This is a genomic window from Porphyrobacter sp. MBR-155 (assembly GCF_040547625.1).
Lineage (GTDB): Bacteria > Pseudomonadota > Alphaproteobacteria > Sphingomonadales > Sphingomonadaceae > Erythrobacter.
In genome coordinates this window covers 1-55,697 of record NZ_JBEPQB010000004.1, presented here as the reverse complement: position 1 = coordinate 55,697, position 55,697 = coordinate 1, and the positions used below count along the sequence as shown (strand labels likewise).

At 61.9% G+C, this 55,697-nt stretch carries 54 protein-coding genes, 2 tRNA genes and 1 other RNA gene (1 of these 57 running past the window's edge); 19 read left to right on the top strand and 38 right to left on the bottom strand.

Going from position 1 to position 55,697, the window contains the following annotated elements; all coding sequences use genetic code 11:
- The 3 genes in view from mobF to ABIE62_RS05295 are tightly spaced (at most 37 nt apart) and all read right to left on the bottom strand, a layout consistent with a single transcriptional unit that may run on beyond the window.
- On the bottom strand, window positions 1-186 hold the beginning of the coding sequence (mobF, locus tag ABIE62_RS05305) for a MobF family relaxase (RefSeq protein ID WP_354324197.1). Its footprint begins 2,739 nt before the window's first position; only the first 186 of its 2,925 coding nucleotides appear in the window; the start codon lies at window positions 184-186; its stop codon lies off the left edge, out of view.
- A gap of 37 nt (window positions 187-223) precedes the next feature.
- On the bottom strand, window positions 224-2,695 hold the full coding sequence (locus ABIE62_RS05300) for a type IV secretion system DNA-binding domain-containing protein (protein ID WP_354324195.1): 2,472 nt from the start codon (window positions 2,693-2,695) through the stop codon (window positions 224-226).
- The gene (locus ABIE62_RS05295) at window positions 2,685-3,017 is read right to left on the bottom strand and encodes a hypothetical protein (RefSeq protein WP_354324193.1); all 333 of its coding nucleotides are present in this window, start codon (window positions 3,015-3,017) and stop codon (window positions 2,685-2,687) included. The genes ABIE62_RS05300 and ABIE62_RS05295 overlap by 11 nt, the downstream gene beginning before the upstream one ends.
- A 440-nt stretch (window positions 3,018-3,457) precedes the next feature.
- On the opposite strand from ABIE62_RS05295, the gene ABIE62_RS05290 reads away from it, so the two are divergent.
- Window positions 3,458-3,652, top strand: a complete 195-nt coding sequence (locus ABIE62_RS05290; RefSeq protein ID WP_354324192.1) for a hypothetical protein — start codon at window positions 3,458-3,460, stop codon at window positions 3,650-3,652.
- Between the two features lie 99 nt (window positions 3,653-3,751).
- Here the strand turns inward: ABIE62_RS05290 and ABIE62_RS05285 are convergent, their stop codons facing one another.
- Window positions 3,752-3,988: a hypothetical protein gene (locus ABIE62_RS05285; RefSeq protein ID WP_354324191.1), complete on the bottom strand. Its 237-nt coding sequence runs from the start codon at window positions 3,986-3,988 to the stop codon at window positions 3,752-3,754.
- 321 nt (window positions 3,989-4,309) lie between these two features.
- Here ABIE62_RS05285 and ABIE62_RS05280 point away from each other — a divergent pair, with 321 nt between their 5' ends.
- The gene (locus ABIE62_RS05280) at window positions 4,310-4,540 is read left to right on the top strand and encodes a DUF6437 family protein (protein WP_354324189.1); all 231 of its coding nucleotides are present in this window, start codon (window positions 4,310-4,312) and stop codon (window positions 4,538-4,540) included.
- Between the two features lie 120 nt (window positions 4,541-4,660).
- Here ABIE62_RS05280 and ABIE62_RS05275 read toward each other — a convergent pair whose 3' ends face one another.
- The 10 genes from ABIE62_RS05275 to ABIE62_RS05230 all read right to left on the bottom strand — a co-directional run bounded on the left by ABIE62_RS05275 (window position 4,661) and on the right by ABIE62_RS05230 (window position 15,310).
- Window positions 4,661-5,050, bottom strand: coding sequence for a single-stranded DNA-binding protein (locus ABIE62_RS05275; RefSeq protein WP_354324187.1), 390 nt, complete (start codon window positions 5,048-5,050; stop codon window positions 4,661-4,663).
- Window positions 5,051-5,630: 580 nt separating this feature from the next.
- Complete coding sequence (locus ABIE62_RS05270; RefSeq protein WP_354324185.1) at window positions 5,631-5,789, bottom strand: hypothetical protein; 159 nt, start codon at window positions 5,787-5,789, stop codon at window positions 5,631-5,633.
- Between the two features lie 230 nt (window positions 5,790-6,019).
- Window positions 6,020-6,964 (bottom strand): DUF2493 domain-containing protein, encoded by a 945-nt coding sequence (locus ABIE62_RS05265; protein ID WP_354324183.1) that lies wholly within the window; start codon window positions 6,962-6,964, stop codon window positions 6,020-6,022.
- A 302-nt stretch (window positions 6,965-7,266) separates the two neighbouring features.
- On the bottom strand, window positions 7,267-7,689 hold the full coding sequence (locus tag ABIE62_RS05260; protein WP_354324181.1) for a hypothetical protein: 423 nt from the start codon (window positions 7,687-7,689) through the stop codon (window positions 7,267-7,269).
- Between the two features lie 11 nt (window positions 7,690-7,700).
- Entirely contained in the window at window positions 7,701-8,642 is a 942-nt protein-coding gene (locus ABIE62_RS05255; protein WP_354324179.1) for an ArdC family protein, read from the bottom strand.
- A gap of 166 nt (window positions 8,643-8,808) precedes the next feature.
- On the bottom strand, window positions 8,809-10,797 hold the full coding sequence (locus ABIE62_RS05250) for a ParB/RepB/Spo0J family partition protein (protein ID WP_354324177.1): 1,989 nt from the start codon (window positions 10,795-10,797) through the stop codon (window positions 8,809-8,811).
- A gap of 185 nt (window positions 10,798-10,982) precedes the next feature.
- On the bottom strand, window positions 10,983-12,821 hold the full coding sequence (locus ABIE62_RS05245; protein ID WP_354324175.1) for a ThiF family adenylyltransferase: 1,839 nt from the start codon (window positions 12,819-12,821) through the stop codon (window positions 10,983-10,985).
- Window positions 12,814-13,860, bottom strand: coding sequence for a cyclic GMP-AMP synthase DncV-like nucleotidyltransferase (locus tag ABIE62_RS05240; protein ID WP_354324173.1), 1,047 nt, complete (start codon window positions 13,858-13,860; stop codon window positions 12,814-12,816). The genes ABIE62_RS05245 and ABIE62_RS05240 overlap by 8 nt, the downstream gene beginning before the upstream one ends.
- A 12-nt stretch (window positions 13,861-13,872) precedes the next feature.
- Entirely contained in the window at window positions 13,873-15,012 is a 1,140-nt protein-coding gene (locus ABIE62_RS05235; RefSeq protein WP_354324171.1) for a patatin-like phospholipase family protein, read from the bottom strand.
- Between the two features lie 76 nt (window positions 15,013-15,088).
- Complete coding sequence (locus ABIE62_RS05230; RefSeq protein WP_286866191.1) at window positions 15,089-15,310, bottom strand: DUF2188 domain-containing protein; 222 nt, start codon at window positions 15,308-15,310, stop codon at window positions 15,089-15,091.
- Window positions 15,311-15,466: 156 nt separating this feature from the next.
- Here ABIE62_RS05230 and ABIE62_RS05225 point away from each other — a divergent pair, with 156 nt between their 5' ends.
- The 3 genes from ABIE62_RS05225 to ABIE62_RS05215 are packed head-to-tail and all read left to right on the top strand — an operon-like array spanning window position 15,467 to window position 17,751.
- Complete coding sequence (locus ABIE62_RS05225; RefSeq protein WP_354324170.1) at window positions 15,467-15,814, top strand: helix-turn-helix transcriptional regulator; 348 nt, start codon at window positions 15,467-15,469, stop codon at window positions 15,812-15,814.
- A gap of 2 nt (window positions 15,815-15,816) precedes the next feature.
- Window positions 15,817-16,338, top strand: coding sequence for an ImmA/IrrE family metallo-endopeptidase (locus ABIE62_RS05220; RefSeq protein ID WP_354324168.1), 522 nt, complete (start codon window positions 15,817-15,819; stop codon window positions 16,336-16,338).
- Between the two features lie 6 nt (window positions 16,339-16,344).
- Window positions 16,345-17,751 carry an exonuclease domain-containing protein gene (locus ABIE62_RS05215; protein ID WP_354324167.1) on the top strand — a complete coding sequence of 469 codons (1,407 nt, stop codon included), beginning with the start codon at window positions 16,345-16,347 and terminating at the stop codon, window positions 17,749-17,751.
- A 233-nt stretch (window positions 17,752-17,984) separates the two neighbouring features.
- Here ABIE62_RS05215 and ABIE62_RS05210 read toward each other — a convergent pair whose 3' ends face one another.
- From ABIE62_RS05210 to ABIE62_RS05195, 4 genes are read right to left on the bottom strand one after another with little or no spacing between them, the layout of a single operon-like run.
- Window positions 17,985-18,716: an RES family NAD+ phosphorylase gene (locus ABIE62_RS05210; protein ID WP_354324165.1), complete on the bottom strand. Its 732-nt coding sequence runs from the start codon at window positions 18,714-18,716 to the stop codon at window positions 17,985-17,987.
- Window positions 18,713-19,126, bottom strand: a complete 414-nt coding sequence (locus ABIE62_RS05205) for an MbcA/ParS/Xre antitoxin family protein (RefSeq protein WP_354324164.1) — start codon at window positions 19,124-19,126, stop codon at window positions 18,713-18,715. The genes ABIE62_RS05210 and ABIE62_RS05205 overlap by 4 nt, the downstream gene beginning before the upstream one ends.
- Before the next feature lie 53 nt (window positions 19,127-19,179).
- A complete protein-coding gene (locus tag ABIE62_RS05200; protein ID WP_354324162.1) occupies window positions 19,180-23,421 on the bottom strand; it encodes a strawberry notch-like NTP hydrolase domain-containing protein in 4,242 nt (1,413 codons plus the stop codon).
- Window positions 23,422-23,461: 40 nt separating this feature from the next.
- A complete protein-coding gene (locus tag ABIE62_RS05195; protein ID WP_354324160.1) occupies window positions 23,462-24,391 on the bottom strand; it encodes a DUF7146 domain-containing protein in 930 nt (309 codons plus the stop codon).
- 124 nt (window positions 24,392-24,515) lie between these two features.
- On the opposite strand from ABIE62_RS05195, the gene ABIE62_RS05190 reads away from it, so the two are divergent.
- Window positions 24,516-25,172 carry a lytic transglycosylase domain-containing protein gene (locus ABIE62_RS05190; RefSeq protein WP_354324158.1) on the top strand — a complete coding sequence of 219 codons (657 nt, stop codon included), beginning with the start codon at window positions 24,516-24,518 and terminating at the stop codon, window positions 25,170-25,172.
- Window positions 25,173-25,411: 239 nt separating this feature from the next.
- Here the strand turns inward: ABIE62_RS05190 and ABIE62_RS05185 are convergent, their stop codons facing one another.
- The gene (locus ABIE62_RS05185; protein ID WP_354324156.1) at window positions 25,412-26,623 is read right to left on the bottom strand and encodes a tyrosine-type recombinase/integrase; all 1,212 of its coding nucleotides are present in this window, start codon (window positions 26,621-26,623) and stop codon (window positions 25,412-25,414) included.
- A 198-nt stretch (window positions 26,624-26,821) separates the two neighbouring features.
- Window positions 26,822-26,907 (bottom strand) — tRNA-Tyr (locus tag ABIE62_RS05180).
- Between the two features lie 168 nt (window positions 26,908-27,075).
- Between ABIE62_RS05180 and rlmB the strand changes: the two genes are divergently transcribed.
- Both rlmB and ABIE62_RS05170 read left to right on the top strand, forming a co-directional pair.
- On the top strand, window positions 27,076-27,867 hold the full coding sequence (gene rlmB / locus ABIE62_RS05175) for a 23S rRNA (guanosine(2251)-2'-O)-methyltransferase RlmB (protein ID WP_354324155.1): 792 nt from the start codon (window positions 27,076-27,078) through the stop codon (window positions 27,865-27,867).
- Window positions 27,868-27,916: 49 nt separating this feature from the next.
- A complete protein-coding gene (locus ABIE62_RS05170) occupies window positions 27,917-28,819 on the top strand; it encodes a hypothetical protein (protein ID WP_354324153.1) in 903 nt (300 codons plus the stop codon).
- 94 nt (window positions 28,820-28,913) lie between these two features.
- On the opposite strand, the gene ABIE62_RS05165 is transcribed toward ABIE62_RS05170, so the two are convergent.
- From ABIE62_RS05165 to ABIE62_RS05130, 8 genes are all read right to left on the bottom strand, one after another.
- Window positions 28,914-29,186 (bottom strand): HU family DNA-binding protein, encoded by a 273-nt coding sequence (locus tag ABIE62_RS05165; RefSeq protein WP_354324152.1) that lies wholly within the window; start codon window positions 29,184-29,186, stop codon window positions 28,914-28,916.
- Between the two features lie 139 nt (window positions 29,187-29,325).
- A complete protein-coding gene (gene lon, locus ABIE62_RS05160) occupies window positions 29,326-31,734 on the bottom strand; it encodes an endopeptidase La (protein WP_354324150.1) in 2,409 nt (802 codons plus the stop codon).
- 208 nt (window positions 31,735-31,942) lie between these two features.
- Complete coding sequence (locus tag ABIE62_RS05155; RefSeq protein WP_354324149.1) at window positions 31,943-32,284, bottom strand: YbaB/EbfC family nucleoid-associated protein; 342 nt, start codon at window positions 32,282-32,284, stop codon at window positions 31,943-31,945.
- A gap of 13 nt (window positions 32,285-32,297) precedes the next feature.
- Window positions 32,298-34,073, bottom strand: coding sequence for a DNA polymerase III subunit gamma/tau (locus ABIE62_RS05150; protein WP_354324148.1), 1,776 nt, complete (start codon window positions 34,071-34,073; stop codon window positions 32,298-32,300).
- Window positions 34,074-34,132: 59 nt separating this feature from the next.
- An RNA gene (gene ffs / locus ABIE62_RS05145) (signal recognition particle sRNA small type) lies at window positions 34,133-34,227 on the bottom strand.
- Between the two features lie 35 nt (window positions 34,228-34,262).
- Window positions 34,263-34,541: an ETC complex I subunit gene (locus tag ABIE62_RS05140; protein ID WP_354324147.1), complete on the bottom strand. Its 279-nt coding sequence runs from the start codon at window positions 34,539-34,541 to the stop codon at window positions 34,263-34,265.
- Entirely contained in the window at window positions 34,538-36,991 is a 2,454-nt protein-coding gene (gene hrpB / locus ABIE62_RS05135) for an ATP-dependent helicase HrpB (protein WP_354324146.1), read from the bottom strand. The genes ABIE62_RS05140 and hrpB overlap by 4 nt, the downstream gene beginning before the upstream one ends.
- 21 nt (window positions 36,992-37,012) lie before the next feature.
- Window positions 37,013-38,023 carry a polyprenyl synthetase family protein gene (locus ABIE62_RS05130; RefSeq protein ID WP_354324144.1) on the bottom strand — a complete coding sequence of 337 codons (1,011 nt, stop codon included), beginning with the start codon at window positions 38,021-38,023 and terminating at the stop codon, window positions 37,013-37,015.
- A gap of 68 nt (window positions 38,024-38,091) precedes the next feature.
- Here ABIE62_RS05130 and ABIE62_RS05125 point away from each other — a divergent pair, with 68 nt between their 5' ends.
- A complete protein-coding gene (locus tag ABIE62_RS05125; RefSeq protein ID WP_354324142.1) occupies window positions 38,092-38,421 on the top strand; it encodes a chorismate mutase in 330 nt (109 codons plus the stop codon).
- Window positions 38,422-38,443: 22 nt separating this feature from the next.
- Here the strand turns inward: ABIE62_RS05125 and ABIE62_RS05120 are convergent, their stop codons facing one another.
- From ABIE62_RS05120 to ABIE62_RS05095, 6 genes are all read right to left on the bottom strand, one after another.
- Complete coding sequence (locus ABIE62_RS05120) at window positions 38,444-39,337, bottom strand: hypothetical protein (protein ID WP_354324141.1); 894 nt, start codon at window positions 39,335-39,337, stop codon at window positions 38,444-38,446.
- Entirely contained in the window at window positions 39,334-39,957 is a 624-nt protein-coding gene (locus tag ABIE62_RS05115) for a sigma-70 family RNA polymerase sigma factor (RefSeq protein ID WP_354324139.1), read from the bottom strand. The genes ABIE62_RS05120 and ABIE62_RS05115 overlap by 4 nt, the downstream gene beginning before the upstream one ends.
- A 90-nt stretch (window positions 39,958-40,047) precedes the next feature.
- Window positions 40,048-41,559 (bottom strand): sensor histidine kinase, encoded by a 1,512-nt coding sequence (locus tag ABIE62_RS05110; RefSeq protein ID WP_454184795.1) that lies wholly within the window; start codon window positions 41,557-41,559, stop codon window positions 40,048-40,050.
- On the bottom strand, window positions 41,510-42,187 hold the full coding sequence (locus ABIE62_RS05105; protein WP_354324137.1) for a response regulator transcription factor: 678 nt from the start codon (window positions 42,185-42,187) through the stop codon (window positions 41,510-41,512). The genes ABIE62_RS05110 and ABIE62_RS05105 overlap by 50 nt, the downstream gene beginning before the upstream one ends.
- Window positions 42,188-42,310: 123 nt before the next feature.
- A complete protein-coding gene (locus tag ABIE62_RS05100; protein WP_354324136.1) occupies window positions 42,311-42,625 on the bottom strand; it encodes a PepSY domain-containing protein in 315 nt (104 codons plus the stop codon).
- Between the two features lie 47 nt (window positions 42,626-42,672).
- A complete protein-coding gene (locus ABIE62_RS05095; protein ID WP_354324135.1) occupies window positions 42,673-43,422 on the bottom strand; it encodes an SIMPL domain-containing protein in 750 nt (249 codons plus the stop codon).
- Between the two features lie 114 nt (window positions 43,423-43,536).
- Here ABIE62_RS05095 and ABIE62_RS05090 point away from each other — a divergent pair, with 114 nt between their 5' ends.
- Window positions 43,537-45,381, top strand: a complete 1,845-nt coding sequence (locus tag ABIE62_RS05090) for an ABC-F family ATP-binding cassette domain-containing protein (protein WP_354324133.1) — start codon at window positions 43,537-43,539, stop codon at window positions 45,379-45,381.
- Between the two features lie 12 nt (window positions 45,382-45,393).
- On the opposite strand, the gene ABIE62_RS05085 is transcribed toward ABIE62_RS05090, so the two are convergent.
- Window positions 45,394-45,873 (bottom strand): DUF6456 domain-containing protein, encoded by a 480-nt coding sequence (locus tag ABIE62_RS05085; protein ID WP_354324132.1) that lies wholly within the window; start codon window positions 45,871-45,873, stop codon window positions 45,394-45,396.
- A gap of 95 nt (window positions 45,874-45,968) precedes the next feature.
- Between ABIE62_RS05085 and ABIE62_RS05080 the strand changes: the two genes are divergently transcribed.
- Both ABIE62_RS05080 and ABIE62_RS05075 read left to right on the top strand, forming a co-directional pair.
- Complete coding sequence (locus tag ABIE62_RS05080) at window positions 45,969-46,562, top strand: helix-turn-helix domain-containing protein (RefSeq protein WP_354324131.1); 594 nt, start codon at window positions 45,969-45,971, stop codon at window positions 46,560-46,562.
- Between the two features lie 25 nt (window positions 46,563-46,587).
- Window positions 46,588-47,772, top strand: coding sequence for a glycosyltransferase (locus ABIE62_RS05075; RefSeq protein ID WP_354324129.1), 1,185 nt, complete (start codon window positions 46,588-46,590; stop codon window positions 47,770-47,772).
- A 12-nt stretch (window positions 47,773-47,784) separates the two neighbouring features.
- On the opposite strand, the gene secF is transcribed toward ABIE62_RS05075, so the two are convergent.
- Genes secF through yajC form a run of 3 tightly spaced genes read right to left on the bottom strand, consistent with a single transcriptional unit; the run spans window position 47,785 to window position 50,752 of the window.
- On the bottom strand, window positions 47,785-48,762 hold the full coding sequence (secF, locus tag ABIE62_RS05070; RefSeq protein WP_354324127.1) for a protein translocase subunit SecF: 978 nt from the start codon (window positions 48,760-48,762) through the stop codon (window positions 47,785-47,787).
- A gap of 14 nt (window positions 48,763-48,776) precedes the next feature.
- Window positions 48,777-50,375: a protein translocase subunit SecD gene (gene secD, locus ABIE62_RS05065; RefSeq protein WP_354324125.1), complete on the bottom strand. Its 1,599-nt coding sequence runs from the start codon at window positions 50,373-50,375 to the stop codon at window positions 48,777-48,779.
- A 47-nt stretch (window positions 50,376-50,422) separates the two neighbouring features.
- On the bottom strand, window positions 50,423-50,752 hold the full coding sequence (yajC, locus tag ABIE62_RS05060; RefSeq protein WP_354324123.1) for a preprotein translocase subunit YajC: 330 nt from the start codon (window positions 50,750-50,752) through the stop codon (window positions 50,423-50,425).
- Window positions 50,753-50,984: 232 nt separating this feature from the next.
- On the opposite strand from yajC, the gene ABIE62_RS05055 reads away from it, so the two are divergent.
- From ABIE62_RS05055 to ABIE62_RS05025, 7 genes are all read left to right on the top strand, one after another.
- Window positions 50,985-51,061: transfer RNA gene (locus tag ABIE62_RS05055), tRNA-Pro, on the top strand.
- 216 nt (window positions 51,062-51,277) lie between these two features.
- The gene (locus tag ABIE62_RS05050) at window positions 51,278-52,183 is read left to right on the top strand and encodes an HpcH/HpaI aldolase/citrate lyase family protein (protein ID WP_354324121.1); all 906 of its coding nucleotides are present in this window, start codon (window positions 51,278-51,280) and stop codon (window positions 52,181-52,183) included.
- 71 nt (window positions 52,184-52,254) lie between these two features.
- Window positions 52,255-52,668 carry a holin family protein gene (locus tag ABIE62_RS05045; protein WP_354324119.1) on the top strand — a complete coding sequence of 138 codons (414 nt, stop codon included), beginning with the start codon at window positions 52,255-52,257 and terminating at the stop codon, window positions 52,666-52,668.
- A gap of 43 nt (window positions 52,669-52,711) precedes the next feature.
- Window positions 52,712-53,152, top strand: coding sequence for a type II 3-dehydroquinate dehydratase (locus ABIE62_RS05040; protein ID WP_354324117.1), 441 nt, complete (start codon window positions 52,712-52,714; stop codon window positions 53,150-53,152).
- A gap of 105 nt (window positions 53,153-53,257) precedes the next feature.
- Window positions 53,258-53,755: an acetyl-CoA carboxylase biotin carboxyl carrier protein gene (accB, locus tag ABIE62_RS05035; RefSeq protein WP_354324115.1), complete on the top strand. Its 498-nt coding sequence runs from the start codon at window positions 53,258-53,260 to the stop codon at window positions 53,753-53,755.
- Between the two features lie 4 nt (window positions 53,756-53,759).
- Window positions 53,760-55,109, top strand: a complete 1,350-nt coding sequence (accC, locus tag ABIE62_RS05030; protein WP_354324113.1) for an acetyl-CoA carboxylase biotin carboxylase subunit — start codon at window positions 53,760-53,762, stop codon at window positions 55,107-55,109.
- Between the two features lie 116 nt (window positions 55,110-55,225).
- Window positions 55,226-55,615: a hypothetical protein gene (locus ABIE62_RS05025; protein WP_354324111.1), complete on the top strand. Its 390-nt coding sequence runs from the start codon at window positions 55,226-55,228 to the stop codon at window positions 55,613-55,615.
- The last annotated feature ends 82 nt before the right edge of the window (window positions 55,616-55,697 follow it).

Genomic DNA, 55,697 nt, shown 5'->3' with positions numbered 1-55,697 from the left:
AGGCAGAAATCCCTTGAGGACTGCTTCGAAGGTCTTGGCATCGACAGCGCCCGATAGTCCGAGCTCTTCGGCGCCCTTGCCGAACCACGCCCCGGACCGATCAGCATCGGCCCGGGTGTAGTAGTTGTCAGCGGCAAAATAGTTGGCTGCGCCGCCGGCCGTGCGGACGTTGGCTACGGAAAGCACGGGGCTACCTCTAGCTGAGCGGCACAGGGCAACAACGTTACAGCTCCAGATCGCCGAGATCGGGACCGTCCCTTGGAGGCTCGCTGCGCTCGGGCAGCCCGTCTTCGATCATCAGCTTGCGAGCGTCCGAGGCCCTTTGCCGGTTTGCCTGTGCGTTACCCTTGTGGGTGTTCGTATCGTTGGGCTTGGGATCGTCAGACTTCGCCTTGATCTCACCATTCTTGTTGGCGCCAGGCTCCGACTGTTGCCCTCGTAGCGACAGCTTTTGCGCGATCGCATCGTCGCTCGTCTTCCGCCCAGATTGGGGCGAGGGATTGGAAGCGCCTTGGGGCGTACCTTTGCCCTTCGATGCTGCAGCAGCACGGCTTTCCTCGCTTTTCCCTGCCGGTATTTTGCTGTCCTTACCGAGGCCAGAACGACCGTTTTGGGAGCGGGTTGGAGCAGTCTTTCCTGCTTTATTAGCGCCGAGGCGAAGCCCCTGTTCCGGGTCTACCCGGCGATCTGCCTGCTGACCACCACGCTGGCCGCGATCGAACGCCAATTCTCCCTGTTTCCCTGCAGCAGATTTGCGGGCGGTAGATTTCCCAGCCCCATCATCGTTCGACGAGGGATGGTCTGATCCCGCATGCGCCGGAGGGCATCCCGGTTGCGGTCGCGGCGGCTTGGGAGCTCCACTTTCGGTGGTCGGAGGCGGGCGGTTCGCTCCGCGCCCGATAAAGGCGTCGGCGACCTTGGACCGATTGACTGGGCGCAGCTTGATAAAGGCTGCAGGAAAGCCTTCCGGGAACTTGATGTAGCCATGGAGGCTCTTCAGGTTCATCAGCTGGTCGGGCATCCGCAGTGGCTTGATCGTCGTGCGCCGGCTGAGACTGACAGCGTCGCGGGCATTGTTGTACCCGAAGGTGTAACCCTCATCGATATCGACCACTTCCTCGTGGCCGATAAAGTCGCTGCACCAGATTGCGGTATCCCGCTCGGCGACCGAAAGGATCAGTTTGGTCCGCGCCAGCGATGCCAGGGTCGCCGCCATGTTCTCGCCGTAGACTTCCTTGAGTTTGGCATAGGCATGGATGCCAAGCACAATCGCACCGCCGAAATTGCGCGCCGTCTGCAGCCCTTTTTCAAGGGCCGGAAGGCGGTGCAATGCACCAAGCTCGTCAACGAAGAACCAGCATTTGAGATCACGGGTCCGCTCAGTGGTCATGAGCGTGTTCATGGCTGTGTCGAGCCAAAGCGTCAGCATCTGCGAAGCGACGCTCATGTCGACGTAGCGGGAGGAAATGAATAGGATCGAGCCCCTCCCTGCCGGACTTTCGGCAGCCTCTTCGATCCATTCACGCACCGAGAACCGCCGACCTTCGGTTGGCAACATCTCCAGCGCCTTGGCGTTCACATTGAACACGGCCCGGATTGATTCTGCCATGCGCGCAGCTTCGGGCGCTGTGAGCGGATCAGCGATCGTCCCGCGCATCATTTCGTGGACCTCGGAGAGGTCGGCGGTCATCAGTTCATGGGCGAGCGCCGCATTTGAACCCCTGCCTTCGGCCACAAGCTTGACGCAAAACTTCACAAACAGCGCGCGGGCGCCAAGCACCCAGAACTGCGCTTCGCCGCCGCCATCATGCGGCACAAGAGCATCGGCTGCGGTCCAGAAATCGGCTTCGGTGCGGCATTCATCGAACAGGTTCCATTGGGGGCAGCGCGCATCGAGCGGGTTCAAAATGATGTCGCGCCGCGCGTCGTAGAACTGCTCGATGAAGGCGCCGGTTAGATCGAAGACCACGCAGTTTTGACCTTTGGCGCGGGCCTCTGCGATCATGTCCGAGATGGCTACCGTCTTGCCAGTACCGGTCGTGCCGATGAGCATGGCGTGGCTCTGTTCAAGCCGCCAGGGATAGACAACCCCGGCAAGATGGGCCGGGCGATAGGGAAAGACCCGCGCCAGCTCCCAGGGCATGCAAAGCCGCCACTTCCACCCCATGACTGCGTTGCGTTCACGATTGCGCTGCTCCCGGTTATGCTCACGCAGAAGCCCGACCAGTTCCGCCAATTCGACAAGCTGCGCGCCGCGCTCGTGCTTGCGTTCCTTGGCCTTGCCGCCGAAGCGTGCGGCGAACCAGTAGAACAGGACAAAGGCGGGCACGAGAAACAGTGCTGAACGCCACGCGGCGCTGACCAGCAGCTCGGTCATATGATCCCATGCACGGACCACGGGAGGAAATGTGCCAAGAAGGCTGATCGGGATCTCTATCTTGCCGCCAAAGACCGTTTCGAGGGCAACGCGCTTGTCGGGATCGAACTCCATGAAGCCGTAGATCGCAGCATAGACGCGCATCCAGATGAGGTAGATCTCATAGTCGGTGAGAGCCGACGACAGGGTCCACCAGGACGTCGCGGAGATCACCACGGCAGCAATGATTAGCGGGCCCTTTAGGCCAGCTGCGAACATGAAGCCGAAGTGCCCGAGGAGCTGGCTACCGCGCGTGAAGTTGGCGAGGTTACGCTTCATCTGAGCCTCCCTCGTTGGCATTTTGGGAAAGGCCGAGTTCCTTGCATTTGCGGGCGTAGGCTTGGTGCGCACGTTCACGCAGATCATGATCGGCATGGCCGGCAAGAAGCGCATCGACGCCAACCATCGTGAAGACAGACTGGCGGTTCAGCCGGTTCATCCAGCCGCTGAGGCCGGCCTTGAGATCATCCTCGTCGCAGGCTTGCTGCAACAGGGATCTGATCCATTCGCTTACGCTGATATCGCGGCGCTCAGCCGCACTACGAACCCGATCGGCGAGTTCGATCGAGACATGGACTTGGAGGGATTTTGGCCGTGTCATGCACGGACTCCTTGTGATGAGGAGCCCGGAACGCACTGCGAAAGGCATGTGCCATCTACATCAGAATTGAGAACATGTCAAGAACATCGAGATTGGCAGAATTCTGCTATTTGTGATGCGGCTCAATCAAAAATGATTGGCGAATTCCGGCCTATCCAAATCTGATTGAGAAGCTGCCATATCGGAAGATTCTGACTACCCGATTGTTATTTGGTGATTATATTCCGCATAGATGCTGCGACCTGTCGCGTACGGTGTGCCCTTACTTGTTCCCTACTGCGAGGTCGAAACCCGTGATCTGACCTGTATCGGATGGAGAGATTTGCCACGTCATTTTCGGCGGGATCGCGACGCGCAGCGGCTGGCAAAAGCCGCATGGTCATCGGTCGCTTCGGAGCCTATGATCGGCGATGACGGCAACGGAAGACGGGAGCCAGGACATGGTCGATGTCACATTGAGCGCAACACCCAAAGGCAATGGCTATCAAGGGACGATCACCTATTCTTACGGTGTCTCGATAAGCTCTGCCGAGACCTTTTCGACGATTGCGGAAGCCATTGCGGCAGCGGCGATTAAGGTGCTTGAAATGCCAGAACGCCTCGATGAACTCGACCGATCCGAGCTCGACGCCTGAAACATTGCAAGCGGCACCGCGCTGCCAAATGATTGAGCCTGGGCGTACGAGCAAAAGAATAGGAGGAAGCCCTGATGGACTTCCTCCTCGCGTCGGCCGTCAGAATTCATCGCTCAGCCTGCTTGGCACGGTGTCGATGACCCGGTCCTGCAGTGCCCTGGGCAAGGCTCCATAATCACCTTCATCAACGGCGATGTACCCTGCCTCATTATCGGTCAGAATATATTGCGTGAAGTAGCTATGATAGGACCGGGCATGAGCCTGATCGAGGGCGGCAACAAAGGCCTCCTGATCGGATTTGAACCCCTGAGCGGCAAAGCTGAGTGAAGTGCACATGATCTTTCCTCCTGATGTTCGATGCGTCGCATCAGGGATCGGCAGGATGTGGGTGACGGGCCGGGTCAGGGACCGCGCAAGCGGCCGCGCAGCGGCGATGGGGGAAACGATTTTTACAGGGCGAGCCCTATAAAAATGGTGGGGCCCCGTCGTCCTTGACGCGGCCCCAAAGCCCGCATCACACTTCAAAAGTCTGCGAGAGAGACCCCCAACGTCAGCCGAAGAAGAACGCGCTTCGCGGCAAAAACCACTTTCCTACACGGCCTTGAATTGGGATTATCCTACACGGAGGGGACCAACGGCCTACAGAAGGAATGTCATATGGCCAGGTCCAAATCGAGCGCTCTTGGCGCGCTTAAGAAGCTGCGCGAACAGCGTGATGAACTCGACGCCCAGGAGACCAAGCTGCGCGCTGATGCAGCAGCAGAGCTAGGCAATGTCTTGCTCGAATGCGGCGGTGAGGTGATCGAACCTGCACAGCTGAGACTGCTGATCCGCGCTGCGCTGGCGACAGGGATTGAGCAATCCCTCAAGCGCCTCTCCCCCGGCTGATCGATGTTACAGCGGCGGGGTGTGGGCTCAATGCCCCTCCCCGCCGCACCACGCCGGTAAGCACAACAAAAGGCCCCGATGGCGCGTGCCGCCGGGGCCTCGTCGTAACCGAGATGACGTTCAGTCCTCGTCGATGTCAGGGGCGTCTTCGTTGTTCGAGCTGCGGCCCTTGGTGAGAAAGTCCACCTTGTCGGCGATGATCTCGCAGCCGTAGCGCTTGGTGCCGCTTTCGTCTTCCCACTGGGTATAGTGGATGCGGCCTTCGACCGAGACCAGCTGGCCCTTGGTGCAGTACTTGGCGACATTTTCGCCGAGGCCGTTGAAGCAGGTCACGCGGTGGAATTCGCTGTCCTTGGCGGTGTAGCCGTTTTCGTCCTTGTAGGTCTTGCCGTCCTTGCGGGCGGGACGGTCTGTCACAACCGAGATCGAAGTGATGCTGGTTCCACCTTGGGTGGTGCGGGTTTCGGGGTCGCGAGCGATGCGGCCAACGAGGATAACAAGATTGGTCATGGGCTTTCTCCTGATCGAGCATTCCGGGTCCATCCCGGCTGCAAACCCGACTAGGAAGCGCCCATGGCGAAGCGCACCGAAGGGAAACCTCGATCTGGTTCGGGTGGAGCGGGCAGCCGGGCACGCAGCATGACGTGACCGGCAACTCGGCCGGACCTGATCGGGGTTGCGCGTCTCGACAGGGGTGCTTCAGGGAAGGTTTGTATCGAAGCCGGGTGGAGCCGGATGCCTTGAACAGGTTTGCCCTGCCCATGCCGCCGACGACCTTGGCCTGATTGATTTTGCACCCGAGCCCAACGAGTGGTCTCTATCTTTGATGGTGGTAATGACTTTTTCCGCACGGAAACGGGTGCACTTACTGACGCAATTGCCACGTCAGGAGCGGCATTCTCATCGTGCCAGCGGAGCGCCTTCCCGACGATGCCAAAGCTGAATGAGGGCCTGCGTTCAGGCCATGTTTGCCGTCGTCCACCCTTCCAAAGGGAAGAACGAATGCGGCCTGATGCAAGCGCATTGGAAGACCATTGACGATAGGCGGGATCCCACCATCGCAAGCATCAGCGATTCGTAGAACTGACTACTAAGGCCGGTCGGCCTTGTTGTTCGAACGGGCCTTATCGTCATCGCCCAGAGCCGGTTTTTCTGTCGCTGCGTCCTCGCGACTGCGTGAGGCATGGCCTCCGTGGACAGGAGCAACCGGAATAATAATCGGCGGAATTCCGTCATCCTTCTTGGCCATGGAGCCCTCCATCTTACTTCATTGCGAAACTCACGCGATGAAGCGCTCACGGACCGTCGGCGTCAAGCGGTTACGGCGTGATCTGGCGGAGTGATGTCCCTTTGCGCTGTAACTTCTAGTCAGATCAATGATCAGGATGTCATAGCATGTAAGGGGGTATTCGAGGTCCATTCGAGGTCCCAGTCGCACAGTATCGAAACGAAATATCCGTTTGCTACATGCTTGACCGCTCACCCGGGCGGCGCTTTTGGAGACGTGCCCAGCGGGCCACGGCGATCAACAACAGTGATCCGCCGAGCCTTGGCTTCGATGACCAGACGTTCGAGCACTCCATTGCCGGGAAAGGCGACGACATAGCGGGGATCGAGCGAGAGCATCCGCTCGTTGCGCTTGAACCCGGCACGGGCACCGAGCCGCATGTCGAGCGAGAACGTGACCTGCGGGATGCCGCGGCGTTCCGCCCAGCTCGATGCCAAGCGGTCGACGCCCTTGGTGTCGCCGCCATGGATAAGGACCATGTCGGGAACACGGTCGCGGACCTTGTCGAGCGTCGCCCAGACATTGTTGCCGAAGGTCAGTGCATCGACTTCGGTGGCATGCCGGGTGCGCCCGCCCGCGAACACGACGGGCGTTCCTTCGGGCACGGCTGCACGGCGTTTGGCCTCGGCACGGGCACGCAGGAAATCGCGACCTTCGACGAGCGCAGAAGTCATCATGGCGCTGTGATTGAAGCGCGAACTGGAGACCGGCTTCCATGAGGAACCGAACTCGTTGAGATACAGGGTGGCTGCAACTTCGCGCATCTCTTCGAGCGCCAGCATCGCGCTTTCGGCGCATTGCGCCCGCTCGACCTGGGTCTCGAGGTCGTGGGTGTGGACCTCGGATCCATCGGCGGTGGCGATTAGCGCGCGGACCTCGTCGGTCGCCCGGTCGAGGGCAGTCGATTTGCGGGTCGCAGAGCGGTGAAAGATGTTCACGAAGGCCCAGCCAAGGTCCTCGGCATCGGCTTCGAGCGCGGTGCCGGAGACCATGGCGAAGAGATCGGACCACACCGCTTCGAGGGTTTGGACCACCGCGTCGCGGACTGGGAAATCGCTTGTCGATACGGGAGCCGGTCCAATCGAGAAGCCGGCAAGGTCGAGCCCGGCGAGTTGATCGGCAAATGACGTGTGCATGGGATTGTCCTCCTGACTGGCGTAAGGCCGACGCACCCGTTCATGGCTGCGCCAGCGAGAGCCCGTCAGGGCCAGCTTCAGGCAGGGTTGCGCACCCGTCAGGGGGAACCCGGCTTGGCGGGCTGGCGCGGGCAGGCCTTGAGCTCGAAGGGCCAAGGCCAACACGGGCCCGCTTAGCCCGGGTTGCGCAAGGCTGGCGGCTGGCCCAGGGCCTCTCTCGCATGGCGACAGACCATGAGCGGCCGGCAAAGCTTAGTCAGGGATGGCAACCCAAAGCTCTGGGCGTGACCAACTCGCGGAGCTCAAGCTGCGCGCTTGGTGTAGACTCCCTCGCCGTTCGACATGTGCCCGAGGCAGTCATAGTCGCCAAACATGGCATCGAAGCGGGATGCGATCTGGGACAGCCAGCGCTGTGCCCGCGGCGACCGCGCCGTGCGCCAATCGGCGTCCCAATAGGCCCCGTCATCGCGCTCCACGATCCAGACGGCCACCAGCCCGCCGTAGACCGATACGCCGAAATCCGCATAGGCATTGCGCAGCAGGATCCGGTTTTCCTGGCCACGCCATCCGTCATGCGGGATCAGTGAAGGGAAGGCTTTGGCGGCCCGCTCGCGCAAGTCCTCGCGCAGCCATTCGTACTCGAATTCCCAATCGTCTTCGGCTTGGACCTCGAGCACCGTGAAGGCGACGATAGCGCCGCTGGGATAGCCGACCGATCTGCCCATGACACCCTCCCTCAGGCCGCAAGCGCAGCATCGTCTGACGCGTCGTCAGACTGTTCAGGCTTGACCCTTCCGCCGAGCTTCAGCAGCAGGCTCGAGGCTTCTTCGGCCTTGGCGGCAGCTGTCAGGATAGCGCGGTCGTCGTCCTTCAGCAGCTTGAGCCAGTGCCCGATGTAGCTCGCGTGGTTGTCGAGATGGGTCACCGGCAGTCCCAACTCAGCGCCAAGCATGGCGCTGGAGAGCTCGGCGACGAGTTCCTCAGCAGCGTAGGCCGCTGTGCCGAAGCGGTTCTTGAGATCGCGTCCCAAGCGGCTGGCATGGCCCGTCCAGTGCGACAGCTCGTGGGCGAGCGTGGCGTAGTAGTGATCGAAGCCTTCGAACAGGCTCGTCGGCGGCATCGTGACCCGATCAGCGGTAGGTTCGTAGTAAGCCTCGCAACCCTGATGACGCAGATTGACGGGAATGCCGGCGAAGAAGGCGTCGAGTTCGGCCTCGCGCCCTTCGGGCTCGACCAGTTCCAGCGTTGCAGCCGGATGGAAGCGCTCGGGCAGACCGTCGACCTGATCGGCATTGAAGACTGGATAGGCCTTGAGCACCCGTCGCGCTTCATCAGTCTTTTCGCCGGTATCGGGGGCTTCCACCTCCTTGGTGTAGCTCTTGTAGAAGATTGCGATGGTCGACTTTTCGCCCTTGCGGACCTGGGCGCCGAGCGACTTGGCTTGGTTGTAGGTCATCCAGAATGGCGAGCCGTAGCCACACATGTCGGCGACCATCCAGAGCCAAAAGACATTTATGCCGCGGTACGGGATTCCGCAGGCCCGCAAGGGCCGGGAGACCGGGACACCGCGCCATGGCTTGATCCACGGCTTAGTGCCTGCTTCCAGACGGGCGATGATTTCCTGGGTGATACGGGTGGTGGGCGACTGGCCGCTGCCCTGCCCCTTGCGATAGGCCATGATGGTTCTCCTGATTGAGGCATTTGACAGTAGGCGACGGGCTCGCCGGTCAGTGCCACAGGTTCCCGAGCCCCCTCTGCTCTCATTCCAAAAGAGAAGCGGCCCTCCGGCATAAGCCGAAGGACCGCTTCGCCAGGTGCGAGTGGCGGTGCCTGTCAGGAGGAGGTCAGGCGGCCAGCTCGCGGGGAGACTGATGTTCGTCGTCACCGCCCTGCTCCGCTCCAGCGGAGTCGATCTCAGCTTCGTCTGAATCCGGCGCAGGGCAAGCGAAGCGCATGACATCAGGCACCCACGCCAAGGCCTTCTCGCGAACCTCGACCTCGGTGATGTAGGTGCCCGCAAAGACGCGCTCGGCGCTCATCGCGAGGTCACCCTTCTTGACCGAGGCGAAGCGCGAGGAGAGCTCGAGGCCGCCGATATCGGTCAGCGCGTCGAGGATCACCTGCTTGGGCACCCGGTCAAAGTAGTTGGCTGCGGTCGGGCGCCACCACTGCGCCATTTCGATACCGATCAGGCTGCCGAGATGATCCTGGAACGGCAGCTGGCGCTCACCGGTCATGTTGAGGCTCGCCTCGAGCGACCGGGCAACGACATATCCAAGCCAGGCCACGCGGCTTTCATCGGGCAGCGCCCGAAACAGGTCGAAGCGGGACATTGCATCCGCACCGGCGCGCCAGCTTTCGTCGAGACCGGACCTGAGCTCGGCAAGCGCGCTGCTTGCAGGTGCATCCTTGGCCTCGAAGCCGATGATCGGGCCTGCCGGAACAGGCGCGCGCAGCGTGGTCGAAGGGCGCGCCCGCCAGTCGTGAGTATCGGCATCGGCGAGCGTGAAGACCATGATGTCGAGCGCGAGCCCGGGGTCGGATGCAACGTGCAACGCCAGAACATCGCGGCGCTGCATGGCGAGCTCGTCGACCAGGCGCTTGGACAAGGTGGTCCGGCGCTTCTCTGAACCTTCCTCGCCCGAAACGACTTCGATCTCGCTGTCGGCGTCGGCGGGATCAGCCTGACGCTCGCCGTAGAACACCGGCTGGAGAACCGGCGTACCATCGCGGGAGAGCACCAGCACCATGCCTGCTTCGGCCTTGAGCTCGGGCGCGATAACTGGCGGGCGTGCGCGGATTTCCTGGCATTCGCGTTCGATCGCCGCGATTGCGGCTTCAGCCGCAGCCACGGCATGCTCGGCACTGTCCTCGTCTTCAAGGATCGCCGCATGCTCGTCATAAGACGCATCGAGTTCTTCGAGCCTAGCCACCTCGGCTTCGGACAAAGGCGCCGGTTCGGCTGGAAGCCGGACCAGCCCTTCGACCAGATCATGGCTGGCATAGGGATCGAGTGTGGGCTTGACCCAGGCAAGACCCTGCTCGGCGGCGAGGGCTTTGGCCTGCTCTTCCATCTTTGCCGCTGCGAGGCTTTCGAGCAGCGCGACATCGACCCAGGACTCGCTGTCGTCGTTGTCGAACAGCTCACGCTCGATCCGCCCGCCGGCGGCAATGTAGGCATCGCGGCCAATGAGGCGGGCACGTGGATCGCTGCCCCTGACGGTCCCGGACAGAACCATGCGCCGGACGCTGTCGGGGTTGGGCGCATAGTAGCCCGAGGACACCTGCTCGAAGACGCGGGTCTGGATTTCCTGGTCCGAAGTTGCACCGAAGGCTTTGGCAATGTCGAGGGTGATCTCTCCGGCGGCGAGCGCCTCGAACACGACGGGCGCAAGCGTCGCAAGACGCAGACGGCCCTCGACAAAGCGGACAGTCAGACCGAAGCGCCGGGCAACCTCTTCGACAGTCGCCCCACCTGAAACGAGCGCCGCGAAGGCCTGGGCTTCGTCAGCGGGGTTCATGGCGAGGCGGTGGAAGTTCTCCGCGAGACTGGTCTCTACGGCCGCTTCAGCACTGTCCTCGAGAACGAGGCACGTGACTTCATATTCGCGGGCGAGCAGCTTCTCTTCGGCCAGCGCGAGCATAGCGCGGCGGCGACGTTCCCCGGCTTCGACTTCGAATTTGCCCTTGGCAGCAGGTCTGACGATGAGGTTCTGTAGCAGACCGCGGGCCGCGATGCTGGCCTTGAGCTCAGCATCTGCTGCCGGGTCACCGTGGCGGCGGACATTGCGGGGCGACTGAACGAGCTTGTTCAGCGGGATCGACTTGATCATGGGACACACTCCTGATTGTGAGCCCGGCACGCCGACCATCGACGCCCAACTGGCTCAATCAGGGCAAAGCCCGCTCCCCTCTCGTCCATTCGAAGCACATTTCGCTTCAATTCGTGAACCAAACCAAGTGTTCGCAGTTGACCACTGTCGCGCGATCTCCCGTCGAATGGCAATTCCGCAAAATTCTAGGCAGCTTCGTCCAAAAGCCCAGGCCCGCAAGCAGCGCAGCTGGCGGACGGCCAACGCCGGTCGACCGTTTGAATACTATCTACAAGTTCGCCAAAAGCAGTGCGCCAACTTTCAGTCATTTGTCCGCCAAGTGCTGCAATACGGCGCGCCGAAGCGACGAATGCGCGACTAAATGAATGCTCAGGCGGTTCGAGGAGGCAGTCCATCGCCGCGTCTGCGATCATCGCCGTCACATAGGCCAGTTCCATCGGACCGTATGGTTGAAAATGTGCGCCGCACGCTGGCTCCTCTAGGGTGGCGTCGCCCCCTTCCGACCACTCGATCACCTTCACATCCGGCGCACCGGTCCGTCCGATATGGCATTGCAGGCATCCGTCGCCCGCGCCGATAGCGACCGCATGGCCGGCGCAGGCGTGGGCCTCCGTCCACCCGTAAAGAATGGGTCGCGCGCGGCCTTGCGCGATATGCCACCGATTGAGGGCGCTTTCAGCACCCCAATTGCCAGTCGCGGCGACGATCAGATCGGCCGCCGCGAGCACATCCCCATCTTGCGCGATGAGTTGATGGAGACCCGACGGACGATGTTCGACGGTGAGGTGCGGATAGTCAGTCTGAAGTCGCTCTGCCAAAGCCTCGGCTTTGTTCCGGCCTACATCGGTGGCACCAAGCGGATGACGGCCGACGTTCGGCCATCCCAGAATCTCAGGATCGACTAGCACCATCCGCCCGACTCCAGCCTGGGCCAAAGCGCACGCGACGGGTGCGCCGACCGAACCACAGCCGACAACGACAACCGTTGCGCCAAGCAGATGTTGCGTGCGAGAATCCTGAGCACGACCATGCACCCAAGCAGCGTCGGCGCGCTGAACCTGAGTCCGTACGACCGGAAGCGCGCCGAAGAAGCGTCTGAAAAGAAGAGGTTGTGGCGTATCGCCCGGTCGGAACCCGATCGACAGCGGCTCGTCGGGCGCGCGTGGCCGGCCTTTGCGTCGCTTCGGATTAAGCGCCTTCACTCCAATCAACGCAGCGCCGCCGCGCCCGACCGCGCCCAATAGCGCTAACAACTCGTCGGGCTCGTCGCTCGCCACGTCTTCAAGAACAATCCGCGCGTTATCGTTGATTCGTTCGGCCATCCGATAAAGATCAGCAGCGGTTTCCGGGTACTCGACCGGCAAGGGCGGTGTTTCCAGCCAGAGGTAGGCCGCCGCTTCAGTCTTGATCGGCGTCTTGTCCCCGAAGCGATGACGGACCCAGGCGGCCAAGGATTCTTCGTCCTCTCCAACTACCTCGAGGCCTTGTCCGCGCCAAATCCGCACTCCCCGCGAGACCGGACCTGGCACGATCAAGCTGAACAGCGATTTGCCTTGTGAATGCGCCTTGTAGCCCCAGTAGGTCACGAATTCCTCGCGGAAATCGCGCTCGACTATGCCGCCCTCCAGCAGTTCCCCAATCAAGATGATCGAGCGATGAAGGAGGCCCAGAGCGACCGCCGACGGATCGTCCGGATCCCACTCGGCCATATTGGGCAGCAGACAGAGGACGCCGTCGCTCTCGACATGCGGCCAAGTCAGTGCCTCAGGGTGGTCAACTAGCGCCGTTCTCACCGGCGTCGTCGGAAAATGCCTTCCCGCCAGCAAGTCGATGCGTCGGATCACGCCGTCAGAGAAGGCAACGCTGATCCGCCAACCGGCCGCGATCCAATCGCGGGTTGGATAGTCTGCGCCAATCGTCGTGGCGTCGAGTCGCTCTGGCGCCTGTCCCGCATGCTCGCGCAAGGCCGCTTCAAGACGAAGCGCTGCGTGTCGCCAACCGAGTGGTAAGGCATCACTAGGCATGGCGACCACCGCCGGCGCTGCTGACTGCGCTTGCCGCCGCCGACGTCGCGCCCAACAGTGCAGCCGAACTGATAATCGACGGAGCAACTAGACAGGCGCGCTGCTCATCTTCCAAGCGCTCGCTGAAGAAAGTCGTCGCGAACACCTTGTCCCAGCATTTGAGCGCCTTCTCGCGTGTGCAGTCGGCTTCAAAGAGCGGCGCCAGCGTGTCGATTGCCTCAGTCAACTTCTCGCGGAAACAGCGAGCCTTGGCATCGTCGCCCCCACTGGTGATGGTGTCCCCTGGTGTTACTGGGTGGGCGACGACGAGGTTCCAGTTCAGCCGATCACGGATGGCAACCATAGTGTCATACAGCGCGCGATCCTCGCGGTCGTTCGTGCTAAACCTCTCGGTCGTCAGAACCGAGATGCCAAAGCCGCTTAGGATCGAGCCGCGCCAGCTATAGCGGCTGCGGGCGTATTTCTTCAGGTCGCGATTGATGCGGCGCAGCTGGATGCCGTCGGCTGATGCGGCGCGTTGGTCCTCGTACCAGTTCGACACATCGCGGGCGTCAGACCGCTTCCAGCCGCTGCTCGCCGCCAGCTCGTAATGCACCTCTTCGCCGAAGACGGTTTCTGTGACGACGCGGCGGTAGACCGGCAAATCGACGTGATAACCCTTCTCATAGAAGACGCGCACGCAGTTTGATCGCACCTCAGGCGCACGCTTGAACTTGCCGTCGTCGACCGCATCGCGCACCATCCATCGCACCTGTAGAGACGTCATCTCGGCCCCGCGATCACCGACCAGATCCTTCTTGTGGAAATAGACCCCGTCATCGATGTCATAGTCGTTGTCTGGGTCGCGGCACATCGTCTTCATGGCGTAGCTGCCCTGTTTGACGAACTCGATCGGCTTGGGCTTGCCGGCCTTCTCCAGCCCGTTCCGCAGCCGCGTCCGGTTGGAGTTGCGTCGGTCGCGCATTGCATCCTGCTCGCTCTTGGGCAGAGTCACATTCTGGTCGTGGTAGGCACGAACATCTTTGGCACAGTCGAACATCACCTATCCTTTCTACATATCGGTGGAAGCGGGACGCCAGACGGCACCGGTGGTCGGCATCGCTGGTAGATCGAACATGAGTTGGCGAATCATGCGCCCGTCGGCGCTGTTGGGATCATCGCAAGTGCTCTTGGTCAGATCGGCGTCGGTGTGCGCCTGGCTGACCAGCCGATCCATCGCCTCTGGCCGAGTGTCGTCGAGGGCGAGGTACGGCATCATACTTGCCGGCACCGGCTTGTTGGGAAAGCGCACGCGCTGGATCGAGCGACCGCAGTTGCTAATGGCGTTCGTCAACAGCCTCGCCATGTGATCGAAGGCAAACTCCTGCGCCGAGATGCTAAGAGGCGCGACGTCAGCGCCGAGCGACCAGTCGAGCATGGAGCGGTGCGCGCTCTCTGCGTCGAGGTGATCACCCTCGGGGCGCGGACATGTTCCGAGTGAGTAGATCTCGATCGGACGATCGGGCGGCGCCACCGTCAGCGCGTCGACGAGCCCGACCATAATCGGATTATTGGCCCAAAGCCCCCCATCGGCGAACACCTGCTTGGGTCCGTCCGGCGCGTTCGGGTCATCGATGGCGGCGAGCGAGCGGTAGATTGGCGCGGCGCTCGTCGCCATGCAAACGTCCACCAACGGATAGCGATCGTCGCGCACCCCGCTCTTGGGAGTTTTCTTGAAGACCCAGGCGCGGTGTTCGCTCATCAGCACGGTCGGGATTGCTAGCGAGATGCCGCGACCTTCGAACACGTCCGTCATAGTGATGTCGTCGAGCACGCCGCGCAGCGCCTTACGCAGCGCCTCGTCGCCCCCGCGCACGAAACGTGCGCCTTGGCTCGCTCGGTAGATCGCACTCCGCTTCCCCGTGATCCGATGCGGGAAAATCTTGGGGCCGTGATCGCGATAAAGCGCCACCACTTCCGTCATCGGGCGCCCAACGGCCAGCGCGCAGCCGACAATCGCGCCGGTGCTGGTACCGGTGATCAAGTCGAAACCGCGTCCCAGATCGAGGGCAGATTCGCCGCGAATGCGCGCGAACTGATCAGTCAGGCGCGCAAGAAACGCGGCCGTATAAATGCCCCGCATCCCTCCGCCGTCCAAGCTGAGCACGCGATATGGTCGCTCAGCGCCGTACTGTCTTTCGCCGTTCCCCATTTACACGATGCTTCCTTTGTAACGACCTAGTTGCCCTATCCCCGTGCCGGAGCCTGCGTGCCTCCGAGGTGCCCAGTCAGCCCTTCGGCGGGAAGGGGTCGTTGCCGTACGAATTGGCGTCGCGGATGCGACCGTCCGGTCGGTGAATGATGACTTCGCCGCGTTCGCGAACGGCGGTGCCACGCGCGGCCTGCGTTGCATCTGCTTGGGTGCTGTGGGTCGACCCCACGCGGGTGGCGCCTTCACGACGCGTGGCCCATCCCGAGCCGTGGGGCACTACGTGAATCCTTTTCGACATTGTTGATCCTTTGATTCATTCTGGGCACCGCGCCCTCGCGAAGTAGATCGTTCAGTTTGCCCGATATGTCAAGTCATGAGCACGTTACTATGTTTGTATAAAGCACACTTTGTTTGCGACGTTGACATCCTTGAGAACGCAGCGCAAACAGCGGCCATGGCAAGCGAAGCGCTCTACAAGGCTTTTGGCAGTGCGGTCTCGACCCGCAGGAAGGCGCTTGGCCTCACCCAAGCGGAACTAGCTGGGAAGGTGAAGATGTCGCGTGCGTCGATCGCCAATATCGAGAGCGGCAGGCAGAACATCCTGCTGCATCACGTTTACGCGCTCGCCGCCGCACTCGATTTTTCCAAGGTGGCGGAACTCCTGCCGCCGACGCCGCAAAAGCCTTTAGGGGATGGACTGAAGATGATGCTTTCCAATCAGCAGACGCTTTCGCAACACGCTGAAGCACAAGTCGCCGACCTGATCACAACCGCGTTGCAGCCTCGACGCGGTAAGGCCTGATTATGGCGGATGCGGATTTTGATCGGGCGCGTGCATCTGCGCGTTCGATCCTCGAGGAGTTTGGCGTATCGACGCCACCAGTCCCGATCGAACGAATAATTAAATCGCGGAAAATCGTTCTTCAGTATGCACCGCTCGACGAGGACCTCTCGGGCATGGCGTACATCAAAGATGGTGTCGGTATCATCGGAGTTAACGCGCTGCATCATCCGAACCGACAGCGGTTCTCGGCGGCTCATGAGCTAGCACATCACATACTCCATGCCCCTGCGATCAGCCAAGCCGTGCATGTCGATAAGGGGATTCGCGTCCTATTCCGTAACGATGTGTCAGCGCTGGGGACTGAGCCGATGGAAATCGAGGCCAACGCGTTCGCTTCAGAGCTTCTGATCCCCGGCAATCTCTTGGCTGTTGCGTTGGAAGGCGGTGGCGTCGATCTAGAGGACGAGGCAGCGATCGAAGCGTTGGCCCGTCGGTTCAGAGTGAGCGCGGCTGCCATGCGCTTTCGGCTAACTCGTTGGTAGCGCGCCTTGAGCTTCGTATTCTTCGATACAGAGACGACGGGGCTCAAGCGCGGGTTCGATCAGATAATCCATTTCGCGGCTGTTCGCACCGACGGAGACCTGAATGAATTAGGGCGCTTCGAAGCGCGCTCGCGCCTCCAGCCCCATGTGCTACCCCATCCCTCGGCATTGCGGACGAACGGGTTGCCGATCGATTGGCTGACGGACACGAACCTGCCGTCGCACTACTCGATGGTTAGCGACATTCGTCGAAACCTTATGGCTTGGAGTCCGGCCGTATTCATCGGCTTTAATTCGATCCGCTTCGACGAGGAGATGCTGCGCAATGCACTCTTTCAATGCCTCTACCCTCCCTATTTAACAAGCTATCACCGCAACTGCAGGGCCGATGCGCTCAGCCTGATGATGGCCGCTGATGCGGTCTCGCCAGCGCAGCTCGTTGTGCCAATCAACGATGGGGGCCGAAGGACATTTCGATTGCAACACTTGGCAGCGGCGAATGGAGTCGCTCATCCTCGAGCGCATGACGCGATGTCAGATGTGCTTGCGACGGTCGAGCTCTGCCGACTGGTTCGGCAACGGTCTCCGGAGCTTTGGCAACGGTTCGTGCGGTTTTCGAACAAGGCAACTGTTTCGGATTTCGTCGACACCGAAGATGGTTTCGTGCTGACGGAGTTCTATGGCGGACAGGCTTATCACGCGCCGGTTGTATGTATCGGTGTTGACCCTGACCAAGCAAACGGCCGAATTTGCCTCAACCTCAATGAAGACATAGACTATCTTGCTGCGATGGGCGATTTCGAGCTTCAGGCCCACCTCACGCAAAAGCCCAGTCCGATTCGTCGCTTCAGGGTCAATGCGGCACCCACGCTGACCGCTTTCTTCGATGCTCCCGAACATATGTTGGATGGTGGTTCGATTGGCCTCATTGAAGGCCAGGCCCGGCGCGTAAAGGCTGACTCGCATCTACGTGCAAGGCTTGTCGCGGCTTACAACGCTGTTCGCGAGCCGTTTCCTCTCTCGCCTCATCTGGAGGAGCGAATTTACGACGGCTTCCCCGGGCCAGAAGACGAGGGACGCATGAACGCTTTTCACCAAGCATTATGGCCGGATCGCCTCGAAATCGCACAAGGCTTAGAAGACGAGCGTCTGCGGTGGTTTGGCTTACGCCTGATATACTCCGAAGCGCGAAGCGTTCTTCCCGCAACGGTTAGAGGCGAAATAGAGCTCCGCTTGGTAAATCAATTGGCGGGAGATGGATCCGGCTGTCTCACATACGAGCTTGCTCTAACGGAAGCGAAGAAGTTAATTGAGGAAGGAGCAGATCACGACGGCCTTCTCACTCGCTATCGCAACTACTTGCAGGATCGTAGCGCACGGGCTGCCACTTTGGTGGCGCAGATGGGGTTTTGAATTTTTTCCTCCCGCAATATTGCGCGTCTGTGGATCATGCAGTCGCAAAGGTTGGGTGGAGGCAGTCTTCACATCAACCATCATTCAACGACCACTAGTCGATCCTCGACGTCATAGATCGGCTTGTCTTCGAAAGTCCCATTTGCATCATCTTGCGAGAGCTGGGTGTATGGCAGCCTTTACTAGGCTAAAAAGAAGCAGGGTTTACGGCATGTAAGGGGGGCGCTTCCTATTCAGTCATTGCTTGGCAAATCGACGATACGAAAAACAGCCCCTGAGCCGGCTTCACGCACGAGGTCGACGCTCTCGCCGTCCCAGTGATAGTCGAGGTGCCGCCCCTGGACGGGATTTGACGCGCAGTCCGGGTAGAAGAGTGCAACGCATTCCCCGCTAGGATGCCGAATGCTCGGGTAGGCGATCCCGTCCGATCCCGCGCCCCTGAGTTGGTGCGCGAGCGCTTGGGACGCAGCATAGCTGTCGGCATTGAGCGCCGGAACTGGCTCACCCACCAAATGTCGGAGGTCATGCAGGTCTGCATCAACTAACATGACGATTTCGCGGAACTGGGAGGTCCAACCAGGGGCTTCCTTGGTCCGCGCCATGAAGCGGGCATGGTGGTAGATTTTCTCGAACAGCGCGGTCTCGAACCGGTCGGCAACGTAGAGAACGCCGTAGCTGCCATCGGTAAAGCGGCTTGGCCTGTCGGTGCTGACGTGGGTGAATGGCGCCATAAGGTAGGAGGCCCCCGCCCCTCCCGCGCGCCGGTCGACCGGGACCAGGTCGAGATTGCCAATCGTCGTCATGATGCGGGGATTGGTCTTCTGCTCTGCCGCAATCAGCAGCGGCCAGTCAGCTGGATCAGCGATATCTTCGAACAGATCGATTGGCGGAAAGGCGCTCCGGATGATCCGAACAGCGCCCCTCCACTCAACTCGAGAAACCGGGATATCCGCCGTTCCGCTCACCAGCCACCGCGTGTCGCGTCGAGGTAGCGACGCACCCGCATAAGGTCGGTTAGCTCGCCTCCCATCATCACGTCGAGCGCACTGGCTCCGCCGAACGCTTCATTTGCCGCTCTTATCCAAGCATACCCGCGGGTCGCCTCCGAGAAGATGATCCGAAGCGCCTTGTGAATGCCCATGAGGTTGGAGAGACGCGCACGCCCGTCGCGCGAAATACGCCCGGGCCCTTCCGCCTTCCAGCGGCGATAGGAGCGAACTGGCATGTCGAGCAGGGTTGCAGCCTGCTCGTCGGTCAGTTCCCATTTGCCAAACAGATTGAGGACCGCCCGAAACATGGCAGCTGCCTCGTCTTGCGTAATCGGATCGGGCCGGAAGGCGGTAACGGCAGTATCAACGGGTTGCAGAGCCAGCATGGCATTTCTCCATATGGCAGCATATATTCTGAATGATGCCATTTGGCAAGGAGCTATACCGATAATGCCAGTCTGGCAATCACGCTCGCTGCGCCATCGATCGGCACAAAAAGCCGGGTCTGGTAGCGGATGATTTCCGTGAAGCACCCTTGGGCCTTGTACCAGTCGAGGCGGGCGGCGCTCCAACCAGCGAGTTCAAGTCGCTGCGAACCATTGACCAGACTGCGTTTGACCATAAGCTGCTCACGGCCAGCGATTTCCATGGCTCGGCCCGTCGCGAGGACGGTCTGGACGATGTCATCAGCGGAGAGCGTTTGCTCGCGTTCGAGGCCGAGGGCCAGGCAGAGGTCCGAAACACAATGGACAGGAACCTCACGGCCGAGCAACGAGCGACCATCCGCCGCCGAGATACGGCTCACCCTCACGAAGTCCGAAGGGAGCTTGTCCCAGACCGGGAGCAGGAGACCCGTCGCAAGATACAAACGTTCGCGCTTGTGGCTCGTCCTCGCCTCTTCCACCTCGGCGGCCCACGCCTCGCGGAAAGCGCCGATGGCAATGTCCTCCCAGCTGCTCTCAGCCAACTGATCTTCGGTGATGTGACCGCGCCCCAGCGGACGCAGCAATTCGAAGCGGGTCACGCGCGTACCGTCATCGGCAAGAATACTGCGGGCGGGCACAAGAAGGGCGACCCGACCAGAGCGAGCGTTCCGAACCGGCCGCTGCCGCTGGCCGGTGAGGCCGTGAACCTCCTCGAGCCGCTTGAGCGTGAGCGGCTTCAAAGCTCTAGCGATTTCCAGTTCGAGCAGATGAGTGGTGGCGCCCGAGGCCGGATCGGTGCGCAGCAAAGTGTCAGACAAGACCGTGAAGTCCTCGACCGCAATGGTCTCAAGGCCAAGATCGAGTGTCCCAGCCTGACGGGCGGCATCGATGCGCGCTTCGACCAGCCCCATGAACTCGTCAAAGATCGCGTTCTGTAGGGCGATAGGCAGCGCGAGGATACGATTGAGCCACCGCTGGATCGACGGCAGGTCATCGTCCATTGAACCATCAGGTGCTTCGACCCTTAGGCCCGTAAGCTCTTGAAAGCGCCCAAGGCTGACCGCCTCGAGCTTTCTGGTGAACAAGAGGCCGAACCAGCGATGGAGCGCTTCCTTTGCGTAAATGCTTTCGAGATTGTCGGCCGGATCGAACAGATTCTGTCCGCCGGTCTGGCGCTGCCCACGCGTCAAGGCACCGAGGCTGTCGAGCCGCCGTGCGATCGTCGAGATGAACCGGCGTTCGCCGCGCACATCGGTGGTCACCGGCCTGAACAGCGGAGCCGATGCCTGATTGGTGCGATTGGTCCGTCCAAGCCCCTGGATTGCGGCGTCAGCCCGCCAGCCCGGCTCGAGCAGGAAATGAACTCGGCGGGCCTGGTTCTTGGCCGCGAAATCGGCATGGTAGCTACGCCCCGTCCCCCCGGCATCGGAGAACACCAGGATGCGCTTGGCACCGTCCATGAAAGCCTGCGTTTCAGCGACGTTGGCACGCGGCGAACGGGATTGGAGTTTCTGACGACCATCGCGGCCAACGATGAGCCGGCGCGTGCGGCCAGTGACTTCGGCCACTTGGTCGACGCCAAAGCGTTCGATGACGGCGTCGAGCGCTGTCGCGATCGGTGGAAGGGCACAAAGCTGCTCGATCATCCGGTCGCGCGCGGCAAGCGCAGAGCGGCACAGTACCGGCGCGCCGTTTTCGTCGCTCATCGGCTCGGAGCGAGGATGGCCGTTTTCGTCAGTGAAGACAGCCATTAGGCGGACGGGAAAGCTCTTGGCGAGATAGTCGATCACATATTCTCGCGGGGATAGATCGATCTCCAGCGCTTCGCGTTCCTCGTCCGAGAGGTCAGCGAGCCGGCGGTTGAGCATGGCTTCTGCCGTCGAGACCAGCTGGACGACCACAGCGTAACCATCGGCAATAGCCGTATCGATCGCAGGCAGCAGGCTGGGGAGCTTCATCGACAGAAGGAGCTGCGCGAAGAAGCGCTGCTTGGTTCCCTCGAAGATCGACAGCGCTGCGGACTTGGCACCCGAGTTGAGGGTCCCGCCGGTCTCGCTGTCGACAATCCGCGTGGCCTCCAGCGCTTCGCGCAGGTTGGCGTGGATGATCGCCCAAGCCTCGGCATAGGCATCGTAGACCGCGATCTGATCCTCGGTCAGGCAATGCTCGAGGATTTCATATTCGACACCCGCGAAAGAGAGTGCACGCGCGGTATATAGGCCCAGCGACTTGAGATCTCGCGCGACCAGTTCCATCGCGGCGATGCCGCCGTCGCGAATGTCTGCAACGAAAGCCTCGCGATTGGCAAAGGCGGTCTCCGGCCCCCAGAGCCCGAGGCGCGTCGCATAGGCGAGGTTGTTAACGTCGGACGCTCCGGTTGCCGAGGCATAGAGCACGCGCGCTCGCGGCAGGAGGTTTTGCAAGCGGACTCCAGCTATGCCCTGCTCTGAGCCTTTGACCTTGCCCCGCGATCCTTCACCGCCGGCTGCGTTGGCCATGGCGTGCGCTTCGTCGAACACGATGACACCGTCGAAATCCTCACCAGCCCAGGCGAGGATCTGGTCGAGCCGGGTTGCGTCGCTCCGACCCGAACGCAGCGTCGGATAGGTCACGAAGAGGATCCCGTCGCGCATAGCGATGGGGGTGCCGAGTTTCCAGGACGCCAGCGGCTGGATGTCGATTGGGAGACCGCCAAGGGCGGCCCAGTCGCGGCGTGCGTCTTCGAGCAACGCCTCGTTCTTCGAAATCCAGATATGGCGGCGTTCCCCGCGCACCCAGCGGTCGAGAATGACGCTCGCAACCTGACGGCCCTTCCCGGCACCTGTTCCGTCCCCGAGGAAATATCCCAGTCGGTAGGTCTGGCCTTCCGCAGATGCCTTGAGTGAACAGCCCTTGTCCTCGGGTTCGAACCGGCCGGGCAGATCGCGCGCATGGGCGCTTGCAGCGTAGATGAGTGTCTCTGCCTGGGCAGCCGATAGCAGTCCCTTGGCAATCAGCCCGTCGGGCAGCTGGGGCACAGCTTCGGGAATTGGTGCAGCGATCGACCCCATAGCGACGGACTCAACGAGAGGCGTGGGATGCCCGGCAGCGTCATCAATCACGATCCTGCTCGGGCGATAGGGCAGATAGTGGCCGACCTGAGGGGCGAGCGGCGCAGGGGTTTCAAGCGACTGGTAGGTGAGCGACCCGATGGCAGAGGCTGAAGGAGTGATCCTGGCTGGTGTAGGCAGCGGCCTGCGCGGCGCGGCCACCAGACGAAATGGAGCACGAGCCGGAAGGCTAGATTTCTCGGGAGCGGCCTCCAGGCTGGCGCGAGCCGGTAAAGCATCGACAAGATAGGCCAGCTGGCGCAAGTCGTCCGTGCGGATAGCGACAGGCTCGTTGCCGCCTTCCACCTTGTCGAGAACCAGAAGCCGCGTGGTGATCCCGGTGCCGCTCTTGATGAATGCGCGTTCGACTGCGGCATTGAGCCGCAGCGCAACTGGCCCCTTCACGCCGGCTAGAAACCTCCCGCAGTCGAACCATTCGGGCATGATCGCGACAAGTCGACCACCGGGGGCAAGCCGGTTCCACGCGGAGCGCAGATGCCTTGCCCCTGTGCGACCATCGTGGCCCCGTTCGATTCCGTGAGAATAGGGCGGGTTCATGAGCACGACGCTCGGGACGACGGCTACATCGAGCAGCTCATCGATCAATTCGGCGTCGTGTCCGGTCACACGGGCAGCCGGGAATTGGGCGCTCAGGCAATCGCGACGCAGCGGCGAAATCTCGTTGAGGGCAAGGCGCGTCTCGGCTTTGTTGGCCCAGACTGCGAGCATCCCTGTTCCGGCCGACGGTTCCAGCACAAGCTCGCCGGTTGCCAGCGCGCAAGCCCGGGCAGCGAGCCAGGCAAGGTGCGGCGGCGTTGCGAACTGCTGCCATTCGATCTGCTCGTCGCTGCGGTTGGTCTGGGTCGGAAGTCGTGCATCGAGGGAGCATAAGAACTGTTCCGCCTCGTCGATCGGGGTTGAGAGCTGGATTTGATCGAACGCTTGCAGGTATTGAACCTGTGCCAGCTCGAGCGCTGCGTGAGCGTCACGAACTGACCAACGCCCGAGAGCATCGCTGCCACCGAAGTGCTCAGTCATGATACGCGTTACGTCGCCGCGTGATAGCGCGCGGCCTGCGGCAAGCTCAGAAGTCATGGTCTGAGCCGCCATCACAACGACTGGCGGTGACGGTGGATCGAAAGCGAAAGCGAGGGAAGAGTTGGACATGGTAACCTCCTGACGAGGTCCTGCGGCGGGCAGGCCTCAATCAGTCGAAGGCCCCCTCCCCTCTGCCCGATGGATCAGGTTTTCGGGCAAGCCGGGACTTTAGCTCATCGTTCCAGTCAAAACCGGGTGAGGCTGGCGCTCGTAAATGTATGACACGATTGGGCGCAGCGTAGGCCTTCAGCGCTCGCTGCTCCGCAAGAGCGCCCCCGGCGTCATTGTCGATAAACAAGTAGAGCTCGCGCACGCTCTCCGGGATCGCAACAAGACCGAAACGCTCGTTCCCAAGTGTTGCCCAGCACGGGATCCCGAACAACTGCATTGCGGAAAGTGCGCTCTCGATACCTTCGGCGAGCCCCAGACGCCCCTGCACTGGAGTCGCAATCCTGACAGCACCACAGCCAAGGCTGCCCAGCGCGCGCTTCGGCCGCTCGAAGCCGACCAGCTTGCCGCTGGGCAGGTCGAGAAATGTCCTGTGTATTGCGAGTATGCCAATGTCAGTCGTGACCGCCGCCAACATCGCAGGGAGAAATTGGACCGCCCCGCGCGGCCCAAGCGGCGTACGTTCCAGGTAACGGAACTGGTCTGATGCGCGCTGGAGACCGCGCTGCACGAGGTATCTTTCGGCAGGGCTGCCGGAGATCGCCGTCGCCGAGTGCCACAAACGCCGTGCGTTGGAATTGAAGTCTCTTTTTTCCTGCGGATCAGCGGCCACCGCGCCAGAACCATCGAACAGGTCACGGCTGCGAACACCCTGGCGGTCCAGTGCCACGATGACATCCTCGTTCGAGCATCCCGCAAAGCAATGAAACAGGATCGCTTTCCGACCCAGTGTCACGCTCAGCGAGGGAGTGCGGTCGTCGTGTGCCGGGCAGCAGCACATGCCTTTGCCATGACGCCATGTTCCGTTGAGGCGTTCGACAATCGTGCGGGCACGGCGTTCGAGTTGATGAGCATTCTTTAGCTGGGGCATCGACCTACTCCGATAGAGGTGCCGTCCCCGTGCAGCCTCCGCTCTGCACCAGCGCCAAACCATTTTCCTACGCTCTATGTTCTTTATATGTTCTCACGCGATTCGACTACAGAAAGATCGAGAGATGATGAAAAGAGCTCTACTGTTGGGTGGCATTGCCATCGCATCAGCCATGCCTGCAAATGCCGAGGAATTGCCGATGCCAGCATTAGTTGACGTCCCCGCCAGGTATTCCGACGGCATCAGGATTGCCGAAGCATCAAACGGCTTCCAGCTGGTCGAGCATGGGCTCTGGCAATCCGTGCAGGTCGCCCCAGCACCGAGCGTGACCGTGGCAGACAATAGCTGGGTCAACCTGCCATCTGAATCCGAGCGCAAGGAGAAAACTGGCCCATCCGGGTTCCGACGGGCGAGCTACCTGCCCCACATATATGCGGCAGAAGCTAAGTATTCTTTGCCCACTGGCCTGCTCGACGCACTCGTTTGGACCGAGTCCCGCTACAATCCGCTCGCCGTCAGCCCAGCAGGCGCCGCTGGCCTTGGTCAGCTGATGCCAGCAACCGCACAAGAGCTCGGTGTCTCGAATCGATTTGACCCCATGGCCAATATCTTCGGCGCGGCGCGGTATCTGAGGCAGATGCTCGACAAGTTCGGAGTGGTCCACCTCGCTTTGGCGGCCTATAATGCCGGGCCAGGTGCAGTCGAACGCGCGGGCGGTATACCTCGGAATGGCGAGACGCCCAAATATGTCCGCGATGTGCTTCGCCATTGGCGTTCTTAGCAATCGCTCCAAATTGCCGAGTGCACTTCACGATGAAAGTTCGCCTTTCATCCCAGTTGTCGCGCGTCAGCTAAGGTAAGCAGTTCTCACCCGGCCTTATGTGCCCATGCTTGCCAGACGGTCGTAACTGAGGGAATTGGTGCATCGAAGAGTAAATTCGATGCTCGCAAGCATTCCCGTGACAGGCAAATCTGAAGTATGGCTCTTTCAGCCATTTTCCGGGCTAGCTGTACCCACCCTCACTCCGGCGGCGCAATGTTGCCCGCATCAGCTGCCACACCATTGCAGTAGCGCCCCCACGCTTCCATCAACTTCACCCGCATGCCCGGCTGATCCGGCGTGCCGAGATAGGTTGTGCGCCGATAGGCCGCCTGCACCGCGTCGGGCGTCTTGTGCGCCAGCGCCGCTTCGACCACGGCATCGGGGAAGCCTTCGTTTGCGGCCCAATCGGTGAACGTGGAGCGGAAGCCGTGGACGTGGTAGGGTTCGCACATGTCGCGCATGACCTTGAGCAGCGTCATGTTGGACATCGCCTTGCCGGTCATGCCGGGGAAGACCACCTCGGCTCCTTCAAGGCGCATCGCATCCGCCTTCGCGAGTACCGCCAGAGCCGCGTCCGAGAGCGGCACGATTTGCGCCCTGTTGCGTTTCATATGTTCAGCTGGGATCGTCCAGAGGCGTTGCTCAAGATCGAATTCATACCATGTCGCAAGCCGCACCTCCTGGGAGCGGACGCCCGTCAGAATGAGAAGGTCTAGCGCCAGACGCGTGTAAGTAGGCTTGCGCCGCAAGGCGATCATGAAACCGGGTAACGCGACATAGGGCATGGCCTTGCGGTTTTCCGCCTGCTTCACCTGTCGCGGAAGGCCCCTGCCCGCCTTCAGGCTGCCATTGCCAGAAGGTGCCTCGCGCGAGCGCCAACCCTTGGCATGGGAATAATCGAGCACGGTGCAAATCCGATTGCGCACCTGACGGGCGGTTTCGGGGATTTCCTGCCAGATCGGCGTCAGCACGTTGATGATATCGGGACTGGTGATGCTGCCGGTCGGCTTGTCACCCAGCTTCGGAAAGGCATAGTTCTCGAGACTCGCAAGCCACTGGCGCGCATAAACAGCGCTTTTCCAGCCCGCCTCGTTCTCGGAGTGGTACTGGGTCGCGGCTGCGCGGAATGTCACTTTGGCGGCTGCATCGTCTTTCTTCTCCGCCAGAACATCGCGCTGATCGACCTTGATCGCCCTGCGTAGGTCGGCGGCTTTGTGACGCGCGTCCGCCAGTGTCAGCAGCTTGGCGCTTCCGATGCCGATGTCCCGTCGCTTGCCATCCTGCTGCACGCGAAGATTCCAGTACGCACCGCCGCGTTTATCCACTTTTAGAAAAAGTCCGTCCCCATCCTGATAGGTGCCGGGATTCGCCAAGGCTGCCTTGACCGCAACTGCTGTGAGTTTGCCCATCGATTTACCCCCACATTCTTTACCCCCTCACCGGGGTAGTCAAAGTGTGGGGGTAACCGATTTTACCCCCACATTACCCCCACACTAGGCTCCGGCTGCGTGCAAACGGGAGCGGTTTTGTGCGGATAGATAAGGGCAAATTACCCTAGGAAAACGAGGATTTCCATGGGGTTTTGTGGATGCTTGCGGATAAGGGGGTGGTGGACAGGGCTGGATTCGAACCAGCGTACGCTTGCGCGGGCAGATTTACAGTCTGCTGCCTTTAACCACTCGGCCACCTGTCCACACAGTCCCCTGTTTCGGGGGGCGTTCCTGAGCGCGCTACGCTCTGAAAATGCACAAGCCCGAACCGAGCTCAATGCCGAGAGGCGCCCCTTTGGCGAAGCGGTGCTTGCCTGTCAATGGCCCTGCTGGCAGGGGAGCGCACGCAACATCGCGAGCAAGGAACAAAGATGCCCAAGGAAGAACGCAAACGCGCCCTGAGAGGCCGCGCAGGCCGGATGAAGGGCGGGCGCGGTTCGGGCCGGGCCGGAACCGGGCAGGTGCGCCTGTGGGGCCGCCACGCGGTTGAGGCCGCTTTGAAAAACCCCGAACGCCAGCACCGCAAGCTGTGGGCGACTCGTGAGGGGATCGACAGCCTTGATGGGGAGTTGCCCGAAGGCTTCCCGGTTGAATATGCCGATGTCGCTGATCTGGGGCGGCTGGTAGCGAAGGATGCCCCGCATCAAGGGTTGGTGCTCGAATGCGCCCCGCTCGAAGACCGGTTCCTTGATGAAGTTGCATTGGGAGAGGCTGATCGGCCAATCGTGGTGCTCGATCAGGTGACCGATCCGCACAATGTCGGTGCGATTTTGCGCTCAGCCGCCGCGTTTGGCGCTGCCGCGATCGTCACGCAGGATCGCCATGCCCCGCCCGAAGGCGGCGTGCTGGCCAAGTCCGCCTCGGGCGCGCTGGAGACCGTACCGTGGATCAGAGTGGTCAACCTCGCCCGCGCGCTCGATGAACTGGCCGAAGCTGGGTACTGGCGCATCGGGCTGGCCGGGGAAGCCGAGGCGGTGCTCGCCGAGGTAATGCCAACGGGGCCGCTCGTCATCGTGCTGGGCGCGGAAGGCGAAGGGATGCGGCCCAATATCGCCGGACATTGCGATGTGCTGGCAAAACTGCCGATCTCGTCAGCCATCGAAAGCCTCAATGTGTCGAACGCTGCGGCGATTGCGCTTTATGCGGTCGCCACCCGCAGTTAAAAGGCGCGCACGGGGACTGCGCTGAACGCCAATGAGGGGGACGACTGCCATGACCATATTTTCAAGCATCCGCTTGCGCACAGCAGCCGTGCTAGCGGGGTTTGCGCTCGCATTGTCGGGCTGTTTCATGACGCCGGGCAAGTTTACATCCGAACTGGCACTGACCGGGCCGGACAGTTTCACCTTTAGCTATGATGGCGAGATTTTCTTCCTCACCCTGTCGAAGCTCGCGCAGATGGACGCAGCATCCGGCGGTTCCTTCGTCGCCAACTGTTACGACGATGAAACCTACGAAAGCCGTGATTGCTCCCCTGAAGAAGAAGCCGTGCAGCGTGAGGAATGGGATGCCGCAGCGCAGGAACGCGCCGAACGGCAAAAGATTGAGGCCAAACAGATGGCCGCCATGATGGGTGGTATCGATCCATCCGATCCCAAGGCAGCAGAAGAACTGGTCGCACTTTTAAAGCGCCAGAAGGGCTGGGATCGCGTGGTGCACAAGGGCGACGGGCTGTTCGACATCAGCTACCGCGTGTCGGGCACGCTGGGGCATGATTTCCTGTTCCCGATGATCGAGGACTTTCCTCCGACCAATCCCTTCGTCCAGATGATCCAGCGCAAGGGCGGTCAGGTGCGTATCGATGCACCCGGCTTTGCCGCACAGAATGCCGATGCAGGGATGGGCGCGATGATGGGTATGGGTTCACTCGCCGGTCTGGCTGCGATGGGCGCGAATGAAGGCGCGAAAGACGCCAGCGAGGATGCTGGAACAATGCCAGGGTTCCCGGTGATCGACGGCACCTTCACCGTGCGCACCGCGCCGGGAATGCGCATTCTGGCCAACAATACGGATGAAGGCCCCGATGCAGCAACCGACGGCGGCGAAGTGCTGACCTGGCGCATTACCGCACGCACCACTCAGGCACCCACCGCACTGATCGCCTCTGCGCGCTGATCGGGCGATCCACCAACACAAAACCCCGCCAGCCTTGTCGGCTGACGGGGTTTCCTTTGTCCCTGCTAGCAATGCAATTAGTAAGCCGGCGCGATCAGTTGACCGCGTCTTTCAGCCCCTTGCCAGCCTTGAACTTGGGCTGCGTTGAAGCCTTGATCGGCATTGGCTCGCCCGTGCGCGGATTGCGCCCCATCGATGCCTTGCGCTTGGCCACCGAAAAAGTGCCAAACCCGACAAGCCGAACTTCATCGCCGCCCGCCAGCGCTTTGGTGATCGCGCCGAATACACTTTCGACCGCGTAAGATGCATCGTTTTTAGACAGACCGCTTGCGTCAGCAACAGCGCCGATAAGGTCGTTCTTGTTCATATGGGAACCCCCTTGTTTTTGGATAATCTGGGATAGCTGGGAATCGCTAATTTTAAAGCGCGCAAATTGAGACCGTTTTGCCAAGACTGTCAAAGGCAAATAGCCCGCGAATCACGTCTGGTGGGGAAGTTCTAGCGGCTCAATGCGCGGTTGGCACGTCCGTAGCAGACAGATTTGTTCCTGCGTTGGCAGCGCCCGGCTGGCTCGCAAGGTCATCTGCCTCGGTCCACTCGATCGCCACCGGGGCTTCCACTAGCGCTCGCGCCAGAACCTCGTCGACGTGGCTTACGGGAATGATCTCCAGCCCCGCTTTTACGTTGGCCGGGATTTCTGCAAGATCCTTGACGTTCTCTTCCGGAATAAGGACGGTCTTGATCCCTCCGCGCAGCGCGGCGAGCAGCTTTTCCTTCAATCCGCCAATCGCCAGCACCCGTCCGCGCAGCGTCACCTCGCCGGTCATCGCGACATCGGGACGCACCGCGATGCCGGTCAGCGTCGACACAATCGAGGTCACCATGCCGACCCCAGCGCTCGGCCCATCCTTGGGCACAGCGCCTTCGGGCAGGTGGATATGCACGTTCTTGCGCTGAAACAGGCTCGGCTTGATGCCATAGGCGGGCGCGCGCGCTTTGACGAAGCTGAAGGCCGCCGAAACGCTTTCATTCATCACCTGGCCGAGTTTGCCGGTGGTTTTGACCTCACCCTTGCCCGGGGTGGTGACGCTTTCGATGGTCAGCAATTCGCCGCCCACCGATGTCCACGCCAGACCTGTCACTGCACCAACCTGCGCTTCGTCTTCGCTTACACCGTGCTTGAACTTGCGCACGCCAGAAAACTCACCAAGGTTTTCGGACGTAATGGTGACGCTGGCAGCCTTCTTTTCAAGGATGCGGCGCAGGCTTTTGCGGCACAGCTTGGCAATCTCGCGTTCCAAAGTGCGCACGCCCGCCTCGCGGGTGTAATAGCGGATGAGGTCGCGCAAGCCTTCTTCGGTGAGGATGAATTCGCCATTTTTCAGCCCATGCGCTTCGACCTGCTTGGCGATCAGATGGCGCTGCGCAATCTCCACCTTCTCGTCCTCGGTATAGCCTTCCAACCGGATAATCTCCATCCGGTCGAGAAGTGGCTGCGGCAGATCGAGACTGTTCGCGGTGCACACGAACATGACGTCCGAAAGATCGAGTTCGAGTTCGAGGTAGTGATCCTGGAACTTGCCGTTCTGTTCGGGATCGAGCACTTCAAGCAACGCCGAGGCCGGATCGCCGCGGAAATCCTGTCCCAGCTTGTCGATTTCATCGAGCAGGAAAAGCGGATTGCTCGTCCCGGCCTTTTTGAGGTTGGCAACGATCTTGCCCGGCATCGAGCCAATGTAAGTGCGCCGGTGGCCGCGGATTTCCGCCTCGTCACGCACCCCGCCCAGCGACTGGCGCACGAATTCGCGGCCCGTTGCCCGCGCGATAGATTTGCCCAGCGACGTCTTGCCTACCCCCGGCGGGCCGACAAGGCACAGGATCGGCCCCTTCAGCTTGTTGGTGCGCGCCTGCACGGCGAGGTATTCGACGATGCGATCCTTGACCTTTTCGAGCGCATAGTGATCGGCATCAAGCACGTCCTGCGCCTTGGCGATGTCTTTCTTCAGCTTGGATTTCTTGCCCCATGGCAGGCCGAGCAGCACGTCGAGATAGTTGCGAATCACTGTCGCCTCGGCGCTCATCGGCTGCATCGCACGCAGCTTTTTCAGCTCGGCATGGGCCTTGGCCTTGGCTTCCTTCGATAGCTTGGTCTTTGCGATCTTCTCGGTCAGTTCGGCGATTTCATTGCCGTCTTCACCGTCCCCGCCGCCAAGTTCGCTCTGGATCGCCTTCAACTGTTCGTTGAGGTAATATTCGCGCTGAGTCTTCTCCATCTGGCGCTTCACGCGCCCGCGAATGCGGCGTTCAACCTGCAAGACCGACAATTCGCCTTCCATGAAGGCCATCACCAGTTCGAGCCGCTTCAACGGACTGGTTTCGGTCAGCAGCGATTGCTTGTCGGAAACCTTGGCGCTGATTGCCGCGGCGATGGTATCGGCCAACTGGCCCGCGTCATCAACATCGGACAGGTCTACACCGGCGTCCTCGCCCAGCTTCTTGTTGAGCTTCACATACTCGCCGAACTGTTCGACCACCTGCCGCATCAGCGCGGTGACTTCGCTACCCGAAACTGTGTCGGGATCGATAAGATCGACTTCGGCGGCGACGTGCGAACCTTCATCGACCAGCGCCGAGAGCTTTGCACGGGTCTTACCTTCAACCAGCACACGCACGGTACCATCGGGCAGTTTCAGCAGTTGGAGCACCTGCGCAATCACGCCGACATCATAAAGGTCATCGCCCTCGGGATCATCACAGCCCGGATCAAGCTGAGCAATCAGGACGATGTCCTTGGATGCCGCCATCGCCGCTTCGAGCGCCGCGACCGATTTATCGCGCCCGACGAACAGCGGCACCACCATGCCGGGGAAAACGACTATATCGCGCAACGGGAGGAGAGGGAAAGTCTGAGTCATATTTTTGTGTCCACGGCGGCCGATTGGGCCTGCCTTTGCAGTGAATATGGGTAGCAGGCTCGCGGCCCGCAATGGTGCACGCAGGCTAAGCTGTGGACTCTGGCCGGCACTTTACCCCATGCTGGGCAGGTTGAACCCCGGCGAAGCTCTGGTTTCGGGCCACCAGGAGCCATTGCGCTTTGCCAACCTTTGCGTTTGCTCTCTGATCTTAACCCATGCCGGGCAGGTTGAACCCCGGCGGCAGGCCCATTGAACCTTGCATCTCGCGCATTTGCTGTTCGGACACCCGGTCGGCCCGGTCACGCGCGTCGTTAAAGGCGGCGGCAACCAGGTCTTCGAGGATCTGCTTGTCATCCGGTTTCATCAGGCTGTCGTCAATCACCACACCGAGAATGCGGCCCTTGGCGCTGGCACGAACTTTCACCAATCCGCCGCCAGCGGTACCCTCAACCTCGATGCTGTCGAGCTTGACCTGCATTTCGCTCATTTGCTTCTGGATCGTTTCTGCGGCTTGCTGCGCAGCCTGCATCATTTCTTCCATCGATTTCATTGGGAAAGTCTCCTTAATTCCAAGGGGGGCTGGCCGAAGCTGCGGCAAGGTTGCCTTCTACGCCAAGCAACTCAGCCTCGGGGAAGGCTTCAAACGCGGCCTTGACCAGCGGATCGGCGCGGACGCGTTCATCGGCGGCGCGCGCTTCTGCTTCGATGGTCTCACGCAAACTGGGCTGCGCCGTGCCAGTCCCGCGCTCGACCAGCCAACGTTTGCCCGTCACCTTGAACAATGCATCGCGGATTTCGGGCGCGGGATCATCGGGAAAATTGTCAGCCTGTTCGAACATTACCTGCTCAGGCGCCAACTCAATTACCCGCACCCGGCTGCGCATCACTTCGGCAACATGCAGCATCCCGGCACGATCAACCTCGCTGACCAGTGCGGCCCAATCGAGCGTCGATACAGCGGCGTGCGGTGCAGCAGGCGTATCATCTTGTGCGGCTGAAACAGCAGGTGCAGCAATCGCATTTGCCGCCAATTCTTCAATCCGCTTCGCCAGCTTGCCCGGATCGGGCATCTGGCCTGCGTGGAGGATGCGCAGCAAGGCCATTTGCAGCGATACCAGCGGATCGGGCGCGGTGCGCACTTCGTCATGGCCTTTGAGCAGCAATTGCCACAATCGGTGCAGTTCGGCCGCGCCCAAGCGGGCCGCGAAATCAGCCAGCGCCGCGCGCTCTTCCTCGGCCGGGGCATCAGGCTCCCCGCCAGACACCTGCGCCAGCGTGACCCGATGCGTCAGATCCATCAACGCGCGGATCAGCGCCAGCGGCTCCACCCCCAGCGCGTATTGCTCGTCGACTGCGGCGAGCAGCGCTTTGGCGTCACCTTCGAGCAGGTGGCCGAGCAAGCGGCGCTGCGCGCTTTTGTCCGCCAGCCCCAGCATATCACGCACCCGCGCGGCAGTGACCTTGCCCTCCCCGTCGAGGTCGGCATGGGCAATCGCCTGATCGAGGATCGAAAGCCCATCGCGCACCGATCCTTCAGCGGCAGCGGCAATGATCCGCAGGCCTTCATCCTCTGCCGCGATCCCTTCCAATCCGCACACTTTGGCAAAATGCCCTGCCAACATTGGCGCGGGGATACGGCGCAGGTCAAACCGCTGCGTGCGGCTGAGCACCGTGACCGGCAGCTTATCGACCTCAGTCGTGGCAAACAGGAACTTCACATGCGGCGGCGGTTCTTCAAGTGTCTTCAGCAAGGCATTGAATGCATTGCGCGACAGCATGTGAACTTCGTCGATAATGTAGATTTTGTAGCGCGCCGAAACCGCAGCGTAGCGCACCTGTTCGATGATCTCGCGCACGTCATCGACCCCGGTGTTCGATGCCGCGTCCATCTCGATCACGTCGATATGGCGGCCTTCGGCAATCGCAACGCAGGCCTCACACACACCGCAAGGATCAATCGTCGGCCCGCCCTGCCCATCCGGCCCAACGCAGTTCAGCGCCTTGGCGATCAGCCGCGCAGTCGAGGTTTTGCCGACCCCCCTTACCCCGGTCATCAGAAACGCATGGGCCAACCTGTCGCGCGCGATAGCGTTGGCAAGGGTGCGCACCATCGCTTCCTGTCCGATCAGTTCGGAAAAGGTCTGCGGGCGATATTTGCGCGCCAGCACCCGATAGGGCTGATTGGTTGCGGCAGGGGCTGGTTTGGCCGGCTGAGCCGCAGGAGCGGCCTCCTGCGTGGGCGCGGGTTCGCCGAACAGCGCATTCTGCCCCGCTGCCTCCAGCTCTGCTGCTGTTGGGCCAGTGGTATCTTCAGGCAGATCTGGATCGGAATCGCTCATGGCACAAAGCTAGGCGCTTGGGCCGCGTTTGTCATGCTGCGCATGGCAGTGATAATGGTGGAAAAGGAGCCGAGCGACCCGCCGCAATTCACCTGGGCTGCTTCCTTCCGGACCTGACCCGGTGAGCGAACGCAAACGTCCACCCGACTCCCGAACGCGCATATGGCGGCGCTTTGGGAAAAAATCAACTCAGCGAAAATTATCCGCGTAGGCTTGCAGCTTAAGCCGCTTGGGCGGGCTTGCGTGGATGCGCGCGGTGATGCCGTATTTCTCGGCATAGGCCTTGGCCGCATCCTTGCTGGGAAAGGTCATTCGCACCTGCGATTGGGTATCGCTGCTGCCGGTCCAGCCCATCAATGGATCGGCAAAGCGGGCTTCGGACGGAGCGAATTCGATCACCCATTCATCAGTATGGGCCTTACCCGATTGCATCGCGTGCTTGGGCTGCTGGTAAATACGTGCGGTCATGCATGTCCCTTAGAACACGAATCGGTTCGATTAAACGCATTTTTGGTCTTGAGGCTCGGCTTTTCCAGCCATGGTTGATCGGGCCAGCGATGCCGGGGATAGCGGCCTTTCATGTCCTTGACGACATCAGCCCAGCTACCGCGCCAGAAACCGGGCAGATCACGGGTCGACTGGATCGGACGGCCTGCCGGGCTGGTGAGTTTGAGCAGCAGCGGCGTGGCACCAACTATCGGCTGCGCATCCAGCCCGAAAAGCGCCTGCACCCGCACTTCGACACTCGGCGCATCATCGCCTGCGTAGTCGATCGCGTGGCGCGTATCGGCAGGCGTGGTGAAATGGGTGGGAGCGGCACGGTCAAGCGCCTGACGCTGGTTCCAGTCGAGTAGGCCCAGCGCTGCCTCGCATAAGCGATGCGGCGCAAGGTCGAGATCGCGCCTCCCGGCGAGCAGCGGGGCGAGCCACTCCTGCGCCCGTTCACCCAGCGCGTCGGCCGAAAGCGCCTCCACGCCGGCAAATTGTGCGCGGGCCAGAAAACCGGCGGGGAGGATATCCCCCAGTCGCTCAACAGCTTTCTCCACAAGGATATCCACACACAGCGCAGTGTCAGGCGCAGGTTCGGGCACGCTGGCGAGCACAATCGCGCCGAGCCGCCGTTCACGCCGGGCCTCAACCCGATCCTTATCATTATTCCAGCGAGTTATAATGCGTTCCTGCATTGCTTTAGTAAACAGCACCGGCACGCGTTCGGGTGCAAGCTGCGCCCCGGCGGTGATGCGCGCACCCTTGGCCTCACCCTGGGCATCGCCAATCACGATCCATTCCGCCCGCGCCAGCGGCGATACGGGATCGAGCCGGTATCCACGCCCCCCTGCGCTCAGCCAGTATTCGCCCGAAGCATCGCGCCGCCGGGCGACGAAATCGGGGCGGGCAAGCGCGAGGCATTCCGCAGCATCAATGGCAAGCGTGTGCTCCATTGCCCCAGCAAGTTTGAGTGCCTGCCCGGCCCACCCCTGCGCAATGCGCTGCGCCGAAACGGCGCGCGGCGCACGGTCGCCGCGCCAGCGCGCAAGCCGCTGCATCAGGTCTTCGCCGCGCCCGCCCAGCCCGCGTTCCTGCAACAGCATCACCAGTCGAGCCGCATCCTCGCCGTGGCCTGCGCACGCACCTCGCAGTACCACTGCCGCCTGATCGGGTGCCATAGGCAGCGCGGACAGTGCTTCACCCATAGGCGTAATCCGCCCTGCCCCATCAAGCGCGCCCAGCGCCTCAAGCGCCGCCCGCGCCGCGCTTACCGAGGCCTCAGGCGGGGTATCGAGCCATGCCAGATCAGCGGGGTCGCTCGTCCCCCATTTCGCCAGCCGCAACAGCAGCGGGGCAAGGTCAGCCTGGGCGATTTCAGGCGGCGCAAATTCGGGGCGGCCAGCATGGCCCGCCTCTTCCCACAACCGATAAGCAACCCCCGGCCCCTGCCGCGCCGCACGCCCGGCGCGTTGGGTCGCTGACGCTTGCGAAGCGCGCCGGGTGACAAGATGCGTGGTGCCCGCCGCCCGATCAAACTCGGCCAGCCGCGCAAGCCCGCTATCGACCACCACGCGGACGCCGTCCAATGTCAGCGATGTTTCGGCAATCGCGCTGGCCAACACGATGCGGCGGCGACCTTGGCTGTCGCGGCGGATAGCGACGCGCTGGGCCGCAGGTTCGATCTGGCCGTGAAGCGAGTGAATCGGCACGTCAGACAGTCGCGCTTCCAGCCGTTCACGCACCCGCACAATCTCGCGCAACCCGGGCAGGAAGGCGAGGATATCGCCCTGCTCTTCGCGCCAAACGGTCAGCACCGCACCTGCCATCCGGTCCTCGATCGCTTGCGCATTGTCGCCGCCAAGCCACTTGATGGTCAGCGGAAAACTCTTGCCCTCACTTGCGATCACAGGCGCGCCTTCGCCCAGCAACCGGCCAAAGCGCGCGCCGTCGATGGTGGCCGACATCACCAGCACCCGCAAATCCTCACGCAGCACGGATCGGGTCTCCAGCGCCAGCGCAAGGCCAAGATCGCTGTCGAGGCTGCGTTCATGCGCCTCGTCAAACAATAGCGCCGATACGCCCGGCAATTCGGGATCATCGACCAACCGGTTCACCAGAATCGCCTCGGTCACGACCAGAATGCGGGTTTTGGTGGATATTTTGCGGTCGAGTCTGGTGATGCAGCCCACCGTTTCCCCAACCGCCTCGCCCAGCATTTCGGCCATGCGTTCGGCGGCAGCGCGGGCGGCAACCCGGCGTGGGCTGGTGATGATGACTTGCCCCGTGCACCAACTCTGCCCGATCAGATCAGGCGCGACCGCAGTGGTTTTGCCCGCCCCCGGCGGCGCGATCAGCACGCCCGCCCCCGGCCCCGCCAAGGCGGCGCGGATTTGGGGCAGGACAGCGTGGATGGGAAGATCGGGGTGCATTACCCCGGGCGGATAGCCCGCTCAGTGCCCGCGCGCGACTGCAAATTGCGCGGCTTCCGCCATTGCCGCACGCGCCTTGCCATCCGGGAAGATCGAAATCGCATCAATCGCCCGGTGCGCGAAGTGGCGCGCGCGTTCGCGGGTGTCTTCAAGCGCATTGTGCTTTGCGATCAGCGCAATCGCATGGGCCAGGTCTTCGTCCGAGGTGCGGTGGCCAATGATCGCTGACTTCCAGAATTGCCGTTCCTGCTCATCGCCGCGCGCGTAGGCGAGGATCACCGGCAGCGTCATCTTTCCCTCACGGAAATCGTCGCCCTGTTCCTTGCCCATCTCGGCAGCATCGGAATCGTAGTCGATCGCATCATCGACCAGCTGGAACGCAACGCCAAGATTGCGGCCATAGGATTCAAGCGCGCGTTCCTGTTCTTCGGAACATTCAGCTACCACGGCGCTGATCTGACTGGCGGCAGAAAACAGCGCGGCGGTCTTGGCACCGATGATGTGCAGGTATTGTTCTTCGCTGGTGTTGATCTGGCGTTGAACCGATAGTTGCGACACTTCGCCTTCCGCAATGATCGCGCTGGCACGGCTGAGAATCGAGAGCACGCGCAAGCTCCCATCCTCGGTCATAAGTTCAAACGCGCGGCTGAACAGAAAATCGCCGACCAGCACGGTTGCCGGATTACCGAAAATGATATTCGCCGCCGCCTTGCCGCGCCTGAGTTCGCTGCCATCAACCACATCATCATGCAGCAGCGTGGCAGTGTGGATGAACTCCACTGCGGCTGCGAGCTTATGGTGGCGGGTGCCCTTGTAGCCGACCAGTTCGGCCCCGGCGAGCGTCAGCATCGGCCGCAACCGCTTGCCCCCGCCCGATATCAGGTGGCCGGCAAGGCGCGGAATCAACGGGATCTCGCTCTGCATCCGGTCAAGGATAACCGCGTTGACGCAATTCATGCCCGCCGCCGTCAGTGACAGCATCGGATCTAGCGTCGGCCGGCTGCGCGGCAAAGGAATGATATCAGCACTCATGCTTTGGCGGCATTAGGGCGGCCTCAGCGTGCTTGGCAAGCGCAGATTTGCTGCTAGTTTCGCGCACGATGCCGCAACAACCGCAACAACCGCAACACCCCACCGCCCCGCCTGCAGAACCCGATCGGGTGCTTGCCGCGTTCCGCAAAAGCATCGACAATATCGATGCTGCGCTGATTCACATTCTGGCGGAACGATTCCGGATCACGCAAGCGGTGGGGGAATACAAGGCGAAGGTGACTTTGCCGCCAGCCGACCCTGATCGCGAAGCGCGCCAGATCGCCCGCTTGCGCAAACTGTCCGAAGACGCCGATCTCGACCCGGAATTTTCCGAGAAATTCCTGCGATTCATCATCGACGAAGTGATCCGCCACCACGAACGCGCGCAGCAGGGTTAAGCCAGATCGAATTTTCTGCCGGTCAAGGCTGCGGCGGCAGCGATTCTTCGACCGGCACAGTATCTGGCGCGGGGCTGTCAGGGATTGAAGCTTCTGCGCCCGCCTCAGGCGCACTGCGGCGGGTGCGATATTCTTCGATCAGCGCGCGGCGCTGCTGCGGGGTCATCTGGCGAAGCCGCACCATCTGTTCGCGCCGGTCCATTGCGCGCTGATCATCGCGCAGCGGACGCACGATATCCTCGCGGGTCAGCGCCTCACCGCTTTCCACCTTGCGCTCAAGCTCGTCACGTCGGGCCTTGATACGTTCGTCAGCGCGCTGCTGCCGAATGGCCTGCACCTCGTTAATCCGCTGGCGTTGAAGAGCCTGTTCCTCTTCGCTCGGCACAGGCAGGCCAGCTGCGCGGCGGCGCTCGATGGCGCGCTCGATGCGCTCGTCTTGCCGTTCGCGGCGGGCTTCGATGCGGCCCTGCCGCACGTCGTCGATCCGGCGAAACGCTTCGTTGAGTTCCTCAGGCGTGTCGATCAGCCCATCAAACACCGCCGGAGCGGTAGCCGGAGAATCGGCGGATTGGGCCGCAATCAACACCGGAGCAGCCGCCTCAGGCTGTTTGCCGGTGATGCTGGCCCACACCCTGTCGGGCGAGGGCACGGCGATATCGAGCCGATCAAGCATTCCGGTCGCAGCAGCCGCGCTGGCGATCGCGCTAAAACCGAACGTGGCAATCGCCAATCGTCGGCCCAGCCGCCAGCCACGTCCGCCACCGCCGCCCGTGCGGCGCAGTTCGGGGGGTGGCGCAGCGCGCGCTTCGGCGGCGGCCAGCACCCGATCGACAAATCCTGCGCTGAGATCGGGCACCGGATAATTATCCAGCCTGCGTGCCAGCGGGCTGCCAGCAATGATGTCGTTGGTGCTCATTGCGCACCTCCTTCCCCGAAAGCTGCATAGGCCTTGCGCAAGGCAGTGCGCGCGCGCAGCAGCAACGATTCAAACGCCTTGATATTCATGTCGAGCGCATCGGCGGCAGCGGCATTGGACAGATCCTCATAATAGGTCAGCACGATCGCGGCACGCTGGCGTTCGGGCAGCGCGGCGATCAGCGCTCGGGCGGAGCGATCACGCGCGCCCGCCTCGATCAGCGCATCGGCGCGGGGTGCGTCATCCTCGCTATCCGGCACCTCGCCAGCAGACATCCGCCGCGCGCGTCGCAGGCGGTCAATCGCGAGATTGGTCACCACGCGGTTGAGCCAGCCACCCAGCCGCAAAGCCGCCGCAGCCTGGCTCCCGACCGGATGGCGCGCGGCAATTTTCGGGGCCTGATCCCACAATCGCAGCATGGCTTCCTGCACCAGATCCTCGGCCTCATGGGCATCGCCAGTCATGCGAAAGGCGATGCGTTGCAGCGTGCTGGCGTAGAGCACGATGGCCTCACGCAGCGCGCCCGGATCGCGCGCCGCCAACCGTGCCGCCAATGCCGCGTCAGAGCCGGAATCAGCGAGCGGTCTGGCACTGGAGGATGGCTCACCGCTGGCGTTCATGACTGCGCGCAAATGGCCCCGGTTGCTTGTGATATTCGTCGTCTGGCTGAGGGTATAACGTCAAGCTTGCGCAAACCCTTCGCGCCCGCTTCAATCGGCGCGCGGCAGGCGCAATTCGACCAGCAGACCGCCCAGATCCTCGCTCGTGCCCAGCCTGACGCTGCCGCCGTAGATTTCCGCGACATCGCGCACGATTGCCAGGCCCAGCCCGGTGCCGGGCTTGTCCGTATCAAGCCGCACCCCGCGATCAAAGATGCGGATACGTTCAGCCTCCGGAATGCCTGGCCCGTCATCCTCCACCCAGATCAGGCACTGCTTCGGATCGCGCGGAGCCTCGTCCTCGTCGGGATCGATAGTCACAAATACGCTGCCGCCGCCATATTTCGCGGCGTTTTCGATCAGATTGCCGAGCAGTTCATCCAGGTCCTGCCGTTCGAGCGCGACAGTGGCCGAACGGCTCCCTGCAATATCAAGGCGGCCATCCGGGTGAAGCCGCTCAACCGCACGGCGCACAGCCTCGGCGCAGCCCATCACATTGGTTTTGGCATGGCCGACAGCGCGGCGGCCGACAGCGCGCGCGCGGGCAAGATGATGATCGACATGGCGCTGCATCGTGCGCGTTTCCCGCATCACCGCCTCGCCCAGATCAGGCGCGCGCGCGGTGGCCGCGTTGGTCAGCACCGTCAACGGCGTCTTGAGCGCGTGCGCGAGATTGCCCGCATGGCGGCGCGCTTCCTCGGCCTGTTTTTCGGAATGTTCGATCAGCGCGTTGAGCTCATCTACCAGCGGCTGCACTTCCAGTGGGAGTGGTTCGGTTATCCGGTTCGCGCCGGTAGTGCGCAGGTTCTGGATTGCCGCACGCACCCGCCTGAGCGGTGATAGGCCGTAACGGATCTGTAGCGTCGCCATCACCAGCAGTCCCAACCCCAGCACCGCAAAGCTCCAGATCAGGATCAGCCGCACACGCCCGACCTGCGTGTCCATCTGCTCAGTCGCGCTGGCCACGGCAAACGTCCAGCGGGTTTCGCTGCCGGGCAGGATCACGGTGCGTTCGGCAATTCGCAGCGGCTCACCGGCGAACTGGTCTGAATTATGGAAATGGGCTTCGCTATCGAAATGCCCGCCCTCGCCAATGGCGCCCTGCAGCTTGAGCGTGCGATCCCACAGACTGCGCGATGCGATCGGTTCGTATTCGCCGCCGCTGATCTGCCAATACAGCCCGCTGCCCGGTTCAAGGAAGCGCTGGTCGCCCAGCGTGCGATAGAACCAGACTTCACCGAAGGGATCGATCTCTGCCGAGGCGATCATCGCGGTGAGAATATATTCAAGCTGTTCGTCGAAATTGGATTCGACCTGGGTGGTCAGCATCCGTTCGAGCGCAACGCCGCCGACCAGCAGCAGCACAAAGATCCAGCCCGCCGCGATAAGCCCCATCCGCCGCGCGAGGCTGGCGAGCGGGGTAGTACTTGGCGGCCCGGTCACGCCGTCCGGCACAGCGACAGCCCCACCTTCAGGCAAGGCCGTTTGCGCGTCGCCGCCCGTGCCCGGCGCCTCAGGCGCGCGGTGCGTCGGCGGGGTCGTCGAGGCTGTAACCAAGGCCACGGATGGTCGTTATCACGTCTGCGCCAAGTTTTTTGCGGATACGGGTGACAAACACTTCGATGGTGTTCGAATCCCGGTCAAAATCCTGATCGTAGATATGTTCGATCAGTTCGGTGCGGCTCACCACCTTGCCCTTGTGATGCATCAGATAGGACAGCAGTTTGTATTCCTGCGCGGTCAGTTTGACCGGCTCACCGCTCAGCGTTACCCGGCCCGAGCGCGTGTCCAGCCGCACATCGCCTGCGGTCAATTCGGACGAGGTGTTGCCCGAAGCACGGCGGATCAGCGCGCGCAGGCGGGCAATCAGTTCCTCGGTCTGGAATGGCTTGGCAAGGTAATCATCCGCGCCTGCATCAAGCCCGGCGACCTTGTCGCTCCAGCTATCGCGCGCAGTCAGCACCAGCACCGGGAAGGTGCGCCCCTCGCGCCGCCACATGCCGAGCACGGTCAGCCCGTCAATTTCGGGCAGGCCGAGATCGAGCACCACCGCGTCATAATCCTCGGTCGAGCCCATGAAGTGCCCGTCTTCACCATCGGCAGACAGATCGACGGCATAGCCCTGCTGTTCCAGCGTCGATTTGAGCTGCGCGCCGAGGGTCGGTTCGTCTTCGACGATCAGAATGCGCATAATCCACCATTTTCCTGCATTGTTATTGGCTGGGTCGTGCGCTTTCGAAAACAACGCGTCAAGCAAGGGCCATGCCCCAAAGCTGACGCTTTCCCCCGATGATCGCGCATAGCGGTCAGCCGATCAGCGCGAACGACCGATGATCCGCCCCGTTCGGGCATCAACATCGACATAGGTCACCCGGCCATCGCGGATGAATTTGAGCCTGTAGGCACGCGCCGTGGAATCATACGCGGGGCCAAGATATTCGCTGCCCTGCATCTGGGGCAGGATGCGCCGTTCGATTTCGCGCAGGGGCAATTGCGTGCCAGCGCGCGTTTCGCGCCGGGCCTCACCCTGATCGCCGCGCGACTGATCCTGCGCCGACGCTGGCGTGCTGATAGCCACCAACGCGAGCGCTGCGATGCAACCTGCAAACAAGGATTGGATGGATTTCATGACAAGGCCATGCCTAGGCCGCGCCCATTGAACAAGCCGTGAATGAGTTATCGCTGGGACACAGCGGCTGAATCCTTCACCAACTCGTACTTGATGGTGATGCTGATCCCGGTGGATACCATCCCTGGCTGCACCGGCGGCGCGGCAGCGGCCATGTCGGCACTGACGCGCATCATCGCCACTTCGGGCATCGCCCCCCGCCCTTCGATGCTTTCAGCAATCGCCAGCACTTTCGCGCCGTCATAGCCGAACAGTTCAGCATATGCCTGCACCCGAGCCTGCGCGCGTTCAATTGCGCGCTTGCGGGCGGTGTCCTTGGCGGCTTCGTCATTCTCGATTGAGAAACTGGGGCCGTTAAGATCGGTTGCGCCTGCCGCAACCAGCGCATCAAGCACCTTCCCCGCATCGTCGATCTTGCGCAGGATTACACTCACCCGGTTCGACGCCTGATAACCGCGGAATACCTGACGCCGCTCTTCCTGATTGTAATCATACATCGCGTTCAGGTTGATGCCGGTGGTCTGGATATCCTTGTCCGCCACGCCCAGCGCCTTGATCCGCGCAATCACCTTTTGCATCTCTGCTGAATTCTGCCTCAGCGCTTCGGTCGCGGTCGGTGCTTCGCTGGTCACGCCCGCGCCGATAGTGGCAATGTCGGGCGCGACCGACACGCTCTCGAACACGTTGAGTTCGACCACCGGGCCATCGGCGCTGATTGCGATTTCGGCGGCGGCAAGGGTCTGCACCGGAAGCGCAAGCGCACTGGCGGCCAGCAGGGCAATGGCGGGACGGATCATAGGTCGGCTCCTTAACAAAGCGCCGCCATTGCAGCGGGTGAGCTTTCGCAAGACTGAACCGCCGCTTGACGCAGGCTTGTCGCGCGAGCCGCAAGCCCCTAGGTGCCGCCGCACATGGCCCAACCTCCTATCCTCTCGCTCGAAGGGCTTGCCCTGCAACAGGGCGCACGCTGGCTGTTTGGCGGGCCGTCGCCAACCAGCGGTTCGGCTCCGATTGATCTACACGTTTTGCCCGGAGACCGTCTGGCGCTGATCGGCCGTAATGGCGTGGGCAAGACCACGCTGCTGCGGTTGATTACCGGGCGGATCGAACCTGATCGCGGGCAGCGCCGGGTTAAACCGGGTGCGCGGATCGTATTCCTTGAACAGGAACCCGATTTTTCCGGCACCGGCACGCTGATGGACTTTGCGCTGGGCGGCGATGATGCCCCGGCGGTGCATGAAGTTGAGGCGATTGCAGGCCAAATCGGGATTGATATGGGCCAGCTTTCGGCAACCGCCAGCGGCGGTGAACGGCGGCGTGCCGCGATCGCCCGCGCGCTGGCGCAAGACCCCGATCTGCTGCTGCTGGACGAACCGACCAACCACCTTGATCTTACTGCGATTGACTGGCTGGAGGACTGGCTGACCCGCTATCGCGGGGCGTTCATCACCATCAGCCATGATCGCACCTTCCTTACCCGCCTGACGCGCGCCACCCTGTGGCTCGACCGCGGGACTCTGCGGCGCAAGGACATCGGCTTTGGCGGGTATGAGGCGTGGGAAGAACAGGTCTATGCCGAGGAGGCCCGCGCGGCCGAGCGGATGGACGCCAAACTGAAGATTGAGGCGCACTGGCTCGAACGCGGCGTCACCGCGCGGCGCAAGCGCAATCAGGGGCGGCTGGAAAAGCTGTTCCAGATGCGCGCAGCGCGGGCATCGATGATTTCGGGCGCGGGCACGGCCAAGCTCAAGCTTTCCAGCGATGACGACTTCAAATCGAAGTCGGTGATCGTGGCGGAGGGCATTTCCAAGACCTATGATGACCACCCGATCATCAAGCCGTTCAGCCTGCGCATCCAGAACGGCGATCGCATCGGGATCGTCGGTGCCAACGGCGCGGGCAAGACTACATTACTGAAAATGCTCACCAAAGAACTGGAGCCCGATAGCGGCAGCGTTACTCACGCGCGCACTTTATCTGGCGTGATGATCGATCAGCAGAGGAAGCTGCTCGAACCGGGTGCCACGGTGCGTCAGATTCTGGCGGAGGGCGGCGACTGGATCGATGTGCGCGGGGTGCGCAAGCACGTTCAGGCCTATCTCAAGGATTTTCTGTTCGATCCTGGCCTTGTCGATACCAAAGTCGGCATTCTGTCCGGAGGCGAGCGTTCCCGCCTGCTGCTGGCGCGCGAATTTGCCCGCACCGCCAACCTGTTGGTGCTGGACGAACCGACCAATGATCTTGACCTCGAAACGCTTGATTTGCTTCAGGAAGTGATCGCCGATTTCGATGGCACCGTGCTGATCGTCAGCCACGACCGCGATTTTCTCGACCGCACGGTGACGGTGACGCTTGGCCTCGACGGAACGGGCAAGGTGGACATTATTGCAGGCGGTTATGCTGATTGGGAGGCGAAGCGCAAGCAGCCGTCAACGCCGACCAAGGCGGGGTCTAACACCCGTCAAGCGCAACCTAGAGGCCACCTGGACGGGGCTAGCACACCCACAACAGGCAAGCCCGCCGCGCCGCCCAAAATCTCCTACAAGGATCAGCGCGATTACGAGATCCTGCCAGCCCGGATCGAAGAATTGGAAACAGCAATAGCACGAGGAGAGGCGCTTTTAGGCGACCCCGAACTCTACTCAAAGGATCCCCAAAGGTTCGCAACCATCAGTCAAGGCATAGCCAACGCGCGGGCAGAACGCGATGCGGCGGAAGAACGCTGGCTGCTGCTGGCAGAACAGATCGAAGGCTGACCGCGCGCGCTTTCAGGTAATGCGATAATAATCCGCCACCCGCTCCAGCGCAATTTTGAGCACCAGTTTGCCGCTTCTTGTTGGCCAACCAAGGCTCTTTTCAGCCTCGGGCAGCGCCTCGCCCGCGCACACCACGCGCCACAGGATGTCCTCCAAGCCTCTGCCCGCCGCGCGGATTGCACCATCAAACCGCTGGCGCGCGGCGATCTGGCGTTCGTTGGAGGAGAGGCCGCGATCCCCAGTCGATTTCACCCGCACCACATCCCAGCGCATGGTGATGCTGGCAGAAAGCTGCGCGCGTTCGTAATCAGCCCGCAGCGCCTCACCTGCGTCGCGCAACTGATCGGACAAATGCCCGCGCGCGTGCAGCCATGCCAGCGGGGATTCAGCGAGATTGACGGTGACTGTGCGCGAAGGCCGGAGGCCCTTGATGCCCTGCCCCCGGCTGGGGCCTTCGGGCGTGAGTTCACGTTCGACCAGTTCGCGTTTCATGGCAATTCCTTCCGTTGAATGACGGATTGCGGCTTGCCAAGGCGGCGTGTCTGTAGGAAAGAACAAACCAATCCGGTTAAATGATAGGGCACGCCATGACCAACCGCATCAGAGACCTCCGCAAAGCCAAGGGCCTGACGCTCGCCGATCTGGCGGCCGCCTGTAATCCGCCAACCACCGCACAGACCATCGGGCGGCTTGAAACCGGGATGCGCAGCCTTTCGCTCAACTGGATGAACCGCATTGCCGCCGCGCTCGGGGTTGATCCGGCCAGCCTGATGCGCGCGGACAGTGCCGATCCCGCCCGGATCGTTGCCGAACTTACCGCTGCGGGGCCAGAGGCTTTGACCACCGCGCGCGATGCCGTGTTGCCGAGCGATCTTGCCACCGATCCCGATGCGCCCGCGCCGATGGTGCTCACCGTGACTCAAAGCGTCGGCGAATATCGCCCCGGCGATCTGATCTGGCTCCAGCCGTTCAATCCCGACGCCGCACCCGCTGCCCTAACCCGCGCCATGAACCGCGATTGCCTTGTCCCCCGGCCCGGCGGTCGGTTTGCTTTCGGGCGGCTGATCGATCGGCGCGGCACGATGATCGGCTTGCTGCCGCCGGGCGCGGGGCAGAAACAGGTGGTGGTCGATAATCCGGCGTGGATTGCAACTGCGATCATGCTGGTCAGGCCGCTTTAACCCGCGCGTGGTAAAGCCGTGCCTGATGAAGCACGTTCTCGCCCTGTCCACGCTCTATCCCAACGCGGTCAATCCGCAGTTCGGGACGTTTGTTGCGCGGTCATTGGAGGCACTGGCCAAGCGCGGCGATTGGCGGGTGACGGTGGTCAATCCGATCGGCCTCCCCCCGCTGGCGCTGGGGCGCTACCGCCCGCTGGCGGAACTTGCCCCGGTGAGCGTCGAAAATGGCGTTACCATTCACCGCCCGCATTTCACGCTGATCCCGCGCATCGGCGCGCGCCGCAACGCCGCTGCCATCGCCCGCGCGGCGCTGCCTTTGGTCCAGCAAGTCCGTGCCGCAACGCCGATTGACGTGATCGACGCGCAGTTCTTCTTCCCCGATGGCCCCGCCGCTGCGGACATCGCACAGGCAACTGGTCTGCCCCTGTCGATCAAGGCGCGCGGTAGCGATATCAGTTTCTGGGGAAGTCAGGATTTTGCCCGCCAGCAAATGCTGACCGCCGCGCGCGCTGCCACCGGGCTGCTCGCTGTCAGCCGCGATATTGCCGGTTATATGGCGGCGATGGGCATGGATGCAGGCAAGATCACGCTGCATTACACCGGGCTTGATCGTGACCGTTTTCGTCCGCTGGGCCACACCCAGTTGCGCAGCCAGCTTTCGCGTGAGACCGGCTTTGCCATGCCCGATAATGCCCCGCTGCTGGCCTGCGTCGGCGCGCTGATCGAGCGCAAAGGTCAGGCAATCGCGATTGCGGCGCTGCGTGACATCCCCGGCGCGCGGCTGGTGTTGATCGGCAAGGGCGAGGATGAGGCCCGCCTGCGCGCGCTGGCGATCAGCGAAGGCGTGGCAGATCGCGTTCATTTTGCCGGTTCGATCGACCATGATCTGATGCCGCTGGTCCTGTCGGCGGCGGACGTGATGGTGTTGCCGACGGTAAGCGAGGGCTTGGCCAATGCATGGGTCGAGGCGCTGGCCTGCGGCACCCCGGTCGTCACCTGCGATGTCGGCGGCGCGCGTGAGTTGATCACCTGCGACACCGCAGGGCGGCTGGTGGCGCGCAATCCCGAAGCCGTGGCGGCGGGGATCAACGCGGTTTTGAACAACCCTCCCGCGCGCGAAGCGGTGGCCGCGTTGACGGAAGGTTTCAGCTGGGAAGCCAACGCCGCCGCGCTGGCCGCGCATTACGAAAGGCTGACAGGGGCGGCCTGAAACGCTTGCCCTTCAGACTTCCCCGCGGACGATTTTTTCCTGCCGGTCAATCGCACTTTCCTGAGGGACAAAGCTGTTCGATGTCACACCCATCCAGATCAGCAGTGGGCCAGCCATATAGACGCTCGAATAGGTGCCGATGAACAGGCCCGCCGTGATCGCCGCGACCATGCCGAACAGGCTTGGCGGGCCGAAGATCAGCAGCGGTATCAACGCCACGAACAGCGTCAGCGAAGTCATAATCGTGCGCGCCAGCGTTTCATTGACCGATAGATCGAGCAGTTCGGGCAGCGGCATCTTGCGATATTTCTTCAGGTTTTCGCGGATACGGTCATAAACCACGATGGTGTCGTTCAATGAATAGCCGATGATCGCAAGGATCGCGGCGACGATCTGCAGGCTGAACTCCATCTGCGTCAAAGCAAACAGGCCCAGCGTCACCGATACGTCATGCACCAGCGCGAACATTGCGCCCACGCCGAACTGCCATTCGAACCTTACCCAGATATAGACCGACACCAGTCCCATCGCCGCCAGCAGCGCAAGGATCGCCGAATTGCGGAACTCGCCCGCGACCTTGCCCGACACGGTATCGTTACCGTCGGTGCGCGCGTCGGGATATTGCGCGGCGATGGCAGCAATCACTTCGCCGCCAATGGCGGTGGCAGCGCCGGGCGTGTCCTCTGCCCCTTCAGGCAGCGCAACCCGGATCGACACCGCGTTGGGCCCGCCAAACTCCTGCACCACCGGTTCGCCATAACCCAGCCCGCCCACCAGCTCACGCAGGGACGGGATCGGCGCGACCTCGCGTTCCTCAAAGGTTATGCGGACTTCCTGACCGCCGGCGAAATCGACCCCGAAATTGAGTCCATTGACCAGCACCGCCGCCCAGCTTCCGACGATCAGCACAATGCTGACCACAAAGAACGGGACGCGCAGTTTCAGGAATTTGATGTTGGTATTGTCGGGAACCAGCTTGAGCAGTTTCATCGGTCGCTCGCTCCTCAGATATGAATGTCAGCGGGGCGCGCTTTGCGCAGCCATCCGGCGACCCACATGCGGGTCAGAACCATGCTGGTGAACACCGAGGTGAACAGACCAACCACCAACACGACGGCAAAGCCTTTGACCGGGCCAGAGCCGAACGCGAACAACGCCACACCGGCGATGAAGTTGGTGATATTGGCGTCCCAGATCGCGCGGCTGGCCTCTTTATAGCCGGTTTCGACTGCGGCAATCACCTTGCGGCCACGCGCGCGCTCCTCTCGGATGCGTTCGTTGATCAGCACGTTGGCATCCACCGCGGCGCCGATGGTGATGACAAAGCCCGCGATCCCCGGCAGGGTTAGCGTGAAGTTGCCGAGCGCCATGATGCCAAGCAGCATCAACACGTTGAACGTCAGCGCGATGGTCGAATAGATGCCGAAGCGGCCATAGCTTGCCACCATCAACACAATCACCGCGATACTGCCGACCGCCATGGCGAGCAGCCCGCGACGGATCGAATCCGCGCCAAGGTCTGGCCCGACGGTGCGTTCTTCCACCACCGTCAGCGGCACCGGCAGCGCGCCTGACCGCAACGAAATCGCCAGGTTGTTCGCGCTTTCCGGGGTGAAGCTTCCCGAAATCTGCGCGCGTCCGCCGATGATCGGTTCATTGATGTTGGGGGCGGATAGCACCTGCCCATCAAGGATGATCGCGAATGGCTTGCCGACATTCTCCGTGGTCAGCTTGGCAAATTTCGCTCCGCCCTGAGCATCGAAGGTAATGTTGACGACGTTCTGATTGCTGGTCGGATCAACCCCGGCCTGCGCGCCGGTCAGGCTGTCCCCGCGAATGCCGCCCAATCGCCGCACCGCCTCAAACTGGCCTGCCTGCGAGGTGCCGGGTGCATAGGGGAAAATCTCGCTACCCGCAGGCGCGACACCGGCCTGCACATTTTCCGGCAAGGCGTTGAGATCCACCATCTTGAATTCGAGCTGCGCGGTCTGGCCGAGCAGGTTCTTGAGCGCTTCGGGGTCTTCCAGACCCGGAACCTGCACCACGATCCGGGTATCGCCCTGCCGAATGATGGTCGGCTCGCGCGTGCCGAGTTCGTCGATCCGGCGGCGCACCACTTCGGTAGCGCTTTCCATCGCGTCATCCAGCGCGGTATCGATCCCGGCCGAGGTCGGCGCAAGCACGATGCGCTGCCCGTCAACCACCGACAGATCCCATTCCCGAGTCAGGTTCACGCCCTGCATCAACGGTTCGATCAGCCCGCGCGCACGATCAATATCGGCGGGGCTTTCGAGCATGAAGGACATCCGTCCCTCGCCCGTCGACACGTCACCGATGCGAATGCGCGGCTTGGCATTGCGCATCAGCTGGCGGACGTTTTCTTCCATGTTTTCAAGCCGCTGGACGCGCACATCTGCCGCTCTCGCTTCAAGCAGCAGGTGCGACCCACCGGCAAGATCAAGCCCGAGATTGACCTGCGGATTCGGCAACGCCGATGGCCAGTCCAGCCCCGACACATTGAACAGCGATGGCAGCGCCAGCACCGCAGCGGCCAATGTCAGGCCCCACAGCCAGAGCTTTTTCCAAAGGGGAAAATCAAGCATTGCGTCAGGCTTTCACACGCACAGGAGAAGATCGACCCGCGATCGGATCAGTCATTGGCCGGCGTGCCGCCCGGCGGGATGATGTCGCCGATGGTGGCCTTGACCGCCTTGACGCGGACATTGGTGCCCAGTTCCAGTTCGACATAGGTATCGTCAACCTTCACCACCTTGCCCACCAGTCCCCCGGCGGTGACGACCTGATCGCCTTTCTTGACCGCAGCGATCTTGGTCTGATGTTCTTTCTGCCGCTTCATCTGCGGGCGGATGATCAGGAACCAGAAGATCGCGATCATGCCGACGATCGGAAGAAAGCTCATCCACGAAGGAGGCCCGGCAGCGCCTGCACCAGCGGCGGCGGCAAGAAAATCTAAGGTCATGCGATAAAGCCCGTCAGAAACCTGTTAAACACGTGCAAGGCCACCCCTTTCCGCACTCTGAAGCGCGATGGTTCGGCTTGACCCTGCATCCAAGTGGGCGCGCCTAGCAGCAATGCAAGCACCCCGCAATCGGAAGGGGGCAAGAACGGTGCATGGACGCAACACGGTTACAAGGTGGCAAACCCGCTTGCCAGCCCCAAACTCGCGCCCTATAGGCCCCGCTCCACTGGAACGGGACGTAGCGCAGCCTGGTAGCGCATCACACTGGGGGTGTGGGGGTCGGAGGTTCGAATCCTCTCGTCCCGACCAGTGGTTTTTCAAACAAAACCAACACCCTGAGCGGGCGGCAAAGTCTGCCCACTTGCTTATTCCTGCGTTGTGCAAGGGTGCGCGGCTGAATCGGCCCCCGCGCAAACTGCCCGGCGCGCGGAATGATTGCGCCATTGTCCGGTAGCCCCAACCACACAGCGGTCTTGTTCTTAGGCGGTGCGCTTCGTAAGCGTGCTGCAACAAGAGGATTGTCCCATGGCCCACACCGCTACCCGTCCCGCGCTGCCCAAGATGCGGTCATGGCTGTTCGCGCCCGGCGATAGCGAGAAAAAGATGGCCAAGGCAGCGGCGAGCAACGCCGATATCGCGCTGCTTGATCTTGAAGATTCGGTGTCGCCCGAAAACAAGCCCGCCGCGCGGGTGATGGTGGCCGAGCAGATCGGCGGATCGGATAATCGCGCGCGGCTGTGGGTGCGGATCAATCCGATCAGCACCGCCGATTGCATCGCTGATCTGGCGGCAATCATCCCAGCGCAGCCCGGCGGAGTGTTCCTGCCCAAGGCCGAAGGCGCGGGTGATATCACCCAGTTGCACCACTATCTCACCGCATTGGAGGCCGCACACGGCATCCCGCAGGGCGGCACGCTGATCGCCGCACTGGTGACGGAGACGGCGGCGGCGATGTTCCGCACCGGGGATTATGCGGGCGACTACCCGGGCAAGGCGCGGCTGGCGGCGATGAGTTGGGGGGCGGAGGATTTATCCTCAGCCTTGGGCGCGCGCGCGCAGCGCGGGGCTGACGGCGAATATGCCCATACTTACGAGATGGCGCGAAGCCTGTGCCTGATCGGCGCATCGGCAGCGGGCGTGGCACCGATCGAAACCGTGCAGCCCGAATTCCGCGATCTTGCAGCGCTGGAGCGGCGCGCGCGCGGCGTGCGCACGGCAGGGTTTCGCGGGATGCTGGCGATCCACCCGGCGCAGGTCGATCCGATCAACGCTGCCTTCACCCCGAGCGCGGACGAACTCGCCCATGCCCGCGCGGTGGTGCAAGCCTTTGCCGATCATCCCGGCGCGGGCGTGGTGGCGATGGACGGCGCGATGCTTGATCGCCCGCATCTGGCGCTGGCGCAGCGGCTGCTGGCCGAAGCTGGCGAGTAATCGGTTAATTGCCTTTCCTACTTTAACCTATTTGGCCATTTTCATGCGACTCATTCACTGGAGCGCATATCATGGCCCTACTCGACCTGCTGATCGGCCCGATTTCCTCGATCATCGACAAGATTATTCCCGACAAGGAAGCGCAGACCAAGGCCAAGCTCGAACTGATCGCGCTTGAAGGCACGCAGGAAATGCGCATGATCGAGGCGCAATTGCAGGCGATTGTGGCCGAGGCCAATTCCAAAGACCCCTGGACCAGCCGCGCCCGCCCGAGCTTTCTCTATGTGATGTATATCCTGCTGCTCACCGCGCTGCCGATGGGCGTGCTAAGCGCGTTCCACCCGTCGGCGGCGAGCGATATTGCCGCGGGGATGAACGCCTATCTGAATGGGTTGCCCGAACCGCTTTATGCGCTGTTTGGCACCGGGTATCTCGGCTACACCGCAGCGCGCCAGTGGGGGAAGGTCAAGGGCGTTGATCGGTAGAGACCATCTTTGCGTCGCTTGAACAACCCGCTAAACCCTCTCCATGACTAACCTCGTCTTCGTCCTCAACGGCCCCAACCTCAATCTCCTCGGCACGCGCGAGCCGGAGATTTATGGCACCACGACGCTCGATGATATCGCCGGGATGCTCGAAGACCGCGCCCGCGAATTGGGCCTCGAAATCGAGATGCGCCAGACCAATCACGAAGGGATGCTGGTCGATTGGCTGCACGAGGCGCAGGCGGAAGGCGCGCGCGCGGTGTTGCTCAATGCGGCGGCCTATACCCATACGTCCGTGGCGCTGCTCGACGCGATCAAGGCGATCCGCACGCCGGTGATCGAAGTCCACCTCTCCGATCCCAAGACCCGCGAGCCGTTCCGCCACCTGTCCTATGTCGGCATGGCCGCCGCGATGACGGTTGAGGGACACGGGGCCGATTCGTATCGCATTGCGCTCGAAGCCGTGGCGGCCGGCACCGTTTGACCAGTCATCAGACTTTCACAAAATATCCCCTTGCCACTTGCCAGCCGCAATTCGCGGCAATAGTCCCCTGCGCTTCACGGGCGTTACACATAACAAGGGACATACATGGCAAACGACGGGGGCCAAGGCGGCAAGTCGAACGGGCGTAAAGTTGGCATGAACATCGATACCGCGCTGGTGCGCGAGCTCGCTGAACTGCTCAACGAAACCGGCCTCACCGAAATCGAGGTTGAGGATGACGACCGCAAGATTCGCGTGTCGCGTGGAGGTGTCGCAGCGCCGGTTCACGCGGCTGCGCCTGCACCGCTGGCGGCTGCGCCGGTGGCCGCTGCGCCGACTGCGCCAGAGCCTGCTGCCGGGCCGGACATGACCGATGCGGTCAAATCGCCGATGGTCGGCACCTGCTATCTCACACCCGAACCGGGCGCAGCGCCCTATGTGGCGGTGGGCAAGGCGGTAAAGCAAGGCGACACGCTGCTGATCGTCGAGGCGATGAAGGTGATGAACCCGATCACCGCGCCCCGATCAGGCACCGTCACCGCGGTTCTTGTTGAAAATGCCCAGCCGGTCGAATTTGACCAGCCGCTTGTCGTGATCGCGTAAGATCATGGCAATCAAGCGTATCCTGATCGCCAATCGCGGCGAAATTGCGCTGCGCATCCACCGCGCGGCGCATGAAATGGGGATCGAAACGGTGGCGGTGCACTCCACCGCCGATGCTGATGCGATGCACGTCCGGCTGGCCGATCACGCGGTGTGCATCGGCCCGCCCGCTGCGACCGACAGCTATCTCAACATCGCCAACATCATCTCGGCGGCCGAGGTTGCGCAATGCGATGCGATCCACCCCGGCTACGGCTTCCTGTCGGAAAACGCCAAGTTCGCCGAAATCGTCGAAGCGCACGACATCATCTGGATCGGCCCCAAGCCCGAACATATCCGCACCATGGGCGACAAGGTCGAAGCCAAGCGAACCGCGGGCGCATTGGGCCTGCCGCTGGTGCCGGGTTCGGACGGCGCGGTGTCGGATTTTGACGAAGCGCGGCGGATTGCCAAGGACGTGGGCTATCCCGTGATCATCAAGGCCGCCAGCGGCGGCGGCGGTCGCGGGATGAAGGTGTGCGAGAGCGAGGAAAAGCTCGAAACCCTGATGCAGCAGGCCGGCAGCGAGGCGAAGGCCGCGTTCGGTGATGCTACGGTCTATATCGAAAAATACCTCGGCAATCCGCGCCATATCGAATTCCAGGTATTCGGCGATGGGCAAGGCAACGCGATCCATCTGGGGGAGCGCGATTGCTCGCTGCAACGCCGCCACCAGAAGGTGCTGGAAGAAGCGCCCTCCCCCGTGATTTCCGCCGAGGAACGCGCGCGGATCGGCGAAGTCTGCTCCAAAGCGATGCGCGACATGGCCTATCGCGGCGCGGGCACGATCGAATTCCTGTGGGAAGGCGGCGAGTTCTACTTCATCGAAATGAACACCCGCCTGCAGGTCGAACACCCCGTTACCGAGGCGATTACCGGGGTTGATCTGGTGCGCGAACAGATCCGCGTGGCCGAAGGGCGTCCGCTGTCGGTGACGCAGGATGAGCTGGAGTTCAATGGTCACGCGATTGAATGCCGGATCAACGCCGAAGACCCCTTCAACTTTGCCCCCTCGCCCGGCCTTGTCAGCCATTATCACGCGGCTGGCGGGATGCATGTGCGCGTGGATTCAGGGCTTTACGCCGGATACCGGATCCCGCCCTATTACGACAGCATGATCGCCAAGCTGATCGTCTATGGCCGCACCCGCGAAGGCTGCATCATGCGCCTGCGCCGCGCGCTCGAAGAAATGGTGGTCGAAGGGGTGAAAACCAACATCCCACTGCATCAGGAATTGCTGCGGCAGGATGATGTGCTGAACGGCGACTATTCGATCAAGTGGCTAGAGGAATGGCTGGCGCAGCGGGCGGATTAAACTGCTCTTGGCTCAGGGTCTATTGAAGAGATTCACTACCTCTTTTCTTCCTCCCGATTGGTGTTTTTGTTGCTGAGGGTAGCAAAAGTTATCACTGTGGTTGACTGGGGTATGTTATGATTTGGCTGGTGATTGCAGTAGCTGTAGGCATTGTATTATTTTTCTTTTTTATGGGAAAAGGTGCGCCAACAGTTCGCCAGTCCACGCGCGAAGAACGACGGCAGATTTCAGAACTGCAGCGGGAAACGAAGGTTAAAGCCGAGGCGATGCTTCGTGAGGCTGCCGGTGATTCCTATGATACTGGCTTCGCTTATGCGCGACGCGCTGGGAAAGACGAGAGTTTCGCCCATCAGCTCGGTGTGTTGAATGCCGTTAGCGCCATCATTCTTCAGCGCAACGCCGTTAACAGCCATGAAACCCATGAGATGCAGGGCGAAACGATTCCGTTCAACCCTCTCCCGCCCGACGAAGGCAGAGCCGCGATTATCGAGTATCTAGTGGATTGACTCCAACGTTTGGAACCCCCGGTTACGTGCGGCGATGATTTCGTCGGGGTCCGCCTTCCAGACGAAGGGCTTTGGATGGCTG

Bases quoted from the DNA above. Each gene is read 5' to 3' on its own strand.
- ABIE62_RS05300 (WP_354324195.1), bottom strand. From the start codon at position 2,695: ATGAAGCGTAACCTCGCCAACTTCACGCGCGGTAGCCAGCTCCTCGGG.
- ABIE62_RS05295 (WP_354324193.1), bottom strand. From the start codon at position 3,017: ATGACACGGCCAAAATCCCTCCAAGTCCATGTCTCGATCGAACTCGCC.
- ABIE62_RS05290 (WP_354324192.1), top strand. From the start codon at position 3,458: ATGGTCGATGTCACATTGAGCGCAACACCCAAAGGCAATGGCTATCAA.
- ABIE62_RS05285 (WP_354324191.1), bottom strand. From the start codon at position 3,988: ATGTGCACTTCACTCAGCTTTGCCGCTCAGGGGTTCAAATCCGATCAG.
- ABIE62_RS05280 (WP_354324189.1), top strand. From the start codon at position 4,310: ATGGCCAGGTCCAAATCGAGCGCTCTTGGCGCGCTTAAGAAGCTGCGC.
- ABIE62_RS05275 (WP_354324187.1), bottom strand. From the start codon at position 5,050: ATGACCAATCTTGTTATCCTCGTTGGCCGCATCGCTCGCGACCCCGAA.
- ABIE62_RS05270 (WP_354324185.1), bottom strand. From the start codon at position 5,789: ATGGCCAAGAAGGATGACGGAATTCCGCCGATTATTATTCCGGTTGCT.
- ABIE62_RS05265 (WP_354324183.1), bottom strand. From the start codon at position 6,964: ATGCACACGTCATTTGCCGATCAACTCGCCGGGCTCGACCTTGCCGGC.
- ABIE62_RS05260 (WP_354324181.1), bottom strand. From the start codon at position 7,689: ATGGGCAGATCGGTCGGCTATCCCAGCGGCGCTATCGTCGCCTTCACG.
- ABIE62_RS05255 (WP_354324179.1), bottom strand. From the start codon at position 8,642: ATGGCCTATCGCAAGGGGCAGGGCAGCGGCCAGTCGCCCACCACCCGT.
- ABIE62_RS05250 (WP_354324177.1), bottom strand. From the start codon at position 10,797: ATGATCAAGTCGATCCCGCTGAACAAGCTCGTTCAGTCGCCCCGCAAT.
- ABIE62_RS05245 (WP_354324175.1), bottom strand. From the start codon at position 12,821: ATGCCTAGTGATGCCTTACCACTCGGTTGGCGACACGCAGCGCTTCGT.
- ABIE62_RS05240 (WP_354324173.1), bottom strand. From the start codon at position 13,860: ATGTTCGACTGTGCCAAAGATGTTCGTGCCTACCACGACCAGAATGTG.
- ABIE62_RS05235 (WP_354324171.1), bottom strand. From the start codon at position 15,012: ATGGGGAACGGCGAAAGACAGTACGGCGCTGAGCGACCATATCGCGTG.
- ABIE62_RS05230 (WP_286866191.1), bottom strand. From the start codon at position 15,310: ATGTCGAAAAGGATTCACGTAGTGCCCCACGGCTCGGGATGGGCCACG.
- ABIE62_RS05225 (WP_354324170.1), top strand. From the start codon at position 15,467: ATGGCAAGCGAAGCGCTCTACAAGGCTTTTGGCAGTGCGGTCTCGACC.
- ABIE62_RS05220 (WP_354324168.1), top strand. From the start codon at position 15,817: ATGGCGGATGCGGATTTTGATCGGGCGCGTGCATCTGCGCGTTCGATC.
- ABIE62_RS05205 (WP_354324164.1), bottom strand. From the start codon at position 19,126: ATGCTGGCTCTGCAACCCGTTGATACTGCCGTTACCGCCTTCCGGCCC.
- ABIE62_RS05200 (WP_354324162.1), bottom strand. From the start codon at position 23,421: ATGTCCAACTCTTCCCTCGCTTTCGCTTTCGATCCACCGTCACCGCCA.
- ABIE62_RS05195 (WP_354324160.1), bottom strand. From the start codon at position 24,391: ATGCCCCAGCTAAAGAATGCTCATCAACTCGAACGCCGTGCCCGCACG.
- ABIE62_RS05190 (WP_354324158.1), top strand. From the start codon at position 24,516: ATGATGAAAAGAGCTCTACTGTTGGGTGGCATTGCCATCGCATCAGCC.
- ABIE62_RS05185 (WP_354324156.1), bottom strand. From the start codon at position 26,623: ATGGGCAAACTCACAGCAGTTGCGGTCAAGGCAGCCTTGGCGAATCCC.
- rlmB (WP_354324155.1), top strand. From the start codon at position 27,076: ATGCCCAAGGAAGAACGCAAACGCGCCCTGAGAGGCCGCGCAGGCCGG.
- ABIE62_RS05170 (WP_354324153.1), top strand. From the start codon at position 27,917: ATGACCATATTTTCAAGCATCCGCTTGCGCACAGCAGCCGTGCTAGCG.
- ABIE62_RS05165 (WP_354324152.1), bottom strand. From the start codon at position 29,186: ATGAACAAGAACGACCTTATCGGCGCTGTTGCTGACGCAAGCGGTCTG.
- lon (WP_354324150.1), bottom strand. From the start codon at position 31,734: ATGACTCAGACTTTCCCTCTCCTCCCGTTGCGCGATATAGTCGTTTTC.
- ABIE62_RS05155 (WP_354324149.1), bottom strand. From the start codon at position 32,284: ATGAAATCGATGGAAGAAATGATGCAGGCTGCGCAGCAAGCCGCAGAA.
- ABIE62_RS05150 (WP_354324148.1), bottom strand. From the start codon at position 34,073: ATGAGCGATTCCGATCCAGATCTGCCTGAAGATACCACTGGCCCAACA.
- ABIE62_RS05140 (WP_354324147.1), bottom strand. From the start codon at position 34,541: ATGACCGCACGTATTTACCAGCAGCCCAAGCACGCGATGCAATCGGGT.
- hrpB (WP_354324146.1), bottom strand. From the start codon at position 36,991: ATGCACCCCGATCTTCCCATCCACGCTGTCCTGCCCCAAATCCGCGCC.
- ABIE62_RS05130 (WP_354324144.1), bottom strand. From the start codon at position 38,023: ATGAGTGCTGATATCATTCCTTTGCCGCGCAGCCGGCCGACGCTAGAT.
- ABIE62_RS05125 (WP_354324142.1), top strand. From the start codon at position 38,092: ATGCCGCAACAACCGCAACAACCGCAACACCCCACCGCCCCGCCTGCA.
- ABIE62_RS05120 (WP_354324141.1), bottom strand. From the start codon at position 39,337: ATGAGCACCAACGACATCATTGCTGGCAGCCCGCTGGCACGCAGGCTG.
- ABIE62_RS05115 (WP_354324139.1), bottom strand. From the start codon at position 39,957: ATGAACGCCAGCGGTGAGCCATCCTCCAGTGCCAGACCGCTCGCTGAT.
- ABIE62_RS05105 (WP_354324137.1), bottom strand. From the start codon at position 42,187: ATGCGCATTCTGATCGTCGAAGACGAACCGACCCTCGGCGCGCAGCTC.
- ABIE62_RS05100 (WP_354324136.1), bottom strand. From the start codon at position 42,625: ATGAAATCCATCCAATCCTTGTTTGCAGGTTGCATCGCAGCGCTCGCG.
- ABIE62_RS05095 (WP_354324135.1), bottom strand. From the start codon at position 43,422: ATGATCCGTCCCGCCATTGCCCTGCTGGCCGCCAGTGCGCTTGCGCTT.
- ABIE62_RS05090 (WP_354324133.1), top strand. From the start codon at position 43,537: ATGGCCCAACCTCCTATCCTCTCGCTCGAAGGGCTTGCCCTGCAACAG.
- ABIE62_RS05085 (WP_354324132.1), bottom strand. From the start codon at position 45,873: ATGAAACGCGAACTGGTCGAACGTGAACTCACGCCCGAAGGCCCCAGC.
- ABIE62_RS05080 (WP_354324131.1), top strand. From the start codon at position 45,969: ATGACCAACCGCATCAGAGACCTCCGCAAAGCCAAGGGCCTGACGCTC.
- ABIE62_RS05075 (WP_354324129.1), top strand. From the start codon at position 46,588: ATGAAGCACGTTCTCGCCCTGTCCACGCTCTATCCCAACGCGGTCAAT.
- secF (WP_354324127.1), bottom strand. From the start codon at position 48,762: ATGAAACTGCTCAAGCTGGTTCCCGACAATACCAACATCAAATTCCTG.
- secD (WP_354324125.1), bottom strand. From the start codon at position 50,375: ATGCTTGATTTTCCCCTTTGGAAAAAGCTCTGGCTGTGGGGCCTGACA.
- yajC (WP_354324123.1), bottom strand. From the start codon at position 50,752: ATGACCTTAGATTTTCTTGCCGCCGCCGCTGGTGCAGGCGCTGCCGGG.
- ABIE62_RS05050 (WP_354324121.1), top strand. From the start codon at position 51,278: ATGGCCCACACCGCTACCCGTCCCGCGCTGCCCAAGATGCGGTCATGG.
- ABIE62_RS05045 (WP_354324119.1), top strand. From the start codon at position 52,255: ATGGCCCTACTCGACCTGCTGATCGGCCCGATTTCCTCGATCATCGAC.
- ABIE62_RS05040 (WP_354324117.1), top strand. From the start codon at position 52,712: ATGACTAACCTCGTCTTCGTCCTCAACGGCCCCAACCTCAATCTCCTC.
- accB (WP_354324115.1), top strand. From the start codon at position 53,258: ATGGCAAACGACGGGGGCCAAGGCGGCAAGTCGAACGGGCGTAAAGTT.
- accC (WP_354324113.1), top strand. From the start codon at position 53,760: ATGGCAATCAAGCGTATCCTGATCGCCAATCGCGGCGAAATTGCGCTG.
- ABIE62_RS05025 (WP_354324111.1), top strand. From the start codon at position 55,226: ATGATTTGGCTGGTGATTGCAGTAGCTGTAGGCATTGTATTATTTTTC.